Source organism: Parabacteroides sp. PF5-6 (genome assembly GCF_029504695.1).
Lineage (GTDB): Bacteria > Bacteroidota > Bacteroidia > Bacteroidales > Tannerellaceae > QVMG01.
On record NZ_JAQFIN010000004.1, the window covers coordinates 115344 to 173014 of the forward strand.

The 57671-nt window shown below is 50.0% G+C and carries 52 protein-coding genes and 1 riboswitch (2 of these 53 cut by a window edge); of the genes, 22 read left to right on the forward strand and 30 right to left on the reverse strand.

Translation table 11 applies throughout. The features are described 5' to 3' along the window. From porU to ispF, 3 genes are all read left to right on the forward strand, one after another. A protein-coding gene (gene porU / locus M2133_RS06385; RefSeq protein ID WP_277465197.1) for a type IX secretion system sortase PorU crosses the window boundary here: on the forward strand, positions 1–111 show its 3' end. 3294 nt of this gene lie to the left of the window's left edge; the window shows 111 of its 3405 coding nt (coding positions 3295–3405); its start codon lies off the left edge, out of view; it ends in the stop codon at positions 109–111. A gap of 116 nt (positions 112–227) precedes the next feature. Further along, positions 228–1427 (forward strand): type IX secretion system outer membrane channel protein PorV, encoded by a 1200-nt coding sequence (gene porV, locus M2133_RS06390; RefSeq protein WP_277465198.1) that lies wholly within the window; start codon positions 228–230, stop codon positions 1425–1427. Positions 1428–1458: 31 nt separating this feature from the next. Then, positions 1459–1938, forward strand: coding sequence for a 2-C-methyl-D-erythritol 2,4-cyclodiphosphate synthase (ispF, locus tag M2133_RS06395; protein WP_277465199.1), 480 nt, complete (start codon positions 1459–1461; stop codon positions 1936–1938). A 338-nt stretch (positions 1939–2276) separates the two neighbouring features. Here the strand turns inward: ispF and M2133_RS06400 are convergent, their stop codons facing one another. From M2133_RS06400 to M2133_RS06440, 9 genes are all read right to left on the reverse strand, one after another. After that, a complete protein-coding gene (locus M2133_RS06400; RefSeq protein WP_277465200.1) occupies positions 2277–3236 on the reverse strand; it encodes a glycoside hydrolase family 43 protein in 960 nt (319 codons plus the stop codon). Continuing rightward, positions 3233–6022 (reverse strand): glycosyl hydrolase, encoded by a 2790-nt coding sequence (locus M2133_RS06405; RefSeq protein WP_277465201.1) that lies wholly within the window; start codon positions 6020–6022, stop codon positions 3233–3235. Before M2133_RS06405 ends, M2133_RS06400 begins: the two co-directional genes overlap by 4 nt. Before the next feature lie 142 nt (positions 6023–6164). After that, complete coding sequence (locus M2133_RS06410) at positions 6165–6539, reverse strand: RNA-binding protein (RefSeq protein ID WP_277465430.1); 375 nt, start codon at positions 6537–6539, stop codon at positions 6165–6167. Between the two features lie 41 nt (positions 6540–6580). Continuing rightward, complete coding sequence (locus M2133_RS06415; protein ID WP_277465202.1) at positions 6581–7030, reverse strand: cold shock domain-containing protein; 450 nt, start codon at positions 7028–7030, stop codon at positions 6581–6583. Between the two features lie 277 nt (positions 7031–7307). Then, positions 7308–8432 carry an ABC transporter substrate-binding protein gene (locus tag M2133_RS06420; RefSeq protein ID WP_277465203.1) on the reverse strand — a complete coding sequence of 375 codons (1125 nt, stop codon included), beginning with the start codon at positions 8430–8432 and terminating at the stop codon, positions 7308–7310. 1 nt (position 8433) lies between these two features. Beyond that, positions 8434–10080 (reverse strand): DUF5074 domain-containing protein, encoded by a 1647-nt coding sequence (locus tag M2133_RS06425; RefSeq protein ID WP_277465204.1) that lies wholly within the window; start codon positions 10078–10080, stop codon positions 8434–8436. A 26-nt stretch (positions 10081–10106) separates the two neighbouring features. After that, positions 10107–12116: a TonB-dependent receptor gene (locus tag M2133_RS06430; protein ID WP_277465205.1), complete on the reverse strand. Its 2010-nt coding sequence runs from the start codon at positions 12114–12116 to the stop codon at positions 10107–10109. 35 nt (positions 12117–12151) lie between these two features. Beyond that, positions 12152–12436, reverse strand: a riboswitch (cobalamin riboswitch). Between the two features lie 106 nt (positions 12437–12542). Then, entirely contained in the window at positions 12543–12737 is a 195-nt protein-coding gene (locus M2133_RS15585; RefSeq protein ID WP_346843235.1) for a hypothetical protein, read from the reverse strand. Positions 12738–12936: 199 nt separating this feature from the next. After that, complete coding sequence (locus M2133_RS06440; RefSeq protein WP_277465206.1) at positions 12937–13254, reverse strand: nucleotidyltransferase domain-containing protein; 318 nt, start codon at positions 13252–13254, stop codon at positions 12937–12939. A gap of 316 nt (positions 13255–13570) precedes the next feature. On the opposite strand from M2133_RS06440, the gene trpS reads away from it, so the two are divergent. Both trpS and M2133_RS06450 read left to right on the forward strand, forming a co-directional pair. Further along, positions 13571–14557 (forward strand): tryptophan--tRNA ligase, encoded by a 987-nt coding sequence (gene trpS / locus M2133_RS06445; protein WP_277465207.1) that lies wholly within the window; start codon positions 13571–13573, stop codon positions 14555–14557. 12 nt (positions 14558–14569) lie between these two features. Further along, positions 14570–15073, forward strand: coding sequence for an RNA polymerase sigma-70 factor (locus M2133_RS06450; RefSeq protein WP_277465208.1), 504 nt, complete (start codon positions 14570–14572; stop codon positions 15071–15073). Here the strand turns inward: M2133_RS06450 and M2133_RS06455 are convergent. Further along, positions 15052–15765, reverse strand: coding sequence for a hypothetical protein (locus M2133_RS06455; RefSeq protein ID WP_277465209.1), 714 nt, complete (start codon positions 15763–15765; stop codon positions 15052–15054). The genes M2133_RS06450 and M2133_RS06455 overlap by 22 nt on opposite strands. After that, the gene (locus M2133_RS06460; RefSeq protein WP_277465210.1) at positions 15752–16282 is read right to left on the reverse strand and encodes a hypothetical protein; all 531 of its coding nucleotides are present in this window, start codon (positions 16280–16282) and stop codon (positions 15752–15754) included. Before M2133_RS06460 ends, M2133_RS06455 begins: the two co-directional genes overlap by 14 nt. A 236-nt stretch (positions 16283–16518) precedes the next feature. Here M2133_RS06460 and M2133_RS06465 point away from each other — a divergent pair, with 236 nt between their 5' ends. The 4 genes from M2133_RS06465 to M2133_RS06480 are packed head-to-tail and all read left to right on the forward strand — an operon-like array spanning position 16519 to position 21843. Further along, complete coding sequence (locus M2133_RS06465; RefSeq protein WP_277465211.1) at positions 16519–17199, forward strand: porin family protein; 681 nt, start codon at positions 16519–16521, stop codon at positions 17197–17199. A 5-nt stretch (positions 17200–17204) separates the two neighbouring features. Further along, positions 17205–18053, forward strand: coding sequence for a FecR domain-containing protein (locus tag M2133_RS06470; protein WP_277465212.1), 849 nt, complete (start codon positions 17205–17207; stop codon positions 18051–18053). 4 nt (positions 18054–18057) lie between these two features. Continuing rightward, entirely contained in the window at positions 18058–20790 is a 2733-nt protein-coding gene (locus tag M2133_RS06475) for a TonB-dependent receptor (protein ID WP_277465213.1), read from the forward strand. 3 nt (positions 20791–20793) lie between these two features. Further along, entirely contained in the window at positions 20794–21843 is a 1050-nt protein-coding gene (locus M2133_RS06480) for a DUF4249 domain-containing protein (protein WP_277465214.1), read from the forward strand. 408 nt (positions 21844–22251) lie between these two features. On the opposite strand, the gene pyrH is transcribed toward M2133_RS06480, so the two are convergent. From pyrH to M2133_RS06495, 3 genes are all read right to left on the reverse strand, one after another. Then, complete coding sequence (gene pyrH, locus M2133_RS06485) at positions 22252–22962, reverse strand: UMP kinase (RefSeq protein ID WP_277465215.1); 711 nt, start codon at positions 22960–22962, stop codon at positions 22252–22254. A 28-nt stretch (positions 22963–22990) separates the two neighbouring features. Continuing rightward, positions 22991–23743, reverse strand: coding sequence for a biotin--[acetyl-CoA-carboxylase] ligase (locus tag M2133_RS06490; protein ID WP_277465216.1), 753 nt, complete (start codon positions 23741–23743; stop codon positions 22991–22993). 89 nt (positions 23744–23832) lie between these two features. Beyond that, on the reverse strand, positions 23833–24198 hold the full coding sequence (locus M2133_RS06495; protein WP_277465217.1) for a YraN family protein: 366 nt from the start codon (positions 24196–24198) through the stop codon (positions 23833–23835). Positions 24199–24258: 60 nt separating this feature from the next. Between M2133_RS06495 and M2133_RS06500 the strand changes: the two genes are divergently transcribed. The 3 genes from M2133_RS06500 (at position 24259) to M2133_RS06510 (ending at position 25262) form a co-directional block, all read left to right on the forward strand. Beyond that, positions 24259–24486, forward strand: a complete 228-nt coding sequence (locus M2133_RS06500) for a hypothetical protein (protein WP_277465218.1) — start codon at positions 24259–24261, stop codon at positions 24484–24486. Next, positions 24483–24926 carry a nucleoside deaminase gene (locus M2133_RS06505; protein ID WP_277465219.1) on the forward strand — a complete coding sequence of 148 codons (444 nt, stop codon included), beginning with the start codon at positions 24483–24485 and terminating at the stop codon, positions 24924–24926. The genes M2133_RS06500 and M2133_RS06505 overlap by 4 nt, the downstream gene beginning before the upstream one ends. 81 nt (positions 24927–25007) lie before the next feature. Beyond that, positions 25008–25262: a DUF4834 family protein gene (locus M2133_RS06510; RefSeq protein WP_277465220.1), complete on the forward strand. Its 255-nt coding sequence runs from the start codon at positions 25008–25010 to the stop codon at positions 25260–25262. Here the strand turns inward: M2133_RS06510 and pssA are convergent. From pssA to M2133_RS06530, 4 genes are all read right to left on the reverse strand, one after another. Continuing rightward, positions 25259–25957 carry a CDP-diacylglycerol--serine O-phosphatidyltransferase gene (gene pssA, locus M2133_RS06515; protein ID WP_277465221.1) on the reverse strand — a complete coding sequence of 233 codons (699 nt, stop codon included), beginning with the start codon at positions 25955–25957 and terminating at the stop codon, positions 25259–25261. The genes M2133_RS06510 and pssA overlap by 4 nt on opposite strands. Position 25958: 1 nt before the next feature. Next, the gene (locus tag M2133_RS06520) at positions 25959–26633 is read right to left on the reverse strand and encodes a phosphatidylserine decarboxylase family protein (protein WP_277465222.1); all 675 of its coding nucleotides are present in this window, start codon (positions 26631–26633) and stop codon (positions 25959–25961) included. A gap of 93 nt (positions 26634–26726) precedes the next feature. Then, positions 26727–29954, reverse strand: a complete 3228-nt coding sequence (locus M2133_RS06525) for a UvrD-helicase domain-containing protein (protein WP_277465223.1) — start codon at positions 29952–29954, stop codon at positions 26727–26729. 94 nt (positions 29955–30048) lie between these two features. After that, complete coding sequence (locus M2133_RS06530; protein WP_277465224.1) at positions 30049–30396, reverse strand: translation initiation factor; 348 nt, start codon at positions 30394–30396, stop codon at positions 30049–30051. Positions 30397–30575: 179 nt separating this feature from the next. Between M2133_RS06530 and M2133_RS06535 the strand changes: the two genes are divergently transcribed. The 3 genes from M2133_RS06535 (at position 30576) to M2133_RS06545 (ending at position 36835) form a co-directional block, all read left to right on the forward strand. After that, positions 30576–31400, forward strand: coding sequence for a hypothetical protein (locus M2133_RS06535; RefSeq protein ID WP_277465225.1), 825 nt, complete (start codon positions 30576–30578; stop codon positions 31398–31400). 1398 nt (positions 31401–32798) lie between these two features. Then, positions 32799–36227: a T9SS type A sorting domain-containing protein gene (locus M2133_RS06540; protein WP_277465226.1), complete on the forward strand. Its 3429-nt coding sequence runs from the start codon at positions 32799–32801 to the stop codon at positions 36225–36227. A 269-nt stretch (positions 36228–36496) separates the two neighbouring features. Continuing rightward, positions 36497–36835 (forward strand): helix-turn-helix transcriptional regulator, encoded by a 339-nt coding sequence (locus M2133_RS06545; protein WP_277465227.1) that lies wholly within the window; start codon positions 36497–36499, stop codon positions 36833–36835. Positions 36836–36997: 162 nt separating this feature from the next. On the opposite strand, the gene M2133_RS06550 is transcribed toward M2133_RS06545, so the two are convergent. Next, a complete protein-coding gene (locus tag M2133_RS06550; protein WP_277465228.1) occupies positions 36998–39154 on the reverse strand; it encodes an elongation factor G in 2157 nt (718 codons plus the stop codon). Between the two features lie 137 nt (positions 39155–39291). Here M2133_RS06550 and hemW point away from each other — a divergent pair, with 137 nt between their 5' ends. From hemW to M2133_RS06565, 3 genes are all read left to right on the forward strand, one after another. After that, a complete protein-coding gene (hemW, locus tag M2133_RS06555; protein WP_277465229.1) occupies positions 39292–40419 on the forward strand; it encodes a radical SAM family heme chaperone HemW in 1128 nt (375 codons plus the stop codon). A 142-nt stretch (positions 40420–40561) separates the two neighbouring features. Beyond that, complete coding sequence (locus M2133_RS06560; protein ID WP_277465230.1) at positions 40562–41137, forward strand: zeta toxin family protein; 576 nt, start codon at positions 40562–40564, stop codon at positions 41135–41137. Further along, complete coding sequence (locus M2133_RS06565) at positions 41130–41300, forward strand: hypothetical protein (RefSeq protein ID WP_277465231.1); 171 nt, start codon at positions 41130–41132, stop codon at positions 41298–41300. The genes M2133_RS06560 and M2133_RS06565 overlap by 8 nt, the downstream gene beginning before the upstream one ends. Before the next feature lie 99 nt (positions 41301–41399). On the opposite strand, the gene M2133_RS06570 is transcribed toward M2133_RS06565, so the two are convergent. The 6 genes from M2133_RS06570 to gpmI all read right to left on the reverse strand — a co-directional run bounded on the left by M2133_RS06570 (position 41400) and on the right by gpmI (position 49556). After that, positions 41400–42617: a DUF6383 domain-containing protein gene (locus M2133_RS06570; protein ID WP_277465232.1), complete on the reverse strand. Its 1218-nt coding sequence runs from the start codon at positions 42615–42617 to the stop codon at positions 41400–41402. Between the two features lie 811 nt (positions 42618–43428). Next, positions 43429–45588, reverse strand: a complete 2160-nt coding sequence (locus M2133_RS06575) for a S46 family peptidase (RefSeq protein ID WP_277465431.1) — start codon at positions 45586–45588, stop codon at positions 43429–43431. A gap of 117 nt (positions 45589–45705) precedes the next feature. Beyond that, positions 45706–46185 (reverse strand): CYTH domain-containing protein, encoded by a 480-nt coding sequence (locus M2133_RS06580; RefSeq protein ID WP_277465233.1) that lies wholly within the window; start codon positions 46183–46185, stop codon positions 45706–45708. Positions 46186–46294: 109 nt separating this feature from the next. Further along, entirely contained in the window at positions 46295–47350 is a 1056-nt protein-coding gene (locus M2133_RS06585; RefSeq protein WP_277465234.1) for a DUF2027 domain-containing protein, read from the reverse strand. A gap of 4 nt (positions 47351–47354) precedes the next feature. After that, a complete protein-coding gene (locus tag M2133_RS06590; protein ID WP_277465235.1) occupies positions 47355–47936 on the reverse strand; it encodes a DUF3109 family protein in 582 nt (193 codons plus the stop codon). Positions 47937–48035: 99 nt separating this feature from the next. After that, positions 48036–49556, reverse strand: coding sequence for a 2,3-bisphosphoglycerate-independent phosphoglycerate mutase (gene gpmI, locus M2133_RS06595; protein WP_277465236.1), 1521 nt, complete (start codon positions 49554–49556; stop codon positions 48036–48038). A gap of 249 nt (positions 49557–49805) precedes the next feature. On the opposite strand from gpmI, the gene M2133_RS06600 reads away from it, so the two are divergent. Beyond that, complete coding sequence (locus tag M2133_RS06600) at positions 49806–50510, forward strand: SprT family zinc-dependent metalloprotease (protein ID WP_277465237.1); 705 nt, start codon at positions 49806–49808, stop codon at positions 50508–50510. Positions 50511–50523: 13 nt separating this feature from the next. Here M2133_RS06600 and M2133_RS06605 read toward each other — a convergent pair whose 3' ends face one another. From M2133_RS06605 to M2133_RS06620, 4 genes are all read right to left on the reverse strand, one after another. Next, the gene (locus M2133_RS06605; RefSeq protein ID WP_277465238.1) at positions 50524–51681 is read right to left on the reverse strand and encodes an alpha/beta hydrolase; all 1158 of its coding nucleotides are present in this window, start codon (positions 51679–51681) and stop codon (positions 50524–50526) included. 68 nt (positions 51682–51749) lie between these two features. Beyond that, positions 51750–52634, reverse strand: coding sequence for a TIM barrel protein (locus M2133_RS06610; protein WP_277465239.1), 885 nt, complete (start codon positions 52632–52634; stop codon positions 51750–51752). Positions 52635–52685: 51 nt separating this feature from the next. Further along, positions 52686–53042, reverse strand: coding sequence for a helix-turn-helix domain-containing protein (locus M2133_RS06615; protein ID WP_277465240.1), 357 nt, complete (start codon positions 53040–53042; stop codon positions 52686–52688). Positions 53043–53047: 5 nt separating this feature from the next. Beyond that, positions 53048–53341 carry a type II toxin-antitoxin system HigB family toxin gene (locus tag M2133_RS06620; RefSeq protein ID WP_277465241.1) on the reverse strand — a complete coding sequence of 98 codons (294 nt, stop codon included), beginning with the start codon at positions 53339–53341 and terminating at the stop codon, positions 53048–53050. A gap of 128 nt (positions 53342–53469) precedes the next feature. Here M2133_RS06620 and M2133_RS06625 point away from each other — a divergent pair, with 128 nt between their 5' ends. From M2133_RS06625 to M2133_RS06635, 3 genes are all read left to right on the forward strand, one after another. Next, positions 53470–54801 carry an MATE family efflux transporter gene (locus M2133_RS06625; protein ID WP_277465242.1) on the forward strand — a complete coding sequence of 444 codons (1332 nt, stop codon included), beginning with the start codon at positions 53470–53472 and terminating at the stop codon, positions 54799–54801. 657 nt (positions 54802–55458) lie between these two features. Next, complete coding sequence (locus tag M2133_RS06630; protein WP_277465243.1) at positions 55459–56736, forward strand: O-acetylhomoserine aminocarboxypropyltransferase/cysteine synthase family protein; 1278 nt, start codon at positions 55459–55461, stop codon at positions 56734–56736. Positions 56737–56746: 10 nt separating this feature from the next. After that, a complete protein-coding gene (locus M2133_RS06635) occupies positions 56747–57226 on the forward strand; it encodes a YkgJ family cysteine cluster protein (RefSeq protein ID WP_277465244.1) in 480 nt (159 codons plus the stop codon). Here M2133_RS06635 and M2133_RS06640 read toward each other — a convergent pair. Next, positions 57223–57671, reverse strand: the 3' end of a protein-coding gene (locus M2133_RS06640) for a TolC family protein (protein ID WP_277465245.1). It continues 811 nt past the right edge of the window; 449 of the gene's 1260 nt are visible here — the last part of the coding sequence; the start codon falls outside the window, past its right edge; the stop codon is at positions 57223–57225. The genes M2133_RS06635 and M2133_RS06640 overlap by 4 nt on opposite strands.

The following is a 57671-nucleotide window of genomic DNA, read 5'->3' on the forward strand; positions in this document are numbered from 1 at the left end:
AGCTCCGGTATGCGCCTGCGCCCCGGTGTCTATGCCTACCGGGCAGGGATCAAAACAAAATACTCCAAAGAGGCAACCAAAGGGAATAAATTAATTATTCTGGGGCAATAAAGTCTCTATTAATCAGTTTATATATTTAGTCAAATATGAAGATAGAAGATAGAAGTTAGAAGTTAGAAGCTTCAATCGTTCTTCTGTCTTCTCTCTTCAAACTTCAAACAGATTGTATGATGAAAATAATTCGATTCAGTGTGTGTATGTTGATTATCGGTCTTGCCGGATCTCTCACTTCCCTTTATGCGCAGGGTGATGGCGACTTGAAGAATAAATTTGCTCCGATCAATACGGCAATCCCTTCTTTATCTATTGCACCGGACGCGCGCGGAGGTTCGATGGGGGATAATGGCGTGGCTACGACACCGGATATCAATTCGCAGTACTGGAATCCTGCCAAGTATGCTTTTCAATATGGCAAAGCCGGTGTTTCGCTCTCCTATACGCCCTGGTTGCGTAAGCTGGTCAACGATGTGGCGCTGGCTTATGTGGCCGGTTATTACAAACTGGGCGATAGTGATATGCAAGCGATAAGCGCTTCTATCCGTTATTTCTCGCTGGGGGAAGTCACCCAGAGCACACCGGAAACCGGGGGGATCAGTTATCTGCTCAACCCGTATGAGATGGCGATGGACGTGAGTTATAGCCGTAAGCTGTCGGAAAGTTATAGTATGGCCGTCTCCCTGCGTTATATCCGTTCGGATATGAATGCGCAGAACACCTCGGACCTGACGGCCGATAATGCTTTTGCCGCCGATGTATCCGGCTATCTGGAGAAATATGTGATCCTGGGTAATAGTGAGAGTCTGTGGACGCTGGGATTCAACGTGTCGAATATAGGGAATAAGGTGTCTTACGACGGGGGAACCACCAATCAGTTTATCCCCACCAAACTGCAATTCGGAACCGGGCTGCTCTATCCGCTCGACGATTACAACAGTATCGGTTTCTACCTGGGTCTGAGTAAGTATCTGGTTCCCAGTAAACCCATTCTGCAGGGCACTTCTTCGGAAGCGCAACAGGAATATGAAGACGCATTGGTGGATTACAATGATATGAGCTCGATCAAAGGGATCTTTAAATCGTTCACGGATTCGCCGGGAGGTTTCAGCGGGGAAATGAAAGAAGTGATGGTTTCCCTGGGGGCGGAATACAGCTATAATGATCAGTTCTTCCTGCGCGGGGGCTATTACTATGAGAACGAGAACATGGGGAATCGCCAGTATTTCTCTTTCGGAGCAGGCTTCAAGATGAGCGTATTCCAACTGGATGCCGCCTACCTGGTCAGTACCGTTCCCAGCAACCCGCTCGACCAGACCCTGCGTTTCTCCCTCTCCTTCGATATGGATGGGCTGAAAAATCTTTTTCAGTAATTAATTCTTAATTCTTAATTTTTAATTGTCCATGAGAATCCGTGTAGGTTTCGGTTACGACGTGCATGCCCTGGTTGCCGACCGGGAACTGTGGCTGGGAGGCATAAAGATCGCGCATACTTTAGGCCTGCAGGGACATAGCGATGCGGATGTGTTGATTCATGCGATCTGCGACGCCCTGTTGGGGGCAGCCAATATGCGTGATATCGGTTTCCACTTCCCTGATACCGCCGGCGAATACAAAGATATCGACAGCAAGATCCTTTTGCGCCGGACGATGGCGTTGCTCCGCCACGAAGGTTATGAACTGGGCAATATCGACGCCACCATTGCCGCCGAACAACCGAAGCTCAACCCCCATATCCCGGCCATGAAACAAACCCTGGCCGCCGTCATGGCCGTTCCCGAAGAAGATATCTCTCTCAAAGCCACCACCAGCGAGAAACTCGGCTTTGTCGGTCGCCGCGAAGGCATTGCCGCCTACGCCACCGTATTGATCCAAAAATATTAATCCACATCAAAGTTTTTACCCCCGTCTTCACCTTTCACCCTTCACCGAAATCCCTGTATTGATCAGTATTCCGGGTGAAAGCTAAAGGCATGCCTTAAAAGAACGACAGACCTTCCCAAAAAAGGCCGCCGGAGTTTCCGAAAAGGCCGGCGGCCTTTTGGAAAACCCTGCCGGCCTTTTGGAAAACTCCGGCGGCCTTTTTCGGGAAGCCTCCATCCTCCTCCAAGCTTTCACCCGAAACGCTGATCAATACAGGGATTTCGGTGAAGGGTGAAAGGTGAAGACCGGGGACGAAACTTTTATGTGTAGCCTATCCAAAAAACGTTAGGCATAAAAAGTTAAGGTTGATCTTCCTGTAGCTTCCGGAGGATCGATTCTTTCACTGTGAATGCTGTGCCGTGGCGCACGCCTTCGGGGAAGAAGATGAGGTCGGAGACATCCTCCCATTGCGACAGGTCGCGGGAGCGGACGGCACCGTACTTGTGCTGGGTGTATTTGTCGAAATAGACGTATACGTAATCCCCCACCTGGAGGGGCGAGGCGCCTTCGGCCCAGTAGTCGCCCGTGATCGGGGCGGAGACGGCGGTGGGGAAGTCGTACGGCTTCGTGTTCGAGGTCAGGCGGATGTTCTTTTCGGGCGGGTTGGAGTTCTCGTTCTTGACAAAGAGATGGTACGTGCCGCCTTGCTCCAGGATCGCGCCGTCGATCACGCTAAAGTCGGGATCGAAGAATACTTTGGTCTCACTGAATGTCTTGAAATCTTTGGTGGTGACATAGAACTGGCGGTGGTTCAGTCCCTTCTCACTCGCTGAAGTTTCGATCTCACGGAACATACCGGGCACGGTAGACGACCAGAAGATATAGAAGGTCCGGTCTTTCCGGTCGTAGAACAGTTCGGGCGCCCAACTGTTGCGGGTGCCTTCAAACTTCTCCATCACCGGGATATTCTGCTGTTCCGACCAGTGGATCAGGTCGGCAGAAGAGGCATACCCTACTCCCTGATCCCACCAACCGGTCGTCCAGACCATGTGGAAGAGGCCTTTTTCATCCTGCACGATGCTGGGGTCACGCATTAATTTGTCTTTTCCGAGTTGCGGCGTGAGGAAGGAGGCGTCGTTTTTCAGCGTATGCCATTGCAGGCCGTCTTCACTGTAAGCCAGATGCAGGCCGTCTTCGCCGTTTCCTTTGAAGTAGGAAAACAGATACACGTCTTTTTCTACCGTTCCTTTCGAGGATTTACCGCCTGTACAGCCGGAAAGGAACAGGAGGCAGCATGCTAAATACATTAATTGTTTCATGGAATATATGATTTAAGTTCTTTAATGGATACGGGCCCCAGGAGGCCGGAGGGGATGACGCCCCAGTGGTCGAATGGGGTATCTTTATAGGTGATGCTGACAAAGTTTATCTCATGGAACTTCCGCCATTCGATGCCCTGCCGGTCGTAGTCGGCAATGCGGTTGGCCGGGAGGTTGGTCACCTCGACCTCGATCAGGTTTTCGCCCTCCTTCAGGTAGTCGGTAATCAGGGCTTCGAAAGGAACGGCAAAGAGGGTCGCGACGAACGTGCCGTTGAGATACACCCGGGCACTCTCACGCACATCACCCAGGTCGAGCAGATAGTCGCATCCGGCATTTGGGGTAAAGTGGAACCGGGTGGAATAGCGGGCGGTGCCTTTGTTTCTTTTCAGGTCTTCCCGGTCTAAGTCAGTCCATGAACCCAATGCCGGAAGGGCGAAGGTCTCTTTGATCTCGGGGTCGCTTGCCGTAAAATGCATTGTCCAGTCATCCGGCAAGGCCAATGCGGTTCCGGTCTCTTTCCGGTAGTTCCAGTTGGAGACGGATACCTGTTTGTCGGTAAACGTTTTGAGGATAACCGACTGTCCGGGTTTGAGCTGGAGGTACACCTCGGTTTGTCCCTCTTTCTTACGCAACGAAGCTTTGCCCGTTTCGCCGGTCATCGGATCGAAGAATACAGCGCTTCTCGCCTCAACCGCCAAAGGCACCCAGCCGTCGACCGGCCGATTTTGCAATAGCGTGAAGAAATAATGGTAACCGTCGGCATGCCGGCGCCGGATCAGTTCACCACCGAACTGCGTCTGAAACACTTCCGGTTTGACTTCGGTCAGCGGCAGCATCTCTTTGTATCTTTTTCCGGTGATAATCTTGCCTTTATCCATTGCCGAAACGGTTGTTTTAGTGAATTGGTTCGCCGGCGGGAAAGCCCGGAGCAGCTCTTTCATCTGCCCCTGGCGTTCGTTCAGTTGCGACAAGCCGGGCACATCCGAAGGATAACGGCCGGCAAAGAGGATCGTGGCCCCTTGTTCGGCCAACTGCCGGATCCGTGCGAGCGTTTCGACAGGCAGCCGCTTGACTGCCGGCAGGATAAGGGCTTTGTACGTGGCGCCCCCTTCGGTATGCAGTAGCCCGTTTTCTACCGTTGTGGTCTGGAGGAACCGGTCGGAGATGTAATCGAGTGCGTAACCCTCGTTTTTGACTTCGGCAACGGTCTGATAGAACGCAGGCAGTAGGTCGCGCAATCCGTGGATGGCGAACGAAAGATAATGGCTGCCGGTCTGATCGTGCCAGAAATCGTAGATGGGCAGGTAGAGCAGGAAATCGTTGTCGGGCGCCCCGTCTTGCAGGAACGATTGCGCGCGTGCGATATACGAAAAGAAAGGCGCCGCGTCGTGCCATATCGTATTGGTGGGCGACAGATCGACGGCGGCATAGAACTTCCAGCCCGGCCAGGCGGCCTCCCGGGGCGAATAGGTTGCCCCGTGGAAATACACCCGGTTGACGCCCGCGACAAACATCTGGTCGATCTCCGGCTTGCACTGGGAGAGGGAAGTACGGAAATGCTCGGTCAGCCAGGTGAAGGTCTCGGCCGAGGTCAGTGGCTTGCCGCTGATATGGGCGGCGGAAGAGGCGAACTTGAGTGTTGCCGGGTCGCCGTCGTTCTCTTTCCGGATCGAGTCTTTGCGCAAGCCGGGGATATCAAAGTCGGTGATACCGAACGTTTCACATTCCGGGATATCGACCGCGGCGTAGAGGTCGATCAGGTTGGCGGGCGAGCCATGGGCCTGGTTGCGCGTGCGTACCCCTCGTTCATGTGCCCATTCGGTCCAGGCCTGCGTGAAATTCTCTTTCAGGAGTTCGCCCAGGGTCTCCCTATAATCCGAAAGGATGCGGGCGGAGCGTTCGCTTTTGCCTTTTTCCAGAAACTCGGGGAAATAGTCCTGCAGTTTGTATCCTCTTCTTCTTTCGAACTGTTCGAGGAAGTCGGGCGTCCAGTCGGCGCCATATACTTCAAAGGAGTCATTGAAGAAATGTTTGGGCCAGGAGCCGGGTATTTTGTGGAATGCTTCGTTGAAGACGGCGAAGTAGCGCCGCACGGCTTCGGCGTCGAACGGATTCAATACATAGCCCTCTCCGCCGGGAGCGGCACGTTTGACTTGTTGCAGGGTCTTGCCGGTGAAGAGCGCAATCAGTCGCCAGTTCCCCTGGGGTGCATCCCATGTCAGTGTGCCGTCTTCGGCCACCTCTGCCGTCAGGTCGATACACGCTTTGCCCGGGGCATAGGCGATCAGTTTGTTCAGTCGGGCTATTTCTTTTTGCTTTTCATCTTCGACCGTGATCTTTTCGCTGAACGGTTTACCACTTTTGTATTCATATTCCTGGAAAATAGCCCGGGTCGCGGCATCTTCGAGAGCGACATGCGGGCCACCGAAGGGCCAGCCCGTCCCCATATTCATGTCGATGCCCATCCCAAGCCGTTTGGCTTCCGCTTTGGCAAAGTATAACATACGCATCCAATGGGGCGAGAGGTAAGGGATCGCGTTCGCCTCTTCTCCTTTTACTCCGTAGATCGGGGTGATCTCCACCCCGCCCATCCCGGCTTTGGCCAGCTCGTGGAGGTTGTAACTCAGGCCGGCTTCATTCACCGCGCTTCCCATCCACCACCAGCGTGTCCAGGGTTTACTCTCCTGGGTGATTTCGGGCCACTGGGTATCGGCCGGTTCACGCTGACATGCCGCGCACAGCCAAAGAGAAAACAGGACGAGGAAATAAGTGTATCGTTTCATTGTTGTCATTTGTGCAAAAGACGGATATTCAGGTTCAGATGCAAATATAGTGCATTCAATCCTTTTTTTGCCTCCTTGCCGCACACAAAAAGAGGGGAAGCTTTCGCTCCCCCTCTCCGGTTTAGGTTTTATGATTCGTTGATTAATATCTTCTTGAGCCATAACCTCCACGGTCACCGCCGCGGTCGTTGCCACCACGGTAGCCACCGCCACCGCCGCCACGGTTATAACCACCGCCACCGCCGCCACGGTTGAAACCACCGCTGGGTCGTTCGGTACGAGGACGTGCTTCGGATACGGAAATTTCTTTTCCTTCGAACTCGGTTCCGTTGAGTTCTTCGATGGCTGTTTGCGCCTGAGCGTCATCGGTCATTTCCACGAATCCGAAACCGCGCGATCTGCCTGTTTCACGATCGGTAATGATCTTTGCCGATGTCACTTCACCGTATTCCGCAAATAAGTCGTTTAAGCTGGCTTCACTGGTGCCATAGCTTAGATTTGAAATGTAAATGTTCATTTGATTATTTATTAAAAAATAAAATTGTATAATGGTGAGGTTCATTCCTCGTACCGTATTCTCACTGCATTCATATCCCGTGGGCCGCGTTCCAGTTCGAAGAACACTTTATCCCCTTCCCGGATTTCCCGTGGGGCGGCTGAGATATGGAAAAAATACTTTTGGCCGCTGCCCAGATCTTTGATGAATCCGTATCCTTTCTCTTCAATAAATCGTTCTACTTTCCCCTGGAAGACAGACGGTTCGTCGTCTTCCGTCTTTTTCGGCGTAGAGATTACTATGCTCTCCAGGTCAATCACCTCTTTCTTTTGGAACTCGGGTGGCGTTGATGTTATATTTCCGTTTGCATCTACGTATGCAAACATATCTTCCAGAGATGCGCCTTTCATTGTATTCGCTTTGCGGTCTTCTTTGCGCTTAAGCTTTTCCTGTCTCTTCTCTTGTTTCTTTTTTTCGTTTTCTCTCTTTCCAAATGAAGCGGGTCTTGCCATGTATCTATTTTAAATTATTAATTATTAATGGTCGATGATCGATAGAGGCTGCGAGCAGTCTTGAAATCATCATCCATAATGTGTCAGTTTCTCTAAAAACAAGGAGGTCTAATAGTCGATATCAACTCGGATCAATCCGGCAAACAAAGCCGAAGATACTGCTAAGGAGAGTACAGATCAAAATAAAACTCAATTGTCTTCGGAGCCAAAGGTAATTAATATTTTCAGTGGGCGAGGTCTTTTTCTGTTAAAACAAAAGAAAAAGGCAGATACAGAGTCAATTTGCCTTGAGCGGGACATAATAACGGGGCGTGTATCCGGGCAAGAGTTCGGGGTGGAAGACGGCTACCAGGTCTTTCAACAGGTAGTCGGGATGGATAGGAAACTCTTCGTAATACGGGACACGGCCGGTATTGCAACCGAAGATTTTTTGGTTTTTGAAGGCATCAAAATGTTCATACGGAGTATATTCCGTGCGCAGCTCGTCGTAGGTCATGTCTTCCGCCTGGTTGTATTTGATCAGCCAGAGGTCGGCGTGGATGGCGCGGTCGAGTACCGTTTCGAAAGCCATCGGTGTACTGCCGGCGCCGGGTAGTTCCTTAAATAGATAGTCGGCTCCGGCATCGGCAAAGAAATGGGCGACGTAGCTATCGCCTGCCGGTACGTACCAGGAGGAACCGAATTTCTTCTCCGACACTACGGTCGGGCGATGGTCGATAGGGGCCACCAACTCTTTCAACGCGAGGTAGCGCTCTTCGGTGGCGCGAAACAGGGAGTCGGCCAACTCTTCTTTATCGAACAACAAACCATAGAAACGGATCCATTCGCTCCGGCCCAATGGCAATGCCTCCATATAATCGGCTCCTTCGATAATGGGAATGCCGATCTTCTCGACCGGTCCGTAACTGCTGTTCTGGAAAGGGGAGGCGATCACGTATTCCGTACCGATCTCAATCATCTTTTCTACATTGGGCGCATTGGCTTCGCCCAGGTCGGTGATTCGTCCGGCACGCAACCCTTCCTGAATGGCGGGCGTATCCATATAACGGGGTTCGCAGACACCAACAATGCGATGGGATTCTCCCAATAGATCGATGATTGCCGCGTGCACGGAGGTGTAAACGGCGACCTTCTGCAACGGAACGCGCACCACTGTCCCGGCGGGCAGATTGCCGGGCAGTGGTTTGTCGCGTCCTACCAGTATATACCGTTGCAACAACTGCCCTTCTTCCCACGGATCTTTGACTTCCACCGTCTTATATCCATCGAAATGCAAGATCTCTATGCCTTGCGCATAATGGATGGTGTCGGAGGCGATCGCTTCTGTAGCGGATTGCTTATGACCGGGTGCGCAAGAGGCAAACCAGCCGATAACGAACAGGAGAAGGACAGTTTGTTTCATTTTAGTTCAATAAGAAAGTCATACATTTGGTTTCGTACCCCTGGGTGTCGATCGGGCTGCCTTGCAACTTCCCGTCTGCGGAGAAGATATACAATGAGCCGGTGCTTCCCCAGGCGGATTCGGCGACGTAGATGTCTCCTGTCGTCGGATCGACAGCCAAAGCATACGGATTGGTGATGGAGGTGCCGTCGGTAATGAAGTTCTCATTGGCGACAGCCTCGGTCAAGGCATCATATACCTTGAAGGTAATGTTCGGATCACCCCATTGTGCGAAAGCGGTATAGAGCTTGTCGTTGACTAAGGTCATGCGTGAGGCATTGCCCATAACGGTCACTTCACCGGTGGTGGCGTCGATCCGTTGCAATGTATTCTTCACATCGCCGTAGTTACCCATAGAGATCAGGTAGATATCGCCCCGGCTATCGCTCTGAAGGGCAGTCGGGTTCAATAGAACTTCTATCTCTTTTTCTACCTCCAGGCTGGTCTGATCGATCACTGAAACAGTCGTTCCATAGTTCGGATAATCCAGACCGCCGGAGTTGGCTACATAGATCTTGCCTTTACTTACTGCCAACTGTTCGGGGTAACGTCCGACGGGGATCACTTCTTCCACGGCCAGCGAGGCAGTATCCAGCACAGCTACCGCGTGTCCGTAATAATAGCTCACATATACTTTGCCGTTATCGGCCACCATACCGCGCGGGTTCAAGGGGGCGTCGCCATCTTTCGGCTCGATACTCTTGATCAGTTTGCCGTCTCTCTCGAGCACCACCAAGCGGTTGGAGGTGGTAACTGTCACGTAGATCTTTGTGCCGTAAACCAGGATCTGCTCGGCCGAGTCGCCCAGACCGCTGCCGTTGGCTGTCAGGTAGAAGTTCGGAGTTAATACACCGGTTTCCAGATCGTACGAAGCGATGGAGGCATTGTTCTCGTTGAAGTTCCCACCGTTAAGGATCAATAACGTGCCGATAAAGTTATCCTTCACCGCAACGGAAGAGATATTCTCCGACTCGCCGGCGGCGGTACGGGAGATCACCTGCAGGAAAGCGTAATAAGCCGTTCCCTCCGGGATGTCGAAAGAGGAAATACCGGCTTCTACTTCGCCGATCTTTGTGCCTTTCTTGGTATTGTCATCGCTTCCGTAGATCACATAACCGGTGGCGTAACCTTCCGGGTTGGGAAGGGTCCACGACAAGGTACCGCCGATCTTCAGGAAGGCGTTATCCGTATCGGTAAACTTCAGCTCGGTAACGATCGGATCGCCGCTATTGTCTTTCACCGCGATCGATGCAACCTGCTCCGACTCGCCAACAACGTTTTTAGCAACGACCAACAGGTAGCTGTTCAGGTCGGTTCCCGCGGGAACGATAAACGATTTCACGCCGGCAGCCACCTCGCCTAATTGGGTCGCTTTCTCCGTGGTTGTTTCACTGAGGTAAACAACATAACCGGTCACATTCTCTTCCGAGGCCGGCAGTTCCCAGGATAGTGTCCCGCCGATCTTATACGGATCCATATCCGTATCCGTAAAAGAAAGATTCGTCACTACTTCCGAAGGGATCACAATCTTTTCGTCGTCATCCTCACAAGAGGAAAACGAAACACTCATCAACGTACAGGCTACCAAGCCAAGAATAAACTTTTTCATTTTTTCGAATTAATTAGTTTCACTTATTAATAGATATACTTTATACTTGCTCTGAACGAACGCCCCGGCATCGGGTAATACCGGATCACATCGTAGGTCACATCTCCCAGATTGACGATATCCGCCTGCAGGCGCAGGCTGGAATGCGGGAAAGTGAACGTACGGTTGAACGACAACTGCTGCTCGGTGTACCCTTCGATCCGGTTCGACTCCAGGTTCTGGGGCAACGCATAGCGCTGGCTGATGGAAGTCAACAGCCAACTGACATTCACCCAGGGATTCTCCCAGGAGACGGACACATTGCCCGAGTGCTTCGGGGTGTACGGGAGTTGATTCTTATAGGTCTTCGACGTTTCGTCGGTCACATCGATCGCTTTCTGCCAACTGTACGAGCCGTCTACCTGCAAATACATCGCCGCCGGCAAGCGGAAGCGGGCAGAGGCATTGACATCTACGCCTTGTATCTCCACTTCGCCCATATTCATCATCTTCCAGACAAACATGGTCGGAATGGCTACGATCTTATCTTTCACCGTGTTATAGTAGCCGTCGGCGGTCAGGCTGAAATAATCCAACGCGAATGCGGGCAGGGAATGGCTCCAGGTCAGTCCGACGTTATATTGCCGCGTCTTCTCCGATTCGAGATCTTTATTGCCGATCCGGTCGTAGTAGAGATCATTGAAAGTCGGTACACGGAAGATATCTTTATAGGAAGCCCGAACACGCAGGTTATGTGCGGGGAATAACCGGTACGACAGACTTAGGGCGGGGGAGAGGCGCTTGCGATCATCCGCCGCGGCTTCCTCCGCCTTTAAGTCTTCCGTGATATAGGTGGCCAATAGACTTCCGGTAGCCGTCAGGCGGGAAGTCTGATACTGCGCGGCAAATGCCGTCAGGGAGGTATAGCGCCGGGGAAAAACACATTTGGGCGTGGTCGCGTCCAGGGTGTTATAGGCGAAATCCTCCGCCAGGGTAATGGTGAAATGTGTGAAAGGATTATATTTCAATGCGGCGGAGGCGTAGTACTCCCGTTGGGTATAGATATCCCGCTGCTCGCCGTTTTCGTATTTGCTGTGGAAATCCTGGTAGCGTGTCCGGGAATAATCGAACTTACCCTGTGCTTTCAGTGAAAGAGTGGGAAGGAGTGCCGTATCGTATGACGCCTGCACGAAGCCATTCCGGTTGGCTAACCGCTCTTTATGGTAATCATTATACAGGATCACGGAGCCGGGTAGGCCACGTTTGGAGTCGAACCAATAACCTTTCAAGCGCATCTTTCCCCGTTGTTTCCAGTCGGCGAAGAGGTTAAGTTCCGTACGTAACGATTGGATATCGCTATTCTTCCTTTTCTCTTCGGTCACGATATTCCCATTCGTAAAGGTGTATGGATACTGACCGTCTGCCCGCAGCCAATCGCCATATAGGGAGAGGGTATAGGTCTTGGAAATCCGTTGGTCGTAGTGTACGATCGGGTTGAACTGTCCGAAGGAACCGGTTTTGATCTGTGCCAGCAAGCGGAAGTTTTTATTATCCAATTTGGGCGTTTCGGTCTGTATATTCAATGCCCCTGCCGAAGCGAACATTCGGGCAGTCTGGAAGATCTCGTCACTTTGTCCGATGGAAAGGGAAAGCGCTTCTACATTATCTAAGGAAAACCGGCTGATATCTACCTGTCCGCTCTGCGCATCGGTCACCGTCACCCCGTCGTAACTGACAGCAGTATGCTGAGCGCCCAGGCTGCGGACGGAGACTGTTTTCAGCCCGCCGATGCCTCCATAGTCGCGCACACTGACACCCGAGAAGCGCTTGACCGCTTCCGACAGGTCTTCCAAGCCCAACCGCTCGATATCCGTCTTCCCCATCACCTGCAGGGGAGCTCCCTGACGGGTGACCGACGGACGCACCTTCTCCACCACCTCTACCTCCGATAGGTTGCGAATCGTGGTCGTGTCGGTTTGTTGCGCGAACAAAGTACCGGCGCTAATCAACCATGCCCCTGCGAGGCATAGCCCTTTACGTATAAACAAATCAGGCATACTGTTACGGTTTACCAACACCTTCACCCGAGGCATCGCATAATTCCGACTATGGCAGGTTTTCTGGCTCGTTCTCCCTTAAATGGCCGCCTTCCCAACGAATTCAATTGACAATTGACAATGGATAATTGACAATTGTTTCTTGAACCTTTTAATTGTCAATTGTCAACTGTCAATTGTCAATTAATTTGTCAGTGGCAACAAGATTGCCGGGGTTTATAGAACTTACAGCTACGGGTACAGCTCCGGATTCACACCGGATTCCCTTTTACTAACCCTTCCCGGACGGAAAGGATTACACCATAATTCGGGGACAAAGATAGATCTTTTTCTTAGGAAACAAATAAAGGGGTGGAAATTTATTATCCTTTCTATTCATACCTTTTCTTCGCTTCGCTTTGGGCGTAGGGTATGAAAATGGTAAAATCACGATTGGCTCTTAAAGGACAGCAATTCTTCCATAGCCTGGAGCATGGAACGTACTTTATCGAAATAGGGCCGTACCTCTTCTTCTGTAAAGTCAAACATATCATCGTAATCGCCTGATTGCCTCATTTCGAACAGACGCGAAAACAGTCGGCCGTAATCGCTATTAAGTAATCCCTTCTTGATGAAATTCAAACCGATAAGATGGATGGGAACGGGCGTTCAATCCTTTATCAGTCAGTAAGGCTGAAGCCATATAATAACAGGCGTAATACAAACGATTGGCAACCAGGTTCCAATATCCTAATTGAACGATATCTTCCGCCTCGCGCAGACTAAGGTATGCCTTCTCCCGGCGGTAAGTATGATTGCTTTTTTTCGTCTCCGCTCAGTGTCATAATACGATGCCTTCTTCTTGTACGTTCTTGTAAAATGGAGTGAAACTACGTTTGTCCCAATCATTACGGGTGTACAGTTTTGGACTTATTTTCTGATCCAATTCCCAACCTAATTCGTAAAGTGGATAGGCAATGTTGTCATAATCGGAGGACTCAAGCTTCGTTTTGTCAAGCAAAATCAGGATATCCCAATCCGAATCAGACTTATCGTCTCCTCGTGCCCTGGAACCAAAGAGTATGGCTTGAGCTTCTGGAGCTGATTTTTGCAGCTCGCTACGGATAGAATTCAGTATGTTCTCTCTAATTTCTTGCATGATATGACAAATGTGCTATACAGTGCAAATATAATGAAATATCCTGTTTATTCATACCTTTTCTTCTTTTTACCCCTGATTTAAGAAAGACTATAAGAGGCAGTATTTCAGCTTATTGCCGGGGGCATTCATTTGTTGATAATTATCAACAAGTTTGTTGACAATTGTCAACAGATCTGTTGATAATTATCAACAAATGTGTTGACGGTTATCAACAAACAAATACTCCCTGCAATAAGCAGATCTACTCCCTCCTCTTGCTTCTTGTCAAAAATGACTATCTTTGCACCACTTTACTAAATAACAAAATAGAGATATGGAAATCGTAGCGAGTGGCATTCGGCCGACGGGTAACCTGCACCTGGGGAATTACTTCGGGGCAGTAAAGAGTTTTCTGCAGATGCAGAATGAATATCAATGTTATTTCTTTATTGCCGACTGGCATTCGCTGACGACACATCCACATCCCGACAATATCCGCAATAGCGTGAAGACGATCCTGGCCGAGTACCTCGCCTGTGGCATCGATCCCGAGAAAGCCGCGCTCTATGTGCAGAGTGATGTGCGCGAAGTGGCTGAGTTGTATCTCTACCTCAATATGAATGCGTATCTGGGCGAGCTCGAACGGGTAACTTCCTTTAAGGATAAGGTGCGCACGCAACCCAATAATGTGAATGCGGGCTTATTGACATATCCTTCCCTGATGGCGGCGGATATTATTATTCATAAGGCGGTGAAGGTGCCGGTCGGCAAAGACCAGGAACAGAATATGGAGATGGCGCGCCACTTTGCCCGCCGTTTCAACAATATCTACGGGGTGGATTATTTCACCGAACCGGCCTCTTTCCACCTCTCGGCCAAGGCGGTGAAGGTGCCCGGACTCGACGGCTCGGGTAAGATGGGCAAGAGCGAAGGCAACGCGATCTACCTGATCGACGACGAAAAGACAATTAAGAAAAAAGTGATGAAAGCCGTCTCCGACTCAGGTCCTACCGAACCCAATAGCGAGAAGCCCGAACCGATCGCCAACCTGTTCGCCATGATGGAGATCGTCTCCGAGCAATCCACCTACGATCACTTCAACGAATTGTATAACAACTGCTCGATCCGCTACGGCGATATGAAAAAGCAGTTGGCTGAAGATATTAACCTCTTCTGCGCTCCGATCCGCGAACGCATCCTGGATATCCTGGCAAACGAAGAATACCTGGAAAAGGTAGCCAGGCAAGGCGCCGAAAAAGCCCGTGCCAGTGCCGCCAAGACCCTGAGCGAAGTGCGGCAGATTATCGGCTTCCGGCCCTAACGTTTGCTTCAGATGACAGCCGCCAGCTTTGAACAGGATTTCAAGAGTTTATACAAACCCTTGTGTCTTTTCGCGTTGCGTTATCTGGAGCAGACCGACGATGCGGAAGATATCGTGCAGCAGGCCTTTGCCGATGCCTGGGAGAAGCAGACGCAAGGCATGACTATCCTGAATCTAAAGGCTTACCTCTATCAGACGGTGAAAAACCGTTCCCTCACTCTATTGACGCAAAACCCGCATTTACGAACCATCGATGACCTCCCCGATATCGCAGCAGATAACGGCGAAGAGCAAGTGGCTACGGCCGAGCGCGATGCCCGCCTATGGGAAGCGATCGACAGCCTGCCCGCCGGTCGCCGCCGGATCTTCCTCTTAGCCAAACGCGACGGGAAGCGATACCAAGAGATCGCCGACGAGTTACACCTTTCGGTAAAGACCGTCGAAAACCAGATGGGGAAAGCCCTCAAAGCCCTTCGCAGTATCGCCGTGAAAATTTATTTGTTTTTTTTCGGGTGAGAAAGAGAAGCAATTGACTTTATTATATCAAGGACCATATCGACTCTCTCTTCTTCAGAAAGATAAGGTAATGAACTGTAGATAATTTCTCTAATATTATTGTTTTGTAAAAGTTTTGCGCATTGCTCTTTAAGGTAAGTTCGTAGATGGTTATTTTTATTTTGTATTATACTATTCTGTAATTCCAAGACATTGTCCATGATGTAAACAATATCTTCCAGGTCATGACTTCCCCTGATATCCCTTCCCCCGCGATTCTCTAAAGCAGCAAACTTAGTGGCGATATAATATTCTACAGGTAATACATAAATTGTAGTTGCATCCGGTAATACTTTTTTGATTTTATGTTTTATGCCTTCTTGATACCAAATGTTGGTAAAGCCTAATATATCTTGATTGGTTGGCATTATATCAACAACAACCCCACGGTATATCTTTCTACAAATCGGCGCATTGGGCGTCCTATCATTATGAAATCCCAGAGTACGAAGTTCTTCTTCTAAGACACTATATCCCATATAAGAACTTATCTCAATAATGCAATCGACATCAAGAGTTGTTCTGATGTCAGAGAGTTCCGGATCATGTGCATATAATTCTGCAACGGAACCACCAACAAACACCACTTCGTCTTTCATTTTGGCTAACCCATGGGCAACCAATTGCAACATTTCTATATTAGTCGTCGGCATAAATTCCCAGTCTGTTGTCTAACTCTTTAATCGCAATTTCTATTTCACGTTTCTTCCCGATTCTCAAAGTATCTACGATGACCAGGTATTCGTATAGTAGAGGGTCTGATTCAATAAACTTGGGTATTTTGTCATATAAAGGAATGATAGCGTTTCCTCTTCGTGTTCCTTTATAATACGACCAGACATAGATTTCTCGTCCTTCGGTTATGTGTTCATTGATCGGAGGGGCTGAATGTGCTGTGGCAATCCCTCTGGCAGGAGATGTTACCTGAGGGGGAAAGACATATCGAAGTCCATAGATCAGGAAATCGCGCAAAGCTAACTTATTCACTTTGTTTTTGGATGGGTTTACTAATCCGGCTATTCTATTTCTCTCCATCGCCACTGTAACTTCACTTGCACTTAGTAATAGACTGGAAGCTATTTCAGACAGGGTCCATGTTTTATCCCCGTAAGTCAATATCTTTAATAAAATCACCACGTCCTGAGGACGCATCCCATTATGTTTTTGCATACCTTCTAATTTGTGATTCGCGAATTGCAAATATAACTATTTTATCTATTAATAACCAAATGTTTATACTTGCATATTTTTGGCTAAATAAGACGGGTTCTGTTTCTGTAAAAAGAAAGAAGTATCTTTGTCTTCTGAAAATAATTTTTTACTCGATAGGGGTTTTTCTCATTTCTGTGTCTTAGGGGTAAAGATCCAATAGGATTTTACATGTTGAATTCAAAAAAAAGAAGAGAATGAAAAAGATTGTATTGTTTTTAGTGGGGATGATGAGTGTGTTTGCGGCACAGGCGCAGTGGTCGGTGGCTCCGGAGGCGGGCATAACGGCGGTGAATATGAATGCGGGGCTCCATAATGATCGGTGGGAGGCCGGTTGGAAGTTGGGTGTTGGTGTGGAGTATCAGTTGACGCAGCGGTTTAGCCTGAAGTCCGGCCTTCATTATACGCAAAGAGGGGGTACCTGGTTCCCTTTGCTCGGGTATGATGCCAATGAGGAACTTTATGTCGGTACACTCAAAGATAAACGTCATTTCCTGCAACTGCCTTTGATGGCGCAATGGGGCTGGAATCTGGGTCAGGATGTGCGATTGAATATGGGTGTTGGAGGCTATGTGGCGTATGATACGCATCACAGTTCCAGTTACGGGTATTATAGTGATTTCAATGGAGAATACGGCTATGGCTATGGTTATATCTACAGTTATGGCTATGCGGAGGGAAGCGGTTCTAATTTCTTCCGGGGGATAAATGCTTTCGACTGGGGAGCCTCTCTGGCTGTCGGGCTGGAAGTGAAAAATCTCTATTTCAATCTGGGCTACGATGCCTCTTTGGGGAAAGAATATGAATATGATAGTGTCGGCTTGAATTATCATACGTTAAGCCTGACCGTCGGCTATAAATTCAGATTAGGAAAATAAGAAAGATGAACGAGCAACAATCACAGGACGACAAATTACGCTTTGTCCTTCGGCATTACAAAGAAAACAGCCTGGACGCCGAAGCGGCCTGGCAGACTTTTGCCGAGCGACAGGGCATTCGCCGAAAGACGGCTTTCCGCCGTTACGCAGGTGCCGCGGCTGCCGTGCTGTTGTTGTTGATTGGTTTATCGGGGAAATATTACCTGGACCGGAACGCGACGGAATGGATCGCGGTAACAACCGGAACGGGCGAATACAAAGAAGTGTGGTTGCCGGATAGTACGGCTGTCTCCCTGGCGGGAAATACCAGCCTTCGGTACGACCGGAAAACGTATGGAAAAGAAAAACGCGCGGTGGAGTTGACCGGCAAAGCCTTCTTTGAGGTGGCCCGTGATGAGGCGCGTCCTTTTTCCGTACAGACAGCACAAACACTAACGACGGTTCTGGGCACCAGCTTCCAACTGGCGGAAAAGGCGGAAAATACTTCGTTGCACGTGCAAACCGGCCGTGTCCGTTTCAGCGGAGCGGAAGAGGCAGAGGCTATATTGACGGCCGGCATGTCGGCGCGTTACTCGTCGGAAGAAGGTCTGCAGATGGAAGAACAGGAGGAAGCGGACGGCAACTACCTGGCCTGGAAAACCCGTCAGTTGCGTTTCCGCGCGACGCCGCTCGAGCAGGTGATCCGCGATGTCAGTGCCGCCTATCAGGTAGAAATCATTAATCCTACCCAAGGGGATACCAACCTGCGGCTGACTTCTTCGTTTGATAATCTAACGCTGGATGAATTATTATCCGTGATCAATGAGACATTGGATATTCAGTTGGAAGTACATCCGGCCGATAAAAACAAATAAATCAATGCGATATATATTACTTTGTATAGGGGTGTGGTTACTTCCTGTCCTTTTCTCGTTGCTATACGCGCAGCAGGAAGAAGGAATCGTGGAGAAGACCCTTACCCTCGAGAAACGAAAGGTGCCTCTATTGGAAATTCTGGAAGAGATAGAGCGCCAAACGGCTTTCACTTTCGCTTACGAAGCGACCTTATTGGAAGGGCTGCCGCCGGTGACATTCACCGCCAGCGCGCTGCCGATCGAAGAAGCCTTGGCGGAGTTGTTTCGCACTTTGCCCGTGATGTATCGGATCAATGGGCGTATGATTATCCTGAAAAAGCGTCCCCGTCAGGTGGTGATCAGCGGTTTTGTGCGCGAGGCTGCCTCGTCGGAGCCACTGATCGGTGCTTCGGTCTATCAGGTGGGCAAACGAAAAGGGGTAGCCACCAATAGCTATGGATTCTTTAGCCTCTCATTGAATCCGGGAGATATCCATCTGCAGATCTCGTATATCGGCTTCCAGCCCCAACAGCTCTCTTTCCCTTTTATGGAACGGGATACATTGATTACCATTGAGTTGGAGAACAGTGCGTCCCTGAAAGAGGTGGTGGTGATGGCCGACGACCGGGAACGGCAACAGGTGCATACCACGCGGATGGGTGCATTGGAGTTCGACCGGCAGACGATCCGGCAGACGCCGGTGATGTTTGGCGAGGCGGATATCGTCAAGACCCTGCAACTCACGCCGGGTGTCACTTCGGGCACCGATGGCTTCGCCGGTATGTATGTGCGTGGCGGCAATTCCGATGAGAACCTCTTCCTGATCGACGGCAATCCGGTCTATCAGATCAGCCATGTCGGCGGCCTTTTCTCTGCTTTTAACCCGGATGCGATCCGGAATGTGGAGTTTTATAAGGCGGGCTTCCCTTCCCGTTACGGGGGGCGATTGTCCTCGGTGGTCGATGTGCATACGAAAGAAGGTAATATGAAAGAGTTTCACGGCAGTGCCACCCTGGGACTGATTGCCGGGAACCTCAGCCTGGAAGGCCCGATCATCAAAGACCGCACCTCATTTGCCCTTTCTTTCCGGCGCACCTGGCTCGATGTGATCACAGCTCCGGCACTGGCGATTGCCAATAATCGTTTTTTAGAGAAGGACGGCAACCGGATGCACGCCAACTATAACTTTTATGACCTGAATGCGGTGATCAGCCATAAATTCAGTGAGCGGAGTCGCTTCTACCTGAGCTTCTATAACGGCCGCGACGGGCTGTTGGGTGGCTCGGACGAATTCAATGAAGATAAAGAGGATACTCCTTTTAATCAGGAACAACGAGCCCGCCTGCACTGGGGCAATCTCTTGGCCTCGGCGGCGTGGACCTATGTGTTCAGCCCGAAGCTGTTCGGGAAGATCTCGGGCGTGTTCACGCAATACCGCTCTTCGATGGAGCGTACGTTCGATGAATGGTACGGACACAAAGATACGGAAGAGTATTATCAAGCATACAATGAATCAAATAGCAATACGGCAATCTTAGACGTGGGCGCCCGCGCGGCTTTCGATTATCTGCCCCGGTCGGATCATCATATCCGCTTTGGCGGTGACTTACTGGTGCATCGCTTTCGCCCGGAATACAGCCAGATGAAGATTAAAAATCTCTCGCAGAATGACTCCCTTTCGGTCGGCACCGTTTTTACGGACGACCTCCTGTGGGCGCGCGAAGGGGCGGTCTTTCTCGAAGACGATTGGACGCTGTCGGAGCCGCTGCGGGTAAATGCCGGCTTGCGGTTCAGCCTTTTTAATGTAGAGGGAAAGACCTATACAGGTATCGAGCCGCGCCTATCGATGCGCTGGAAGTTGCGCGACGACCTGAGCCTGAAAGCCTCTTACTCGCGGATGCAGCAATATATTCATCTGGTGAGCGAGTCGTATATCAACCTGCCGACAGATGCCTGGATGCCAGTCACCCGCCAATTGAAACCGCTTGAAAGCGATCAGTTTTCGCTCGGAGCCTACTACACATTGAATAAGACCTACGACTTGTCGATTGAAGCGTATTATAAGAAACTCTACAACGTATTGGAATACAAAGAAGGCTATACCTATCTGCCCTCATTTGTCTCTTGGGAGGAGAAGATGACCTCGGGCAAAGGACGTTCGTATGGCCTGGAATTGATGGCGCGCAAAAGTACAGGCCGCACTACGGGCTGGATCGGTTATGCCCTCTCCTGGAGCGACCGCCAGTTCGACGATATCAATAATGGCCATCGTTTTCCTGCCAAATACGACAGCCGGCATAAACTGAATATCGTGGCGATGCATAAACTCTCGGACCGGGTGGAGCTTTCGGCAGCCTGGTCGCTATCGTCGGGAACATACGCTACGCTCTCATTGGAGAACTATCAGAGCACGCTCAAGAAGCCGGGAAGCCCTTGGGTACCCGACCGTGATAACGGATATCTGGATATCGATTATTATGGCGAACGGAATAACTATCAGTTTCCCACCTACCACCGATTGGACCTGGGCATCAACATCTACCGGCCAAAGAAAAGTGGACGCATGGGGATCTGGAACGTAAGTGTGTACAACGCCTACTGCCGGAGAAACCCCGTTGCGATCTATAAATCAGATAAATTAGTCAAAGACCTGAATAGCCAATCCGGTTACGGAATGGACTATAAATACGTTCCGGTGTTCAAACAGGCCAGCCTGTGGCCTATCGTACCTTCTGTTTCTTACACCTATAAATTTTAAGCCATGAAACGAATGGATTTATATAGTTTAGTATTTGTATTCTCTCTTGTCCTATTGGGCGCATGCCAGTGGGAGGTCGATGTGGAAGACCTTCGGAAAGACCCCCGCTTGGTGCTCAACGCGGTGGTGATGGCCCATCAGCCGGTCACAGCGAGTGTGTCGCGTACCTGGTTTTTCACCGAGGACAATCCGAATGTGACTTTCCGGGATGCTGAGGTGCATCTTTATATCAACGGTCAATATCAGGAAACGATGGCCTGGGTCGAAGGCGACAAGCGCTATAACAGCCAGGGACTTTATCAGGCGGAGTACGTGTCGAAAGTAGGCGAACGGGTAGCGGTGATCGCACAAAAGAAAGGCTTCGCAACAGTCTCCGCCGAAGTTGTTGTACCCACTCCCTGTCAGCAGTTTCAGGCAACGGAGCAAATAACCGAGTTACACTATGAGGATACTTTTGATGCCTCCCGTTTATTGTCGATCTCTTTCCGGGATAATGCCGACCGGGCAGATTATTACCTTTGCTTTTGTGAGTTAGGGTATCCGGTTTGGGATGAAGAAAAAGGGGAATTTACGGGCGAATATAGTTGGACCAATCTGGATGCCGATTACACGGAGGAACCGCTTTTCATGGGTCAGTTAAGCGCTTTCGAGAAGATCTTAGGCTATGACTGGCTGTCGGGTAAGTATGGTCGCGTATTTACCGACGAACAAATCAATGGAAAAGAATATACAATCCGTTTACCATTCCGGCAATCGACTTATGGATATTATTATTATTACGACGGTTATGAAAATTGGGAGCTTGAAATCAGCGCGTTACCCCGCCTTTGCCGGGTCAGCCTGTACACCATCTCCGAATCGTATTACCGCTACCTGAAAACCCTGATCGAGATGGAAGACGACTCGTTGCAACAGATGCTAATCGAATCCGGCCTGGCCGAACCCATCAGCCTCTACTGTAATATCGACGGTGGCCTGGGCATCTTAGGCGCCTGCAATGGGCAAAGTGTGACGTTTGAATTGAGTGTTGCCAAACCCCGGCAGCCTTTCTGAAAAGGCCGGCAGCCTTTTTCGCAACACCACATAAAAGTTTTTACCCGGGTCTTCACCTTTCACCCTTTACTGAGATCCCTCTATTGATCAGCGTTTCGGGTGAAAGCGGATCACTCCACAACTTTTGCTTTACGCTTCGCTAAGCGACCTTCAGTTCGGGGTGACCCGTGAAAGCTTGGAGGAGGATGGAGGCTTCCCGAAAAAGGCCGGCAGGGTTTTCCAAAAGGCCGGCAGGGTTTTCCAAAAGGCCGGCAGGGTTTTTCCAAAGGCCGCCGGCTTTTTTCGGGAAGGTCTGTTGTTCTTTTAAGGTATGCCTTTAGCTTTCACCCGGAATGCTGATCAATACAGGGATCTGGCGACCGGGTGAAAGGTGAAGACCGGGGTAGAAAATTTTATGTGTGGGTATGTTTAGTTCCTCACCAGCGTACCGATCTTTTCGCCGCGCATAACTTTCAGGAGGTTGCCATTGGTGTCCATATCGAAAACGATGATCGGCAGGTTGTTTTCCTTGCACATGGTGGTGGCCGTCAGGTCCATCACCTTCAGGCCGCGGTGGTAGATCTCGTCGTAGGTGATCTCGTCGAACTTCGTGGCCGTCGGATCTTTCTCGGGGTCAGCGGTATAGATCCCGTCCACACGGGTGCCTTTGAGCATCACATCGGCTTCGATCTCGATGCCGCGCAGCGACGATCCGGTGTCGGTGGTAAAGAAAGGATTGCCCGTTCCGCCCGATAGGATCACCACATGGCCCTGCTCGAGCAGTTCGATGGCGCGCCATTTGTTGTAGAACTCACCGATGGGTTCCATGCGGATAGCGGTCAATACGTTGGTCTTTACGCCGATAGCCGTCAGTGCCGAGCTCAGTGCCAGGCTGTTGATCACCGTAGCGAGCATCCCCATCTGGTCGCCTTTCACGCGATCGAACCCTTTCGAAGCGCCACTCAGCCCCCGGAAGATATTCCCGCCGCCGATCACAATACCGACCTGCACACCCATTTCCACGATCTCTTTGATCTGTTCGGCATACTCACCCAGCCGCACCTCGTCGATACCATACTGTTTCCCTCCCATCAGGGACTCTCCGCTCAGTTTCAGGAGCACACGATTGTATTTCTTCATGTTTCAATGTTTTTGCACAAAGATAGGGTTATTTTTGAACAAACCCCACCTCCTTAAACGCATACCTTCGGAGGCTGTTGTCGCGGAGGCGGAGGACGAGGTGGCCGGTGGGTTCGATCGTTTCGAGGGTGGCTTCAAAGGATCCGTCGATATCTTCGTAGAGGTGGAAACCGTCACGGCGGTAGAGGGCGGCGTGGTAGCGACTGCGGATCTCTTCTTCTTTTTCCTGCAACAGAAATAGGTAATAGGCGTAGAAACGGGTGAGGAATTGGTGCAGGATCTCTTCGCGGTCGTAGCTCTGGCCGGTGATCTGCGTGAGGGAGACGGGGTTGGGCGCGTCCGAGTGGAACCGCTTTTGGTTGAGGTTGAGACCCACGCCCTGGATGGAGCAGTAGATCACAGGACCCGCCAGGTCGTTCTCGATCAGCATACCGCAGATCTTCCGGTCGCGCCAATAGATATCGTTCGGCCACTTGATGGTGATCTGATCGGTGTAGGTGTCGAGCGTCTCTTTGACACTCAGGGCGGTGATCTGCGCGATCAGGAATTGCCGGTTTGCCGGCAAGACATCGGGATAGAGTACGGTGCTGAACGTCAGGTTCGCCCCGGCTTCCGATTCCCAGCTATTGCCCATCTGTCCCCGGCCGGCCGTCTGCCTATCCGCCCAGAGCACACTGCCCTCCGGCAACGAACGGCCATTCAACCGCTCCCGCAAGCTCAGATTGGTCGACACCACCTCTTCCAGGTGTATAATTTCAGGTTTACTGTTTGTCTCTCTCATAATTGCTTTACGCTTCGCTAAGCGATTTCCGCTTCGCTCCAATTCATCATTCTTAATTCTTAATTCTTAATTCTTAATTCTTCATTGCTTTATCTCACCCCCGGCAAAAACGCATCCTCATAATGATCGATCTGATAGCCTTCGCCTTTCTTTACCAAAGCAATAATATCAAAGCGGACAGGCATCTCCAGGTTGAAATAGCGCACATAGGCATCGGCTGCCGTGATCGTGCGCCGCATCTTCTTTTGGTCGACCGCCTCATCGGGAGCAATCAGGAAATCATCCGCCCGGGTCTTCACCTCGACCACCACGAGCATCTCATCGTCCATCGCCACGATATCCAATTCATAATGATGAAAGCGCCAGTTCGAATGCAGGATCCGATAGCCCTTCTTATGCAAAAAAGCCCGGGCAGCCTCTTCGCCTTCTTGTCCGGTTTTTAAGTGGGTATTCATTTACACAAATGTAACTCTTTTCCTTTGTTTATTCACCCGAACACTCTATTTTTGCAAATAATGAAAAAAGCGCGCCTCCATAAGAATAATAAACCGGTGACTCCACGGATCCATAAGGTCACGTTTATGCTTAACGACGAAGAGCAGCGAGCGGTGGCGCGCTACCTCGAACGGTATAAGATCTCCAACAAATCGCGCTGGTACCGGGAGACCGTTCTGTCTCATATACTTAAAGTGATGGAAGAGGACTATCCTACGCTCTTCAACGAAAACGAGATGAGGCGATGAATCCTTTCGACGATACGTATTTCATGCGCCAGGCATTGGCGGAAGCCCGTGCGGCAGCTGCCGAAGGGGAGGTGCCCGTCGGTGCGGTGATCGTGTGCAACGAACGCATCATCGCCCGGGCGCACAACCAGACGGAACGCCTCAACGATACGACCGCCCATGCCGAGATGCTGGCGATCACGGCGGCCACCAGCGCATTGGGTGCCAAGTATCTGACGGAATGCACGCTGTATGTCACCGTCGAGCCCTGCGTGATGTGTGCCGGTGCCATCGGCTGGTCGCAGTTAAAGAAGGTGGTCTTCGGCACTCCCGACGAGAAAAGAGGCTATCAGCAATACGCTCCGAAAGCGTTCCACCCCAAAACGGAAGTGATCCAAGGGCTTATGGAAGAGGAATGTGCACAGGAGATGAAGCTATTTTTTCTTCAAAGAAGAAAATAAATCTTAACGCAACAGTTGCTTTTTCTCTCTATCAACTATTATCCCTATATTTGCCTTTCTCCTTATAAATAAGACAAAATTATGTTTAAGATATTATTATTCGGTGTCCTCTTTTTCTTTATGATGTTCCTGTTATTGGGCGTCTCTTTCCTGCGCGGGCTGAAGAACCTGTTCTTCGGAAATAGCGACAACAAACGACAAAGCCAGCAGCGCCAACAGCAACAGCAATCCCACCGTCAGCAACAACAGGAGAATACCGCAAGAAAAAAGATCTTCGCCAAAGACGAAGGCGAGTATGTGGATTATGAAGAGGTGAAAGAGGATAAAACCCCTTAATTCTTTTTTATCAACGACAATACAACGTAGAGCAGGATTGTCCCGGCCACGCCAAGGAAACCCCAGAGAACGGTGAACAGGATGGCGGCGAGGACCAAGAGGTAACGCAGTTCATTGCCTTTCCAGGAGAGGGATTTGATCTTCAGGGAGAACATGGGGATCTCGGAAGTCAATAAAAAGGAGGTGGCGAGAGCTACCAGGACGACAGCGGGAACGAGCCAGTCGGCATAGGTCGCCATCACCGGATGCAGTTCATACGCCAGAGCGACCCAGAACAACGCATGGGCGGGAACGGGAAGACCGATAAAAGAGGTAGTCTGCCGTTCGTCGATATTGAACTTCGCCAGGCGCAAACCGGAGAAGACCGGAATCACAAAAGCCAGATAAGGAAGATAGGTGTTAAACGCGCCCAAAGGCAGAAGCGGAGCGGCCTCACTCAACAGCCGAAACACAACTATGCCCGGAGCCACCCCGAAGCTCACCATATCACTCAGCGAATCCAATTCCTTGCCCATCGGCGAATACGCTTTCAACAAACGGGCGGCAAAGCCATCCAGAAAATCGAATACCGCAGCGATAATCACCCATAAGGCGGCCCAGAGGTAGTTGCCCTCGAACGCCATCACGATGGCCACGCAACCGGAAGCCAGACTCAGACAGGTAATTGTATTGGGAATATGTTTTCGGATGCCCATCTTATTCGCAGGGGTTCGTTGGGATACGGGCGATCACGGTTTGGTTGCCCGTCACTTTCTGATCCATCTCCACCAGGATCTCGGCATCCAGCGGCAGGTAAAGGTCGACCCGCGAGCCGAATTTGATAAAGCCCAGATGTTCGTCGACACAGCAGTCGTCGCCTACCTGAGCGTAGGTCACGATCCGGCGTGCCATGGCTCCGGCGATCTGCCGCACCAGGATATCAATCCCGCTACGGGTCGTGATCACCACGGCAGAGCGTTCGTTCTCCGTACTGCTCTTCGGCAGGTAAGCCGCCATAAAGCGACCATTGTGGTGTGATACATATTTAACTGTTCCGTTTACCGGAAACCAATTGGCATGCACATTGAAGACCGACATAAAGATCGACACCTGCAACCGGTTCTCGTGCAGGATCTCATTCTCCTTCACCTCCTCGATGGCCACGATCGTGCCGTCGGCAGGCGCCACAACCATACCTTCCGGATCGAAAGGGAAACGGCGGAACGGACTGCGGAAGAAGTTCAAAAGTAACAGGAAAAAGACGGAAGAAACAGCCAAAACAGTATAAACGAGAGCTTTACAGCCGACAGTATAATATAATGTCATATTCGCAACGAACAACACCGTAAACAGGGAGAGCAGCAAACCTGTCCCCTCTTTGTGTACCGTCATTCTTTTCAAGCGCCGTCTCTTCATAGGATAATAAAACGCAAAATTATTCATTTTTATGGAATAACAAAGAGAAAGAAGGTAGAAGTTAGAATACTACCTACTAACTTCCTTGATAACATCAAGCCCAACATACCACAAATAGCCCTTCACCTCCGGGTAGCCCATTTCGCGGATCAGGCGGAGGTAGTTGCGCACCTGGCTGAGGTGGGCGGGGTCTTCTATGTCGCCAAACTTATAATCGACCACGATGGCTTGCCCTTCGGAGAGCATTACGCGGTCGGGCCGGCGGCTCTTGCCGCTGCCGGAGAGGATCTCGACCTCGTTCAGTACCCGCGTGGGGGCGTGATACCAGGCGTAGACTTCCGGTTTATTCAACAGTCTTTCTAACTCCACTTTGAGGCTTTCGGCTTCCTGGCGGTTGATCACCCCTTCGCGGCGGTAGCGCTCGACCGAATCGGGGATATCCTCGGCGGTGCGGATACGGCTTAAGATCTCATGCATCAAGGCGCCATGCTTTCTGGGCGAGTCGTCGAAGAAAAGTTCTTTCCCGTGCAGGCGCAATTCGAGGCGCTCTTCGGGTGAGACAGAGAGTAATTTGTCGAACAGTATCTCTTCGGTGGCGGATTCTTTTGTTTTCTTTTCCGTTTGCCACCAGTCGCCCCATTCGAAAACGCCGGCTTCGGTATCAAACGTCGAAGGCATATCCTTCAAAGGCTGCCCTTCGCGGGTGTGCGGTTCGGCTGTCGACAATCCGGCCCATAACAGGCTGGAGATGGAATCGATCTTTTCCACTTCGCCCGACTTCGTGAGCTTCTTCGGCCGGGGAGCGAAGACAATCAGCTCCTCCTTGGCACGGGTCAGGGCGACGTAGAGGGTGTTCAGGTTGTCGATACAAGCATACAAACGCTCGTTGAAGTAGTCGGTGGCAAAGCGGGTATTCGCCAGGTTGCGGCTGTAGCGTACCGGCACCAGGCGCAGGGTATTGAACGGCGCCGTCTGCGGACGACACCAGAGGATCACCGATTGCGTCGGGCGGTGGTCGATCTCCCAGTCGCCAAAAGGTACGATAATCACCTTCATGCCCAGGCCTTTTGCCTTGTGGATCGTCAGGATCCGGATCGCATCCTGCCCGTCGGGGGTCGCGATGGTCTTGCGCACGCCACTCTCTTCCCACCATTTGAGGAACTTACCCAGGTCGGTACCCTCTTTCCGGCTAAACTCGATCACCAGATCGAGGAAAGCCTGGACAAACGCCTGCTCGTTCACCGGGAAGTGATCGCCGAAAAGGCGGCACAGCCCTTCCGCCATCTCGTAGAGCGAGAGGGTGGCGAGCGCTTCCAGTTCTTCTTTCTTTGCCGATAGGGAATCGGCCTGATCCGCATCAAACGTGCCCGTCAGTGCATAGAAAGAGAAACGTGCCATCTGCTGCGCCGTCCGATCCTCCGGACTTTTGAGGTAGTGCAACAGGGCAATCAATAAACGCACGGAAGGGGAACTGCCGACAAACAAGGCATCGTCGGAGATCAGATCATAGCGGTAGCGGTCGGAAGGGTTCTCCTCCTTATGGGTCAGTAGCTTATCGGCCACCGCCGCCCCTTCCTGGTTCGTCCGCACCAGGATACCGATATCGCGCAGGGAATAGCCGTTGTCTTGCAAGCGCTCCACGATGCCCGGCAAACGGTCCAATGCCTCCTCTTTCCACGGCCGCTCCTCGTCTTCGCGCGACAGGAACTCGATCCGCACATGCCCGTCTTTCTCGCGCAGAGGGGGGGCAGGCTGCTGATAATGTTGCTTATACGCCGATACGATCCGGGAAAAGAAAAATGCCTTCTCGGCCTCCGTCAGGGAAGAGGCATCCAGGGCTTCATTGTAAACCACCTGAAGCAATCCGGGCGCTACGGTAAAAAAGGCATTATTGAAAGCCGTGATCAGGCGGCTACTGCGCCAGTTCTCTTCCAGGTTCTTCTCCTCCAGCTGCTCGGGCAGGAAATCCGATGCGACCTGTTCGTCCAATAATTTCCAGTCGGAATTACGGAAACGGTAGATACTTTGTTTCACATCGCCTACAATCAGGTTTGTCTGGCGATAAGCCAAGCTCTCCCGGATCAGCGGGTGGAAGTTATGCCATTGCATGCTGCTGGTGTCCTGGAACTCATCGATCATATAATGGTCGATGCGCGTGCCGGTCTTCTCGTAGACAAAAGGTGCATCGCTGCCATCGATCACCTTACTCAGGAGCTCGGTCGTATCGGCAATCAGCAATACGTTCTTCTCTTCGCGGTAGGCGGCGATCTGCGCGGAGATATCGTTCAGGATACCCAACGTATAATAATAGCGGCTAATCTCTTTGGCTGTATGGTAGTCGGTCAGGTTGGAGAAGAGCCGTACGATGGCCGCGATGCAATCGTTCAACCCTTCGTTGTAGGCCACGGTTATGCGTTGAATCACCTCCGGCGGATCGCTGCGGCTGTACCATTTCTCGACCGTATCGGGCAGGTTCATAAACGTTGCCGTAGGTTCTTTCATCTCGCCGGCCGCCCATTTCTTTAAGAGTTGAAAAGGCGAGCGGCCTTTATTCACAAACTCATCGGGAGTCAGCCCGTAACGGCTGATCAGCCCCAGGCCCATCTCACCCAGGCGCTGCACCTCTTTCTCGACCGATTGCATCAGCCGGAACAGTTCTTTCCGGTATTGCTCGAGGGCTTCTTTGTCGGCAATATCTTCGCTGACCTGCTCACTGTTCAGTTTGAAGCTCTCTTTGAATACCTCCTGTCCCAGGGTCATGATATCTTTCCGCAGGTTCCAGCTCCCACCGTCTTCCACCTTCTCCTCGGCGAAGCGCAACAGCCAGCCCAGTAAGACTTTATTCTCTTTCTTATCCAGATCGGCCAACAGGTTATCCACCGCTTCGGTCAACACCAGGTCGCGATCCATCTCCAGACTATACCCGCCCTGCAGCCCGATCTCGCGGGTAAAGGCACGCATGGTCTGCTGAAAAAAGCGGTCGATCGTACTGATATTAAACGAAGAGTAATCGTGCAGAATCGTACGCAATGTCGTGTTCGCTTTCTGCCGCAGCTTCTCTTCCGTCAGTTTCCACTGCCGGCAGAGATCGCCGATATGCGGAGAGAATTGACCCGAAGCAAGCGCATACAACTCTTCGATGATCCTGTTTTTCATCTCGTCCGTTGCTTTGTTGGTGAAAGTAACCGCCAAGATCCGGCGATAGGCATTCGGATGAGCGAACAGCAGCTTCAGGTAATCACCCGTCAGGCGATGGGTTTTCCCCGCTCCGGCGGAGGCACGGTAGATTGTTAGCATAATTTGCAATTATGAATTGTGAATTATGAATTATGAATTATGAGAAGCGCAAGCAATAACTCGTTTACCGCTTGCGCTTCTCATAATTCATAATTCATAATTTTTTAGATTTCAAATACCCTTCTTTCTGTAGTAGCTCCAACACCTTCTGGCGATGGTCGCCCTGGATGATCACTTCGCTGTCTTTGGCCGAACCGCCTACGCCACATTTGGTTTTGAGGAATTTGCCTAACGTCTCCAGATCGGCCGCCGTGCCGCGGAAACCGGTGATCAGCGTCACCATCTTTCCCCCCCGGTTGCGCTTGTCGAGCGATATACGCAGTGGCTGTTTCTCTTTCGGCAGCGTTTCTTCTTCCGCTTCGTCTCCTGTGTTGTATTGAAAATCAGGATTGGTGGAGTACATCACTCCTAACCGGTCTTTCCAATCGTTATCCTTTTTCATATCCTTCTTCTGTCTTCTAACTTCGATTTGTGAAACAAAGATAGTGAAAGTCGAATACAGAAGCAAGCTTGCTTGATTATGTTGAGGCGCATCCTATCTTCGATTTGTGAAACAAAGATAGTGATATATTTGATCATCTGCCCGATTTCTCGTATCTTGTCCGTCTAAAATCAAGAACGATGAAGAGAGGATTTATCATGTTGATCAGTCTGTTCTGTCTCGGGCAAATTCAGGCACAGTCCAGATACGATTTTTTCCTGACGAATGAAGGAATAATGTTTTTCCCGCCCACCGCAAAGGAGTATAACCTATCGATACCCCAGTTGAATTACAACCTGTATATTCCGGAGTACAAACCGACGGTCAAACCCATGGACTTCGAAGTTGGCGAACTACCGATGCAAACAGCAACCGATCGCCCGATGGATATGCAGATCCTGTCGGCCGCCTATAGCCCGTTTTTCAATATCTATGCGCCGATGCTCAGGCGGGTGTCTCCGATGGCTTTTGATTTTAACGAGATTGAGATTACCCCGCTGTCCGACAAACTATCCGCGGTGGTCAACGGTTGGCAATACACCTGGCCCGGCGCCGGCGGACTGACCATGTTCAGCTCGGGCATGGCCTGGCAAAGTGGGAAATGGACGGTCACAGGCAGTGGCTTTGCCGGGCATTTCCATACGCCTTTCAACCTGAGTCCGGAATACCTGATGGGCGCAAACGCGAAAGTCAGATACGACATCAACCAGCGGCTGGCCGTCCGTGCCTGGGGGCAATACACCCATTATTTCAACGACCAGAAAGACAATCCGCACTTACAGATGAACCCCTTCTTCAACCATACCAGCATCGGCGGAGCCATGGAATACAAATTCAATGATAACTTCGGCGTCGGCATGGGTGTCGACTACCGCCACAACCCCCGGAACAACAAATTCGAACCGCAGTACATGTTCTACCCCGTCTTCAAAACCAAAAGCGGCATCCAGATCCGGGTGCATTGAAGCGGTGTTCTGCTCTGCGCCTTCTCTCTTCTCTCTTCTCTCTTCTCTCTTCTTTCTTCTGAGAAAAAAATCTGAGGATTGTTTTTTTTGATGCAATCTATAAGTCGTTGAAAATGAGGTATTAGTATTCCCGTCGGAAACTACCGGTAGTTTGCGCACAAAGTACCGGTAGTTTGGCGACAAAATATTAGTAGTTTGCGCACAAACTACCGGTAGTTTGAAAAGGGGGGATTGCGGCAATGAAAACAAGGAGTAAATAGTCCCGCAAAATCCCTGCCGGCCTTTGGCCAAACTCCGCCGGCCTTTTGGAAAACCCTGCCGGCCTTTTCGGTAAAGGAGTCGGCTTGGGTTGACAAATGACAGATGTTAACAAATGCAAATAGCAAATAGTGGTAAACCGATCATCCCGCACATAGTTTTTCATTTTTTTACTACCATCATACAGCCGGGACAGACAACAATGTTAAACCGATCACTGTTGGGGCTCGCCAACAGGTAGCAGAAAGTTACTTACAGGATTTTCACTGCTTTTTTTATTATCTGAAATAGCTATATGATTGATATACAGATGCGAAAGAAAATCCTGTATGATGTAAGTAAAAAAACGAAAAACTCTGTTCGGAGGGTATTTTGAGGTTTTTGTTCGTAAACAGCGCGCGCAGCGCGTTTTCAAATATTTTGATATTTGATTCCTTCCCTAAGCGAGGCTTGCCGAGCCAGTTCCCCTCTTGAGAGGGGTTGGGGGTGTGTGACGAGCCGTAGGCGAGCAAAAACAAATCTAAAAGTCCTATTATGCTTTTGAATACCAGATAGGTATTCTGGTTTATTTGTGCTAGCTCCGCTCGTCACACACCCCTAACCCCTCTCGAGAGGGGAAGCGTTCAGGCTTCGCCTTCACGCGGCGCAAAGCGGTAAAACACCTTCAAATTTTCTTCCATTCACCGCTCCGCGCCTACTAACTACTAACTACTAACTACTAACTACCAACTACTGAAGAAAATCTTCCAATTTTCTTCTATTTACCGCTCCGCGCCTACCCACTACTCACTACCCACTACCAACTACGGAAGAAAATCTCCCGATTTTCTTCCCGTAACCCGCAGCATGTTTGCAAATTGAAGCCTTTTCGTTAATTAAAGTGGGTGTTTTGTATAATAACTCTTGCTTTCATTAAAAAAAAGGAAGGAAGCGGGCGGCTTGTAAAAAAAGATTTTTATCTTTGCCTCATTAGAATGGTGTGAACGGGCTTCACCGTTGCGGTGTAATGGCCTTGAAAGAGGCCGGATGCGAGGTTGATAACCGTTATTTATTATTATTTTTTGTTTCGGCCGGGTTCCCGAATAACGAACCCCACTATAGTAGATATTAAGATTATTATTAATTAAAATTTATTCAATTATGAAACAAAAGTTACTATTTTCTCTCCTGGCACTGCTGGTGTCTGTGGGGGTGGTAAGTGCACAGGGTACATCTAATCCCAAAGCCAATGAATGGGTGGATGTCTATGGGATGCTTAAGAATCAAGGTGAGCTTACTGCAGACAAGCTGACCTATAAGTTTAAGAAGGAAGGTGATACCAGTTTTTCCTCGGCGACAACTTACACGACAGCAAACACGACCTATAAAGGGCAGTTCCAGTTTTATACTTCCAGTAAAGGTTTCCAGAATGGAAAGTTTATCTGTCAAGCAACAGGCACAGGAAACTACTCCGAAGAGGTAGAAATCATCGTTGAAAAAGCCGAGTTTAGTGCTTCGCTGACGGCTAATCCAACTGAAGGAGGAAACATTAATTTCCAGAAAATTACATCTACTGTTACTTCTACAAAAATGGAAGAGGGCGATGCTTTTATTATGATCGCTGAAGCCGCACGGGGTTATACTTTCAAGAACTTTACCTTATCCGGTATCCAAGCGGTAAGTGGAAAGCCAAATGAATACATTGCAAAAGGAAATGCAGTAAGCCTGAAGAATATCTCTGCGGTAGCGAACTTTACCGCCAATACGTATGGCGTATCCTGGAACGTGGAAGAAGGCTCAGGCAATGGAACCGTTTCAGTAACGGTGGATGACAAAGCGATCTCCTCAGGCACGAAAGTGACTACCGGGAAAGAGGTGGTAATCACCTTAAACCCCAATGCCTCTTATACGGCAAGATTGGTAACGGCGGATGATGTTGAGTTGAAGCTTGAAAATAATGTATATACGACAACTGTTGTCGATGAAGCATTGAGTTACAAGATTTATTTTGAACAGACAGGTGAGCCGACGATTACGTTTAAGGCAAATGCAAATGTAACAGGTTTTGATATTAACGGAACAGCGTCTAGCTATGTCGGAAGTGAATTAACTCCAGAAAAAGGCTTTACCGTTGGTAGCACTGTTGTTATTTCAAAAATTGCTATTGCGGATAAATTCCAATTGGATAAAGTTTTACTAAACACCACTGAGCTGACCCTGACTACGCCGACCAGCTTTAGCTTTAAGATGCCGGCTAATAATGCAAATATTACTTTTGTGACGAAGGCTGCAACAGCAGCTATTGAGGTGACTCCTGTTGCAGACCCGGATAAAGGGGTGACAGTTGATGGGGAAGCTCAAAAGCAAGAATATGACGGTAGTGCAAAACCTTTTAAATATGATGTGGCGCCGAGCGGATTGACCGGATTTACAGTAACGTACTCTTTGACTGATGTAACTAATTTCATCTCTACGGTGCCTGCTTCCATCGGTAACTATAAGGTGAAAGTAACCCGTGCAGCGGATGATACGTATGCGGCAGTAAATAAGGTATTTGATATGGAAATCACAAAAGGCAAACCGGTGATTACAACGATACCTACGGTGACAATCAATTCTGCTAAAACTGCTTATGTTATCAGTGGTGGTGTGGCAAAGACGAAGACAGGAAAGACCTTGAGTGGCGTTTGGAGTGCGGGAGATTTTAACGCAGAGGCTAAATCTGTTGCCGTTACTTTTACCGCTCAAGCCAGTGGTAAGACTGATGAGAATTATCTCGTGAGTGATGCTGTTACTGTCGGTGTTGGAAGTACGAACTACACCCTGACTTATCCGACGGTTCCAACAGGAATGACTTTCTCTGCCAAACAAGGTGATGTCGTGCTTAAGTCTGGCTCGAAGATTCATGCGGGTATTAAAATCGATCTTAGTTTGGAATGGGTTGCCGGTTATACGGATGTGACTATTCAGGAGAATAAAGCTGGAGCTACTCCTATTTTTACAGTTAATAATGATGTACTAAAAGGTACTGGCACTATAGCTGCTGCTGATGTTAAGGGCAGTATCGAACTGAAATTTATCTATAGTGGCTCTGCAAGCCCTGAAGTGACTTTGGATTGGGCTTTGGCAACTGGTGCTGCAGATGGTAAGACTACTCCATATACCGGAAGTACAATTGAATCAACCAAGTTATTTGCTCTTTCTGATTTTACTTTTACCGGCGTTTCCGAATTATCCGAAATCGATAAGAAAAATATCAAGATAACTTATAAACAAGGTTCTAATACTCTTATTCCGATGAACGCAGGCAAATACACGGTAAGTGTGGAAGTAGCTGCGTTTACGACAGAAGCGGGTTACCGGATTAAGAAGTCTTCGAAGGATTTCACGGATGCATTAGAGGTGACCAAGAAAGAATTAAATCCTGAAACTGAAATCACCAAACCTGAATTGGCTTATGTCGCTCCGGGACAGAAGTTGGCGAATGCCTTGTTTGTTGGTGGTGCTGCTCCGGTAGTGGGTGTATTCCAGTTTGTGGATGGCGATGTGACTCCGAAAGATGGTGGTAAGTATGCCGTGAAATTTGTTCCGGCGGATAAGAATAATTATGCGGAAGTTGAATTGGGTGATGGTAAATTAGTAGAAGTATCTATCACCAATACCCGTGTCCTGATTATCGATACGCCGGTTAACGGAACGATTAAGGTTGTGGGTAACGACAATAAGACTTATACCACAGGTATGGAATTGCCGGGTGAAGTGACTGCGTTGACTGTAACGGCTACTCCGGCTACGGGTTATGCTTTGGCTACGTTGACCGTTAATGGCTCTACATTGGCAAGCGGTGGTACGTTTACGATCGGTACGGCGAATACGGTTGAAGTAAAAGCCACCTTCTCTAACGCCTCTTCTTACAAGGTGGATCTTGAAATTCCGCGTGGCGTGCAGTTGATTTCTAAATCAGGTGAGACGGTAGCTGCCGGTAAGAACTTTACGTTTACATTGGCTACGGCTGCGGGCGATGTGCCAACGGTACGCGATGAAGACGGAGAAGTGATCGAAGGCGAAGAGGGCGTGTATACGCTTGAAAAAGTGATGAAGAACAAGACAATCACCGTTACACTGACCAGCCCGACGGAACTGACCGTGAAGGTGACACAGACTCCGACCGGAAACGGCGTGATCGAAGTGGAAAATCTGTCCGGCTTACGTGCCGATACGTATTACTACGGAGATACACTGCGTCTGACCGCAACGATGAAGGACGACTATCGCCTGTTGGAATGGTGGGATGGTAGCGAAGAAAACCCGAGACTGTTCGTGGTGACTGAAGATGTGGAAATCTCTGCCAGCTTCAAATATACGGTAGGTATTGAACCGATCGAAGGCGTTGACGTTCGCGGTGGCGAAGGTTACATCTATGTAAGCGCTCCGGGCGAAGTGACGGTGACCGTTGTCAATATGAACGGACGGGCACAGAAAGTGCGTGTAAACGGTGAAGAATACATCCGTGAACTCCCGGCCGGCATCTACGGCATCGTCGTTGAGCAAGGCAATAAAGCCTCTCGCGCGAAAGTGGTAGTAAGATGAAACTAATGATTAATGGTTAATGATTAATTATTAATTGAAGGATAAGGAGAGGGCGTCCCGGAAGGGACGCCCTTTCTTGTTATTAGGAGTTCTTTCTTATAGGAAGAGTTTTCATATTTACAACTTATAAGTTGTGCATTAGGTAGGAATTGCTTATATTTGTATTCTAATTTATAGCGTGTTGTTAAAATAGAAAGTGTCCGTAACTTTTTGATTGAAAATGGAGTTGTGGATGAAGATGGTTTTTTTGACTATATAAATAGTGATTTATGAAGACAAGAGATGAGCAAATTAAGCGATTAGAGGAACTTCGGGCTGAAGTCCCGTCCAAATGGAGGGAAAATGCTGAATTGCGGGTGGCTAACCGGGAGTGGATACGTGAATCTCAAAGAATTGCGACAGCAATGCTTGTCCGGATGGATGCCATGGGTATGAGGCAAGGTGATTTGGCTAAACTGATGGGTGTTTCCCAACAGTATATAAGTAAAATACTGCGGGGTAAGGAAAACTTAACGCTTACTACTATTGTAAAAATAGAAGAAACATTGAATTTGGAGATATTATCTCACTCTCATATTGAAAGTGAAAGATGTAAATGCTCAGTGTAAAATCTATGTTTGAAAAAGAAATAGCCGAAAAGCACAGTCTGACCGAGAGCTATTTAAAAGGATTTATCTTCTGATCACACATAAAAAAAAGCGGCCGGTGACGGCCGCTTTTGTAATAATTAATAATTATCAGTGAATGAAGTGAAAACTGACTTTGCGTGATTAGTCTTCTTCCTGAGAGGCTTCGTATTCCTTCAATAGTTTGTCTTGTACGTCGGTCGGTACGAGTTCGTAGGCGGCAAACTTCATGGTGAACGAACCACGGCCTCCGGTGATGGAGCTCAGTGAAGTGGAATAGCTGGACATTTCTTTCAAGGGCACTTTGGCTTTCAACTTTTCGAAGCCGGCTTCACTGTCCATACCCATGATAATGGCCCGGCGGCCCTGCATATCGCTCATCACGTCGCCCAGGTAATCGGCCGGAACACTGACTTCCACATCGTATACGGGCTCGAGGATCTTCGGTCCGGCGTTCTTAAAGGCGGTGCTGAAGGCGTTACGTCCGGCGAGCATAAAGGAGATTTCATTACTGTCGACCGGGTGCATCTTTCCATCGTACACGATGATACGCACGTCGCGGGCATACGAACCGGTGAGCGGTCCCTGCTCCATACGTCCCATAATCCCTTTCAGGATAGCGGGAAGGAAGCGGGCATCGATAGCACCACCGACGATACTGTTGATAAACACCAGTTTACCACCCCAGTCGAGATCGACGGTCTGCGTATCACGCACGCTGATCTTGAATTCTTGTCCGTTGAACTTATACACTTCCGGAGTCGGCATTCCTTCGACGTAAGGTTCTACGATCAGATGCACCTCACCGAATTGTCCCGAGCCACCCGATTGTTTCTTGTGGCGGTAGTCGGCGCGTGCCGATTTGGTGATCGTTTCCCGGTACGGGATTTTCGGTTCCATATATTCGATGGCGATCTTATCGTTGTTCTCGATCCGCCATTTGAGCGTGCGCAGGTGGAACTCACCCTGTCCGGAGACGATCGTCTGTTTCAGTTCTTTGGATTGTTCGATCAGCCAGGTCGGATCTTCTTCGTGCATACGGATCAGGATTTCCATCATCTTTTCAGAGTCGGAATCATTGACTGCTTTCACCGCACGGCGGAATTTCGGGTTCGGGTACTTGATAAAGTCGAACTTATAGTCAACGCCCTTACCGTTCAGGGCATTGCCGCGACGAACATCTTTCAGTTTCACGGTAGCTCCGATATCCCCGGCAGCCATTTCGGGCACCTGCATACGGTTTTGTCCGGCGGTCACAAACAGCTGGGCAATACGTTCTTTCGATCCGCGGTCGGCATTCAACAGGTCGTCGCCTTCTTTCACTTTACCTGATATCACTTTGAAATAGGATACCTGACCGATATGCGGTTCGAGAGTTGTTTTATAGAAGAACAGGCTGGTCGGTTTCGTGGCGTCGGGTTTGATCTCTTCCCCTTCGGTGGTGACAAATCCCGGCATCTGATCGGGTGAAGGCACTACGTTGCCCAGGAATTCCATGGTACGGCGCACGCACATATCCAATTTGGCGCACACGCAGAATACGGGGTACATCCCGCGGCTGATCAACCCGGCACGGATCCCTGCGCGCATTTCGTCTTCGCTCAGTGTGCCTTCTTCGAAGAATTTCTCCATCAGGGCATCGTCGTGTTCGGCGGCGGCTTCTACCAGTGCTTGTTGCAGTTCCTGTGCCTTATCCATCTGGTCGGCCGGAATATCCAGTACATCCGGAACGCCTCCTTCGGGTTTCCATTGGTACATCTTCATTTTCAGTACGTCGACAACGGCATTGAATCCCGGTCCCGTACTGATCGGGTATTGGATGGGCACGATCTTGCTGCCCCAGCGTTCGCGTAATTGAGCGATCGTATTGTCATAATCCGCCTTGTCGTTGTCGAGGTGGTTCATGATAAAGATCACCGGTTTCTTTAGTTTATCGGTATAACGGAACTGGTTGATTGTTCCCACTTCCACACCATACTGTGCGTTGAGCACCATCAAAGCCGTATCCGTCACGTTCAGGGCTGAAACCGCTCCGCCGATAAAGTCGTCGGAACCCGGATTGTCAATGAAATTAAGCTTTTTGTTTTGCCATTCTACACTGAAAACGGTTGAGAACACTGAGTAGCCATACTCTTTCTCAACCGGGAAATAATCGGACACTGTATTCCCTGCATCTACAGTTCCGCGACGTTTTATAACTCCACCCTCGAAAAGCATTGCTTCAGCGAGAGTGGTTTTCCCAGAGCCAGAACTTCCCAATAAGGCGATGTTCTTGATTTCATTTGTTTGATATACTTTCATGATATCAGGTATTATTTGAGTTTAACAATAAAGATCGGCCGTGACTTTTTTTCACGAGGGCGCAAATTATAGATAGTTAGGAATATAAACAATGAAAGGGTGTGTGTTTGACAACATATATTACCTTTGCACCTGTTATGTCAGGCTTATACATACATATTCCTTTTTGTGCCCGGCGCTGTTTGTATTGCGATTTCTTTTCGCATACGGATATGTCGCATACGGCGGATTATCTGGAGGCGCTGTCGGAGGAGATCCGGTTGCGTCACGGCTATCTGGCAGGTGAGCCTGTGGAGACGATTTATTTCGGCGGAGGCACGCCTTCGCAGCTCCGCGCGGAAGATTTCTCGCAGATCTTCGAAATGATCGGGCGGTATTTCGATCTGTCGGCCTGCCGGGAGGTGACGTTGGAGGCGAATCCGGATGATCTCTCCGCCGCTTACCTTCAGGCGCTGCGACCGTTGCCTTTCAACCGCATCAGCATGGGTGTGCAGAGTTTTGATCCGGAGGACTTACTTTTCCTGCAGCGTCGGCACGACCGGGAGCAGGCGCTTCGGGCGGTCGCCCTCTGCCAGGAACAGGGGTATACGAATATCAGTATCGACCTGATTTATGGCTTGCCGGGGCAGACGGCGGACAAATGGAAGGCGAACCTGGACGAGGTGCTCCGGTTGGATATCCCGCATATCTCGGCTTATCATCTGATCTATGAGGAAGGCACGGCGCTCCATCGCCTGTTGGAGCAGGAGAAGGTGAAACCTTTGGAAGAGGAGGAGAGTCTCGAGCTCTTCTCGATCCTGATCGATACGCTGGCCGAAGCCGGATACCGGCACTATGAGATTTCGAACTTCGCCCGTCCGGGATACTTTTCACAGCATAATCGTTCGTACTGGCAAGGTAAGAAATACCTGGGTTTAGGCCCTTCGGCTCATTCCTACAACGGGGAGAGCCGCGAGTGGAACGTCTCTTCCCTGCCGGGTTATATGCAAGCCATTCGCGCCGGGAAGCCGGATCTCGAACGGGAGATCCTGACCGTATCCGATCAATACAACGACTATATCATCACCCGCTTGCGCACTTCCGATGGCATTGACCTTCGGGAGATTGCTTCCCTGTTCGGGGCTGATTACCAGGATTATTGCTACAAACAAAGTCATCCGTTTCTGGATAAAGGGCTGTTGGTGAGGGACGAAGAACGGTTGCGCCTGACACGTCGCGGGATCTTCCTTTCCGATAGTTTGATGCGCGAACTGATCCGGTTGTAATCTTTAACGAAACCCCCGCTTTTGGACAACGAACCGGGAGTTATCCGGGACATTTTCTGCACATTTTCACTATTTTTGAGAATTAATATGTTTGTAATCTAAAAGTAATATCTATATTTGTCGCGGATAAAGTAGCAACGTAGTGCCATATTTATACATAATATCGGGATGCAACGGAGCAGGTAAAACGACAGCTTCTTTTACAATTCTACCTGAAATGCTGAAGTGTAAAGAATTTGTCAACTCCGACGAGATAGCTAAGGGGCTTTCCCCTTTTAATTCTGACAGTATCGCGGTTGCCGTTGAAGCCAGCAGGATTATGTATAAACGAATCAAAGAGTTAATTGCCTCAGGAGCAACCTTTGCCATGGAGACCACGTTGGCCACCCGTTCGGTAGCGAATCTGATACGGGAGGCTCAAAGGGAAGGTTATTATGTTACGCTGTTGTATTTCTGGCTGAATACGCCGGATCTGGCAGTCGAACGAGTGAAAATGAGAGTGGAAGCCGGAGGTCATAATATTCCGGAAAATACGATACGGCGCCGATACCGGGCCGGTATCCAGAATCTGTTCAAATTATACCTACCAATCAGTGACTACTGGATGATAACCGACAATTCGATGACGTCGATGGAGATTGTCGCCAAAGGATTTCGGGACGAGAAGAAGGAAGTTTTTAATCCCATGATTTATAATAAACTTGAGTATTATGAGTGAACAAGAGGTTAAAGAATTTGAAGAGAATATAGTAAAGGGAGCGAATATTGCCTTTCAAAGATTAGTAAATGAAAAAAAGAAAGAAGACGGCGAACTGGTCTTCTCCAGAAATGGCCACGTTTTCAGAATCAAGGCAGCCGAATTAGAAAACTTTGCTTATTAATCCTATCAAAAAAAAGACAAAGGGGCGGATGTTTCAAACATCCGCCCCTTTGTCTTTTTTTATTCTAACTTCTATCTACTAACTTCTAACTATTATCCTTTAATTCACCATCACTTTCTCGCTCTTGTTGCCGATGCGGACGATGTAGATCTGGCCGGATGGTACATCGAAGGTGGCGGAGCCGCTGATCAGTTCGTTGCGTACCTGACGTCCGGCAAGGGTGTAGATGGCTACGCGTTGCGGGTCGAAGCTGTTCAGGTCAACTTGGATGGATCCTGCTCCCGTACGGATGGAGATCGGGTTTTGTTCGATCGTTTCGTTGGCTGTTGTGTTTGATTTCTCGTTGTTGGGGGAGAAAACCTCTGCGCGGGTGTCGGTACGAAGTTCCCAACCCAGGTCCTGGAAGATGCCCAGTGCGAAATCCCCGAAAGCGCGGGTGCTGACGCCGTAGGTTGTGCCGGCGATCAATAAACGGCCTCTTTCGTCGTTCTTGTATTTCATATCGAAATGACAGATGCTTGCCGAAGAAAGGGTTGCCGGTACGTGCAATTGGATCTGTTGGCCGTTGTTTGCCTGTACGCCCATCTTGCCCCCGTAATATAAATTGGTGTTCTCCAGTTCGCTTGAAGCGTTAGCTTTGGTCGTGGCATACGATTCGCCCAGTTGATCGCCCAAACGGTTGTAGATATACTTATCAAAGATATACGGAGTCTTTTCGTTGCTTTTGTTGAAGCTGCTGCTGATGCCGAAGCCGTGAGCCAATTCGTGCAGGGTGACGGTGATCAGGTCCTGTTGGTTCTTGGTCGGTTGCTGTTTGGAAGAGAAGCACCAGTCTTTTACGGAATTGAAAATCACCGTGATGTTGATGCAGTCGTAAACCGGATTGCCTACCATCTGGTGAATCAGTTCGGCCGGGTATTTATAATTCTCATCAATCTCGATGCCAAAATCGGAGAAACCTTTGACGCTCACGTATGAAGTATAAGCCAATGCCAGGTTGCGGTCTTTATCCAGATCGGGCGACCAGGCAAACGCAACGCGCATGGTATGTTTGATATTCAAGCTGTTCTCGGTGATGACCATTGCTTCCATAACGGCTTGCTTAGCCGCTTCCGGCCAGTTTTTCAGGTTGTATTTGACCAGATTCTTGCCGTTATCGTTGGCGTCGTAAAATGTAACTTCAGATAATCCGGAAGCTGTAGTCCGTATTTCTTTCCCGTGAGCAACGGCGGTTGAAACAGTCAAAAAGGCTATAAAGGAGAATACGAATGTGAACAATTTATAGCCGATATTATTTCTGGAATTAATCTGATTCATTTTGTTTCTTATTAAGTATTTACATATCCAGAACAGGAGCTCGGCCGAATTGTTCGGCTTGGTTTTTGATAAATATGCATTTTGAAATGAATATTCAACTTTTTATTAGAATCTACAAGCAATAGGGGTAAAACTATCATCCGAAAGCGTCGTTTTCTCTCATTCGTCTGTGTGTAAAATCTTCAAGTTTCGGTTTGAATCTACAACTAATTCGATCAGTAAAGGCTTTTGGGAGGCATCTGGGCGCAGTTGATAGAAATACCCCTTATGGAAATGTTAGATGGTAAAACTATCACTGGTTCTCTTGAAAAAATGGATGGTTTCGGGTTTTTTTAGCCCTTGAATTTCTTTGCTTTGGTGGAATGGGTGGGTGAATTAATGAATAATAGAATTCGCATTAATCAATAAGGACGGTTGTTTGTTCTGCTTTCATTGAATTCTTTTTATTCCTTTCCTGCAGACGCCTAAAGCTGTCCCACTTATACGAAAGGCCGGCAGCCTTTCTGAAAACTCCGGCGGCCTTTTGGAAAATCCTGCCGGCCTTTTGGGAAACTCCGGCGGCCTTTTCCGGAAAGCCGCCAGGTCTGTCGTTTCTTCAAGCTATTCTTTCACCCGAAACGCTGATCAATACAGGGATCTGGTGACCGGGTGAAAGGTGAAGACCGGGGTAAAAACTTTTATGTGGTAAACTACCGGTACTTTGCGTGCAAACTACTAATATTTTGTCGCCAAACTACCGGTACTTTGTGCGCAAACTACCGGTAGTTTATTTAATCCATCATTTTGGCTGAGAATCAAAGGCCAGATAAGGTTATTCGTTTACCAGATCCATCTCTTCTAACAGGTAGTTGGCTTCGGCGTATTTGTCCATGACGAAGAGTACGTAGCGGATATCGACGATGATGCTACGCTGGTAGTCGGGCAGGTATTGGATATCACCGCCTACGCCTTCCCAGTTGCGGTCGAAGTTGATACCGATCAGTTCGCCGTTGGCGTTTAAGACCGGGCTACCGGAATTGCCACCGGTGGAGTGGGTGGTGGCACAGAAGGCCACGGGCATGCGTCCGTCGGCCATTTGGTAGCGGCCGAAATCCTTCGCTTTGTAGAGTTCCTTCAGCTTGTCGGGCACGACGAACTCCCAGTTGTTGGGGTCTTCTTTTTCCATTACGCCTTCGAGGGTGGTCTGCGCGTCGTAATAAACGGCATCGCGCGGGATGTATCCTTTGACCTGGCCGTAGGTAAGGCGCATGGTGGAGTTGGCATCGGGGAAATTCATCTTCTCGCGGTCCATCTCCAATAGTCCTTTGACATAGGAGCGATGCGCCAGGGCGTAGGCAGCATCGAAATCCTGCAATCCCTGGTTGAGCGCCTGCCGTTCTTCGGTTACCGAACGGACGAAAAGGATCATCGGATCTTCCTCCAGCGCTTTCACGGTGGGGCGGTTCTTGAAGCGGTTGAAATTGGCTTCACTGCCGTAGATTGATTTCTCGAACAGGTAGTCGACGAACTGATTCACATCGCCTTTGAATTTCTTATCGATCTGTGCGAAGTACGCCGGCTGGGAAGCGGCGGGGATCAGGCGACGGTATTCGGCCAGCATCACCTTGGCGATCTTTTTATCGACCTCCGGGGCGTAGTTCTTATCGGCAAAGCGGCGATAAGCCGTTTCGAGTGCGTCCAACTGCTTGGCCTGTTCCGTTTTGTCTTTGTTTTTTATCGCTTCGATCAAGGCTTCCGTTTTGATCGGAACGCGAACAAATTCAATGCTTCGCTGGATCCCTTCGTCGAGCATCCACTGACGGTAGCGCAGGTCTTTCCGGTCGTTCACCATCTTTTCGATTGCTTGCAAGGCTTCCGGATATTCCGTGAGGTTATGGGTTTTCGCCCAGGCGAGTAGCCGTTCCTGCTCCTCCTTTTTCACCTGTTCGAAATCTCTTTTGCCGATCGCCCAGTTCGTGCCGATGGCATTCTTATAGGCGTTGGTCGAACCGGCGTATTTGCTGGAGTATTGAATACGAACGGCTGGATCTTTCAGCATCTCTTCGAGCATCACCTGCTGGCGCAGTTCGCGCATGCTGATACGCACGGCATTGTCGATGTCGCGGCGTTCTTCCACTTCCCATGAGGTGTAGTATTTCTTTGTCGTTCCCGGGAAGCCGATCATCATGGCGTAATCGTTTTCCTGTATGCCTTTCAATGAGATCTTCAGCCATTTCTTCGGACGCAGGGGCACGTTGGTTTCCGCATAAGGCGCCGGGTTACCGTTGGCATCGGCATAGATACGAAAAACGGAGAAGTCGCCCGTATGACGTGGCCACTCCCAGTTGTCGGTATCCGCGCCGAACTTACCGATCGAGGAGGGGGGAGCCCCTACCAGGCGGATGTCGGAATAGGTCTTTTTGGTAAACATATAATATTGGTTACCGCCGTAGAACGCGCGGATCTCAACCGAGATGCCCGGATTGTTCTGCAGGAAAGGTTCGCCCACCTTCTCGCGTGCCAGGCCGTTAAGGTAGCGGGGCGAGAGGTAATTCATGCTGTTCGGATCGGTATCTTTCTCCAGTTCCTTTTTGACATAGTCTGTCACATCGTCGATCGCTTCGATAAAGGTAACGGTCAAGCCCGGGTTGGGCAGTTCTTTCTCCCGCGAAGTGGCCCAGAAGCCATGCGTGAGGTAATCGTTCTCCAATGTACTGTGCTGCTGGATCTGTCCGTATCCGCAGTGGTGGTTGGTCAGTAATAGGCCATCGGGTGAGACAATCTCACCGGTACATCCGCCACCGAAGTGCACCACGGCATCTTTCAAGGAAGGGCCGTCCGGGTTGTACAGATCCTCGGCGTTCAGGTTTAATCCCAGCCGTTGCATATCGGCCTGTTTCTGTTTGAGCAAAGGCAACATCCACATGCCTTCATCCGCGATGGCGGGAAGGGTAAGGAAGATTACGGCAAGTGATAAGAAGATTCTTTTCATCATACGTGTTGTTTATTTAGAATTATCATTTAGATAGCAAGCGGTGGATATTCGATTTGAAATCCGCTACTAAGATAAGGAAAGCTTGTGAATTATTGAAATGTCTGAGGCAAAATGTCAAACGTTCTCTTGCCAGCGCGTATAAGGGTATTGGGAGAGCATTGAATTGTAGTATCTCCGGTCGCCCGTCACTTCCCGGCCGATCCAGGCGGGTAGGGCGAAGGCTTCGTCTTCCGTTTGCAGTTCGAGTTCCGCCAGGATCAGTCCTTCGTTGGCGCCTTGAAAGACATCCACTTCCCAGGTGTGATCACCTTCTTTCACCCAGTGGCGTACCTTCTCGATGGCACCCGGTTCACAGAGTTGAAACAGTTCTTCGGCTTCGGCGCGTGTGATCTCTTTCTCGAACTCAAACCGGCTCAGGCCTTTATCATCGGACGGCCCTTTGATGGTCAAGAAACCTTTCTCCCCAGCCAGGCGCACGCGCACGGTCTTGCCCCCGGGCTGTGAACAGATATAGCCCTGCACGAATCGCTCTGAGCGGATTATCTCTTTACTAAAGTCTCCTGTTACCAGGAATTTTCGTTCTATTTCCTTCATAACACGTTGTGTTATGAAGAATTATGAATTATGAATTATGAATTATGAGAGGAAGAAGCAGTCTGTGTCATCTTTTCTCATAATTCATAATTCATAATTCATAATTCTTCTATTTTATTGTCACCATCGTTGCCCCGAAACCGTATTCGCGGAAGGAGGCGTCCTGGTAATTGTATGATTTGTATTTTGTTTTGAGCTCCGTTTCGATGGCTTTGCGCAAGATACCATCGCCTTTGCCGTGGATAAAGACAATCTTTTGGCCTTTCCGTGCGGCGTTGGCTTTCAATACTTCATGGAATTTCTCCAGTTGGTAGTTGAGCATATCGGCATTGCTCATGCCGGCGGTGGTGTCGAGTAATTGGTTGATATGCAGGTCAACCTCGAGGATCGGGTTGTCGGATTGTTTCTTTTTCGGGGTGGGCTGCGGCGTGCGGCGGTCGGCCTTCGCTTTTTGCTGCATCGCCTCCTGCAGTTCGGCAGCGGAGACCAAGAGTTCCCGCTCCGGCAGGTCGTTACGTACCACCGGGTAGACCAGCGCGTCTTCGTCGAAGAAGTCGTTGGTGGTGAAACAATGGATCTTGTAGAACTTCACCGTATCCAGGCGCAGCTCCACGGAGATGGCGTTCTTCAATGCGTAAGGTTTGTCTTTCTTGAATGCGATCAACTGGATACATACCCTTTCCAACTCGTTGAGGTCTTCTTTTTGAAACTCTTCGAGGAAGATACGCGTATTGGGTTCGATTGTTCCGTTGGCGCGGCTGTACCAGCTGTTGTGCTGGCGGTTCATGTAATTATAAAAGAGGAAGTAGTTGCTGTCGTTCACCAGATAAGCTTCATAGCCGCTTTGTGTAAATGCTTTGGGGTCGACCGGCAGGAAAGCCAATGACACGTTCAGCCGTTCCCCTTCGGGTGTCTCGATGATCGGTAGTTCTTTCGGTTCGGGTTTCGCCTTGGGTGTTTCCACCTGTGCCTGAATCTTGGGTTGGTTCTTGCTGTGCACCTGTGCCGGATTCTCGCCGACCACCACGCATTCCCGAATCAGGGCGGGCACTTCGAAACCGTCTTCATCTTCGACCATCACCTGGTCTTTCCCCCTGAAGCTGCGTACAATGCCTCCGCCGACAGCGTTCAGGAACCGAACTTTATCACCTACTTTAATACTCATTGTCTTATTTCTTTTTTTGTTTCAGCCATTCCCCGGCAGCCAGGTCCAACCGGTTGTACCAGTCTTCGCCGAACTTACGGATCAACGGCTCGCGCAGGAACTTATAGGCGCGAACGCCCTCTTTCTTTCCGGCGATCTCAGCCGTTTTGCAAATACTCCAACGGTCTACGTTTACAGCGTTGAACGTCTTGTAGTATTTGATTCGTATCGGATAGAGATGGCAGGAGATCGGTTTGTAGTAATCGATCTTGCCGGCGTGATAGGCCTTCTCGATGGCGCAGCCACAGATGCCTTTCTCGTCGTAACAGGTAAATACGCAGTTCTTCCCATCGACGATCGAAGTGACTGTATCGCCGGCCGCATCGATATACGCCACGCCCTGCCGCTTGATCAACTCCTGTGCCTCGGGCGCCAGGTCGTCCCAGACCACCGGAAGCAACCGGTCGAGTATCGCCACTTCCTTCGTATCCAATGGCGCGCCGGAATCGCCTTCCACACAACATGCTCCTTTGCACTGTGTCAGATCACATAGAAACCAACGCTCGACCAGGTCGAAGCTTACTAAGGTATCGTCTATTTGTAGCATTCCAATTGACAATTGACAGTTGACAATTGACAATTAAAAAATGACAACCGACAAAGAATAACTAAACGCTATTCATTGTCAATTGTCAATTATCAATTGTCAATTAATTAAGTTTTCCCCCGTCATCTCCTTCGGTTGCTCCAATCCCAGGATATGCAGGATAGAGGGAGCCACGTCGGCGAGGATACCGTCTTTCACTGTGGCGGCTTCTTTGGTGACATACACGAAAGGAACCGGGTTGAGTGAGTGGGCGGTATTGGGTGAGCCGTCTTCGTTCAATGCGTTGTCGGCATTTCCGTGGTCGGCGATGATGATCACTTCGTAGTCGTTAGCCTTTGCTGCTTCTACCGTGTCTTTTAGGCAGGCGTCGATGGTCACCACCGCTTTTTCAATCGCTTCATACACGCCGGTATGGCCTACCATATCGCCATTGGCGTAGTTGCAGACGATAAAGTCGTATTTGTTCTGATTGATCGCATCGACCAACTGGTCTTTCACTTCGAAAGCGCTCATCTCCGGCTTCAGGTCGTAGGTTGCCACCTTCGGTGAAGGCACGAGGATCCGGTCTTCCTGATCGAAAGGCGTTTCCAGGCCACCGTTGAAGAAGAAGGTGACGTGCGCGTACTTCTCGGTCTCGGCGATATGCAATTGCGTCTTACCCGAATGCGCCAGGTATTCGCCCAATGTATTGTTTACGTTGTCTTTATCGAAGAGGATTGTCAGGCCTTTGAAAGTCGCGTCGTATGGCGTCATTGTGAAGTATTGCAGGTTGGGAATCATTTTCATTCCGGCTTCCGGCATATCCTGTTGTGTCAATACAATAGTCAACTCTTTCGCGCGGTCGTTGCGGAAATTGAAGAAGATCACCACGTCGCCTTCCTGAATGGTAGCGACCGGCTGGCCGTTCTCCACGTGTACGATCGGTTTGATAAACTCGTCGGTCACGCCTTCGTCGTATGATTCCTGCATGGCGGTCAGCATATCTTCAGCCGCTTTGCCTTTGCCGTCGACCAGGAGGTCGTACGCCTCTTTCACCCGGTCCCAACGTTTGTCGCGGTCCATCGCATAGTAACGTCCGATGATCGAACCGATCTTTCCAGTGCTGGTTTTCAAGTGATCTTCCAGTTGGCGGATATAGCCGATCCCGCTCTTCGGGTCGGTGTCGCGGCCGTCCATAAAGCAATGCACGAACGTGCGGCTAACGCCGTATTCCTTGGCGATATCCGTCAGTTTGAAGAGATGCTCCAATGAACTATGTACGCCACCATCGGACACCAGGCCCAGGAGGTGGATTTGTTTGTTGTTTTCTTTTGCGTAGCTGTACGCGCGTTGAATACCCGGATTGTCCATAATGGTATTCTTGCGGCAGGCGATATTGATCTTGACCAGATCCTGGTACACTACGCGTCCCGCGCCGATATTGAGGTGTCCTACTTCGGAGTTACCCATTTGCCCGTCGGGCAGTCCAACGTTCTCGCCGGAAGCCTGCAACTGGGAGTGCGGATAGGTCTCCAACAGATAATCCCAATACGGAGTAGGCGTGTTGTAGATCACATCGTTTTTCCCTTTGTTTCCGATACCCCATCCATCGCAGATGATAAGAAGTGCTTTTTTATTCATGATTGTTATTTTTATATTGTTTGTATCTTTGTTGGCATTCGGCGTACAACGCCAAATGAGTAGTTAGTAGTTAGTAGTTAGTAGTTAGTAGTTGGTAGTGAGTCAAATATACTGCATTGCGACTACTAACTACTTACTACTAACTACCAACTACTGTATCCGGCGCTATACGCCGGATGCTTACAGCGTGCAAAGATAGTGTTTTTTAGCGAGATGGAAGGAAGTTGACAGTAAGAAGTTAGGCGTTAGATGTTTGAAAAGAAAATAGAAGACAAAGAATTGGGGACGATCCTGTTGATCGCTGGGCCGAGGTATAAGCGCTACGCCCTTCGGGTCAAGGATGGTGTGGTTCGGGCGACGATGCCGTTGGCGGGCGATGAAAAGCAGATGATGGCTTTTATCGAAGCGAACCGGGCGAAATTGGCGGAGCTTGTCCGGAAGCAACCTTCCCGTCCGCCTCTTATCGATGAACAGACAACATTGACCACCGCCTCTTTCCGCCTGGAACTGATCCCGGCGGTGCGGAAAGATATAGGTGTGTCGCTGGCTAAAGGAGTGCTTTCGGTTCAATACCCGCAACATATCCCGGTCTGCGATGAGCGGATTCAAAACAAACTCTATGAAATCCTGAAAAACGTCTTCCGCCACGAGGCCAAACGCCTGTTGCCCGACCGGGTGGAGGAGTTGGCACGCCAATACGGCTTCACCTATACCGGCGTTTCGATCAATAGCGCCCGTACCCGTTGGGGAAGCTGTTCTTCCCGCAAACACCTAAACCTATCGCTCTACCTGATGCAACTGCCCTGGCACCTGATCGACTATGTGATCTTACACGAGTTATGCCATACGTGCGAAATGAATCATGGCGACCGCTTCTGGGCCTTGATGGACCGGGTGACCGACGGCCGCAGCAAAATACTCCGGAAAGAGCTGAAAGCCCTCTCGCCCTTGTGACCCACGCTGTCTTTTAAAATGCCAACCGTTGCAGAACCAACAGGTAGAAATAAGGCGCGGTTTCGCTATGATCGGTATCGAAAGTGATCAGCTCGACGGTGCTTCCGGCGGCTTTGAATGCTTTCGACGCTATTTCCGCATTCAGGAAAGGCACGGTGCGGTCTTTTGTGCCATGCACCAGCAATAGAGGAGCCTTGGGTGCCCAGTCGGTCAGGCCGTTGCGTTCCAAGGCATTCATCACTTTATGCAGCTCGTTATCGGAAGAGGAGAACAGGATCTCCGGACGGATAATCTCCGTCAGGCGGTCGGTAGCCATCAGGCGGTTGATCTGTCCTAAGGTATAGTCTTTATTGATGCACCACGAGCGGCAACCGGTGGCGATCGATTCGGTAAAGAGCTCGGTATAATTCAGATCGAGCTGTTCGGCATAGTCCAGTCCGATCACCGTCAATAGGATCGTTGCCGGGTTGGCGAGCTGTTCCTGTTGCAACATAAAGTCGAACATCGCAGCCGGCTCATACGGACCTCCTCCGGCGAATACCTGTTTAATGGTCATCTCTTCGGCATATTCTTCTTCGGCCATCCGGGCAAAGGCGAATGCCGAATGGGCGCCTTGGGAGTAACCGATCACGGTAAGAGGGGTCGTGTTGATATTCAATCCGATCGAATCCATATATTCCCGGACGGCAAAGACCATATCGACGGAGGTCTGCCCGGCGGTGCGGGCATGCAGGTAAGGTTGTGGCAGGTCTCGCGTCGTGCCGAAGCCCAGATAATCGGGAGTGATCACCAGGTAGCCGAAGAGTGCCAAGGCCGACTCGATCGAAGCCATCACCGAAGAGGGAGCTTCGGCATTCGCCCCGATCGTATAATGCTCGCTCACCACAACCCCTTTGAAAATCTTATCTGCCGGATAGGCGATAATGCCGGAGGCTGCCACTGTCTCTTCTGCCGGATCCAGGGTCCGGTATTTGATCGACTCGACGACAATCTTTTTCTCGGGCAGTGCCAGGATCAACGGATTGGAAGCTCCCAGGTCGAGCCGTTCGGCAAAGGCCGCACGGCTCAGTTCGTCCCGCCCGATCACTTCCAGGAAGTAAGGGTCAACCTGCTCTTCCGGATCGACAGGCGGGTCGATAACAACCGGTTCCTCTTCTTTTGAACAGGACAATAGCCCGCTCAAAAGAAGAAGAATCAATAAATGAAAAATGAATCTTTTATCGTGTGTCAAATGAAGATTTACCATTTGACGTAAGGCGCTTTCATCAGGAACTCATAGTCGTACTTCAACGCTTCTACCGGCGTCATATTGTAACGTTCCTGTTCCACATAATAATCTTCGAGCCCGGCCAGTTCGGCCACTTCGAATAAGGCTTTGAAGTCGACAAGGCCTTCGCCGAACTCAGTGCTTCCCTGTCCGTCGGGGTTGGCGTCTTTCAGGTGCCAGTTGGCAAAACGTTTGGGATGCGATTTGATCATCACCACGGGATCAAAGCCACCGTAAACCATCTGGGCCGTATCGATCTGGAAAGTCACCAGCTCCTTATCCGTATCTTCTACCAATACTTCATAAGGGACCAGCCCTTCTACGGGATGAAACTCTTCGATATGATTATGGAAAGCAAACTTCAGGCCGTTTGCCTTGGCGATCTCTCCGCAGCGGTTGAACTGCTCGGCAAAACGTTTCACGTCAGCGATGGTCTGCAACTGGTCGACCGGATAGCCCGCTTGTACGATCCATTTGCATCCCAGTTCGGCGGTATCTTCGGCATTTTTCTTCCAGAAATCCCAGCCTTTTTCGTCATCTGCTGCCAGAAGCCCGCTGCCGGTATGCGATCCGGTCATCACCGCGCCCAGGTCGGTCATATACTTCTTCATCTCTTTCGGCGTTTTGCCAAAGAATTTCCCATTGCCATAGCCGTAGGATTCAAACCGTTTGTAGCCGATCTCGACCAATGCTTTCATGGTGCCGTCGAAATCCTTCTGAAGATCCTCCCGCACACTATAAAGTTGTACACCTATTGCCTTCTCTTTCCGTGAACAGCCCGTAGCCAACCCGGCAGGCAACACACTCAGCGCAGCCAGCGCCGCGCCTGTCTTTAAAAAGTTCCTTCTTGAAACCATATCCCTTTTACTTTTAGATTACCGGCGATAAAGGTAAGAATTAATATGTAATTAATAACTCTGGATCAAAACATCCGTAGGGATATGCAATCTTGCATGTATCTGCCGGATCATCCGGAGAGAGAGCTTTCGCTTCTTACTCAAAATTTCACTGGCACGGCTCTTCAAGCCGATAATCTCAGCCAAATCATTCTGTGAATACCCCAACTGTTCCAGGCGGAATTTAATGGCTTCGATCGGATCGGGCAGATCAATAGGGTAATTCTCTTTTTCGTATTGGTCGATCAACAGGCTCAGAATCTCCAATTCATCTCCCTGAGGAGAATCTTGAGGAGCATCAAACAAGGCTTCCAACCGCAGGAGAGCCTGTTCGTAATCTGCTTCATTCTTTATCAATCGTATATTCATATCTTCTAAATCTCATTCGCATTAACTTTATCATACTCTCCATGAGTTCCTATAAAGCGAATCCAGATAACCTGGTAGGCATAATTCACTTTTATGATCAACCGGTAGTCGTTTCCTTTTATATTAAACACTACCCTGTTCGCCTGCAAGATACTGGCACTTGGATATTCTCTTTTTATCTCGGCTGGGGTTTTCCATGCCGCATTACCAGCTTCTTGAAACCAGGCCTTCAACTGCTGCTCGCAATCTGCATGCGCTTCCCAGAATTCACGTAATATCTTTTTCGCAATGACTCTCACGTTTATCAAGCTTCTTCTTGTGCAAAGATAAAGAAAGTTCCCGATATGGGAAATGTATTCTTGTTATTTATATTAAAAGACACAAAAGACTACAGAAAAATGATGTACTTTTGCGCAAATTTAAGCGAATGCAAGGCGCAAAGAATCTAACACAAGGACCGATTACCCGGCAATTATTCAACCTGGCGTTGCCTATCATGGGCACGTCGTTTATTCAGATGGCGTATAGCCTGACGGATATGGCATGGGTGGGACGTTTGGGTAGTGAGTCGGTGGCGGCGATCGGGGCGGTGGGGATCCTGACGTGGATGACCAACTCCATCTCGCTCATCACCAAGGTGGGATCCGAAGTGAGTGTGGGGCAGAGCATTGGTGCCCGGGACGAACAGAGTGCCCGTACGTTTGCTTCCCACAATCTGACCCTTGCCCTGGTCATTTCCCTGTTTTGGGGTCTCTTGCTTTTCTCCCTGGCGCATCCTATTATCGGACTGTATAAGCTGGATGCGGCTATCTCGGCCCAAGCGGTGAACTATCTGCGGATTGTCTCGTCAGCCTTCCCGTTTATTTTTCTGGCCTACGCTTTTACCGGGATCTACAACGGGGCGGGCATGAGTAAGATCCCTTTTTATGCCACCGGCTGCGGATTGATCTTTAATATGATTCTGGATCCTTTGTTTATCTTCGTCTTCAGATGGGGCGTCGAAGGGGCTGCCTGGGCAACGTGGGTGTCGCAGGGGCTGGTCTGTCTATTATTGGTCTATCAGATGAAGGTGAAGAACCGTTTGTTCGGAGGCTTTTCTTTTTTTACCCGCCTGAAAGGGATATATACCTTACGTATTGTCAAACTGGGACTACCGGTTGCTTTATTGAATACCTTCTTTGCCATCATCAACCTGTTGTTGGGGCGGACAGCCTCGACCTACGGCGGGCATATCGGATTGATGGCCCTGACGGCCGGCGGACAGATGGAAGCGATTGCCTGGAACACTTCGCAGGGATTCAGTACAGGTCTGAGCGCTTTCGTGGCGCAGAACTATGCCGCCCGCGAAAATAAACGAGTGGTTAGCGCCTACCATACGACGTTGAAGATGACGGCTGTCTTCGGATTGTTCTGCACGATCCTTTTCGTCTTCTTCGGCAATGCGTTGTTTTCTTTGTTTGTGCCCGAGCCCGAGGCATACGCGGCGGGAGGTCTTTTCCTGCGCATCGATGGCTATTCGATGATGTTTATGATGTTGGAGATAACGATGCAGGGCTTGTTCTACGGCACGGGTCGTACGGTTCCCCCGGCGGTGATCAGTATCACATTCAATACGCTGCGTATCCCGCTGGCGATCGGTCTGGCGGCAATGGGCCTGGGTATCGAAGGCGTCTGGTGGGCGATCAGCATCAGCAGTATCCTCAAGGGTATTGTGATCTTTATCTGGTTCCGGTTTCTGCAGAAGAGGATTCTGATTTAATCCCCCTACTAACCTTAACAATAAATTATCTGTGTAAATCTGCGCTTTAGTCTGTGTTATCTGCGTGCCATAATACCCAGTCGAATTTCATCTCCACAACTTTCTGGGATGATCCGAAAAAAGCCGGCAGCCTTTTGAAAAAGGCCGGCGGCCTTTTGGAAAACCCTGCCGGCCTTTTGCAAAACTCCGGCGGCCTTTTGGAAAACCCTGCCGGCCTTTTGCAAAACTCCGGCGGCCTTTTTTGGGGGGAGGCGGCGGCTTGGTAGTTAAAGGGGAAATGTTAACAAATATAAATGGCAAACAGTGGTAAACCTATCATCCCGAACAGAGTTTTTCGTTTTTTTACTTACATCATACAGCCGGAGCAGGCAACCCTGTTAAACGGATCACCGACGGGGCTCTTCAACAGATATCAGAAAGTTACTTACAGGAATTTTACTGCTTTTTTTACTGTCTGAAACAGCTATATGGTTGATATACAGAGGTAGGAGAAAATCCTGTATGATGCAAGTAAAAAAACGAAAAACTCTGTTTGGAGGTTATTTTGGGGGTTTCCACTTTCAACTCTCAACTTTCAACTACTGAAAAAAAACTTTCCGTTTTTTTTTCTGTACCTTTGTCGCCTTAATATCGAAATCCACTAAACAGCAAAAAGATATGGCGAATCAATTCAAACCGGAGACGCTTTGCGTGCAGGCCGGTTGGCAACCGAAAAAGGGGGAGCCTCGGGTGCTTCCGATCTATCAGAGTACGACTTTCAAATACGATACCAGCGAGCAGATGGCGCGCCTGTTCGACCTCGAAGACAGCGGTTATTTCTATACCCGCCTGCAAAACCCTACGAACGATGCGGTAGCGGCTAAGATCACTGCCCTCGAAGGAGGGGTGGCCGGGATGCTGACCTCGTCGGGACAGGCGGCTAACTTCTACGCGCTGTTCAATATCTGCGAAGCGGGCGATCACTTCGTGGCACAGACCAGCATCTACGGGGGCACGTACAATCTCTTCTCCGTGACGATGAAGAAACTGGGTATCGAATGTACGTTCGTCGATCCCGATGCCTCGGAAGAGGAGATCAGCCGGGCTTTCCGCCCGAATACGAAGGCGTTGTTCGGCGAGACCCTGTCGAACCCCGGCGTGATGGTGTTGGACATTGAGAAGTTTGCCCGCATCGCCCACCAGCACGGGGTGCCTTTGATTGTGGATAATACCTTCCCCACGCCGATCAACTGCCGCCCGTTCGAATGGGGTGCCGATATCGTGACGCATTCCACCACCAAGTATATGGACGGTCATGCCACGGCTGTAGGCGGTGCCATTGTCGACAGTGGACACTTCGATTGGGACGCCTATGCCGAGAAGTTCCCCGGCCTCTGCACGCCCGATGCGTCCTACCACGGCCTGACCTATACGAAAGCCTTCGGCCAGGGTGCGTATATCACCAAAGCGACCGCCCAGCTGATGCGCGACCTGGGATCGATCCAGGCTCCCGAGAACGCGTTCCTGTTGAATATCGGCTTGGAGACGCTTCACCTGCGTATGCCGCAGCACTGCCGCAACGCCCAGGCGGTTGCCGAATGGCTGGAGCAGAACGAGAAGGTGGCCTGGGTGAACTACCCCGGACTGAAAAGCAATAAATACTACGACCTGGCCCAGAAATACATGCCCAACGGCACGTGTGGCGTCTTGTGTTTCGGCCTGAAAGGCGGACGTGAGGTCTCGATCAAGTTTATGGACAGTCTGAAGCTGGTAGCCATCGTCACCCACGTGGCCGATGCCCGCACCTGTGTATTGCATCCCGCCAGCCATACCCACCGCCAATTGAGCGACGAGCAATTGTCCGAAGCCGGTATCGCTCCCGACCTGATCCGTTTCTCTACCGGGATCGAGAATGCGGGGGATATCATTGCGGACATCGAACAAGCGCTGAGATAAACTCCTTCAAATGATCAAAGACCTTTCTGAAAAAGCCCTGAAGGTTGAAAAAGAAACCCTCCAGTTCTTCAAGAGCTTGCCGAAGAAGCGTTTGCGCGACCTCGACGATACGATCCATGCCTTGCATGAGGAGGTCTTCGACGAGATCGATTGCCTGGCGTGTGCGAACTGTTGTCGCTCGCTGGGGCCTCGGTTGACCGACCGGGATATCGAGCGTATCGCGGCCGCCTTACGCCTCAAGCAGCAGGAGGTAGTTGCCCGTTACCTGCGTATCGATGAAGACGGGGACTATGTTTTCCAATCGATGCCATGCCCTTTCTTATGCTCGGATAACTACTGCAATATCTACGCCGACCGTCCCCGTGCCTGCCGTGAGTATCCCCATACCGACCGCAAGAAATTCTATCAGATCCACGCCCTGACGGTGCGTAACGCCCAGACCTGCCCGGCGGTGTTCGAGATCCTCGAACGGCTGAAACGGGAATTTTAAAAAAGGCTGCTCACCCGTTCCAGCTCGACACGGGCGACAGCTTGATTATAGAGGGCTTCAATGTAATTGAGGCGTACATCGTTATAGGTGCGTTGGGCGTTGAGTAGTTCCAGGATACTGGTCTCTCCGCGCTCGTAGCTGTAGAGCTTCTTTTCCAGGATCATTTCGGCGTCGCGAAGCATACCGGTATGGAAATGTATTGCCTGCCGGCAGGCGATCGTATAGCGGTGGTAGGCCTGGGCCACTTCGAGCGTGATCTGCTGCTCGATGGCACGGTATTGCGCCTCGCTCTGTTCCGCCGCCAGCCGGGCGGCACGCACCTCGCCTTTGTTCGTATTGGAGAATTTCAGCGGGATACTGATCCCCGCCGAGAAGCCCTTGAATGACGGTGCCGGAGCGATCTCATTGCGCACTTCCGAAGCATACGTCCCCCCCAGGTTAATGC

Excerpts from the sequence above, each read along its gene's own strand:
- M2133_RS06585 (WP_277465234.1), bottom strand. The coding sequence starts at position 47,350 with ATGAGTATTAAAGTAGGTGATAAAGTTCGGTTCCTGAACGCTGTCGGC.
- M2133_RS06580 (WP_277465233.1), bottom strand. The coding sequence starts at position 46,185 with ATGAAGGAAATAGAACGAAAATTCCTGGTAACAGGAGACTTTAGTAAA.
- gpmI (WP_277465236.1), bottom strand. The coding sequence starts at position 49,556 with ATGAATAAAAAAGCACTTCTTATCATCTGCGATGGATGGGGTATCGGA.
- M2133_RS06450 (WP_277465208.1), top strand. The coding sequence starts at position 14,570 with ATGACAGCCGCCAGCTTTGAACAGGATTTCAAGAGTTTATACAAACCC.
- M2133_RS06415 (WP_277465202.1), bottom strand. The coding sequence starts at position 7,030 with ATGGCAAGACCCGCTTCATTTGGAAAGAGAGAAAACGAAAAAAAGAAA.
- M2133_RS06570 (WP_277465232.1), bottom strand. The coding sequence starts at position 42,617 with ATGAATCAGATTAATTCCAGAAATAATATCGGCTATAAATTGTTCACA.
- pssA (WP_277465221.1), bottom strand. The coding sequence starts at position 25,957 with ATGGGCATCCGAAAACATATTCCCAATACAATTACCTGTCTGAGTCTG.
- M2133_RS06420 (WP_277465203.1), bottom strand. The coding sequence starts at position 8,432 with ATGAAACAAACTGTCCTTCTCCTGTTCGTTATCGGCTGGTTTGCCTCT.
- M2133_RS06615 (WP_277465240.1), bottom strand. The coding sequence starts at position 53,042 with ATGAATATACGATTGATAAAGAATGAAGCAGATTACGAACAGGCTCTC.
- M2133_RS06520 (WP_277465222.1), bottom strand. The coding sequence starts at position 26,633 with ATGACGGTACACAAAGAGGGGACAGGTTTGCTGCTCTCCCTGTTTACG.
- M2133_RS06480 (WP_277465214.1), top strand. The coding sequence starts at position 20,794 with ATGAAACGAATGGATTTATATAGTTTAGTATTTGTATTCTCTCTTGTC.
- M2133_RS06610 (WP_277465239.1), bottom strand. The coding sequence starts at position 52,634 with ATGGTTTCAAGAAGGAACTTTTTAAAGACAGGCGCGGCGCTGGCTGCG.
- pyrH (WP_277465215.1), bottom strand. The coding sequence starts at position 22,962 with ATGAAGAAATACAATCGTGTGCTCCTGAAACTGAGCGGAGAGTCCCTG.
- M2133_RS06600 (WP_277465237.1), top strand. The coding sequence starts at position 49,806 with ATGTTTGAAAAGAAAATAGAAGACAAAGAATTGGGGACGATCCTGTTG.
- M2133_RS06630 (WP_277465243.1), top strand. The coding sequence starts at position 55,459 with ATGGCGAATCAATTCAAACCGGAGACGCTTTGCGTGCAGGCCGGTTGG.
- trpS (WP_277465207.1), top strand. The coding sequence starts at position 13,571 with ATGGAAATCGTAGCGAGTGGCATTCGGCCGACGGGTAACCTGCACCTG.
- M2133_RS06635 (WP_277465244.1), top strand. The coding sequence starts at position 56,747 with ATGATCAAAGACCTTTCTGAAAAAGCCCTGAAGGTTGAAAAAGAAACC.
- ispF (WP_277465199.1), top strand. The coding sequence starts at position 1,459 with ATGAGAATCCGTGTAGGTTTCGGTTACGACGTGCATGCCCTGGTTGCC.
- M2133_RS06540 (WP_277465226.1), top strand. The coding sequence starts at position 32,799 with ATGAAACAAAAGTTACTATTTTCTCTCCTGGCACTGCTGGTGTCTGTG.
- hemW (WP_277465229.1), top strand. The coding sequence starts at position 39,292 with ATGTCAGGCTTATACATACATATTCCTTTTTGTGCCCGGCGCTGTTTG.
- porV (WP_277465198.1), top strand. The coding sequence starts at position 228 with ATGATGAAAATAATTCGATTCAGTGTGTGTATGTTGATTATCGGTCTT.
- M2133_RS06495 (WP_277465217.1), bottom strand. The coding sequence starts at position 24,198 with ATGAATACCCACTTAAAAACCGGACAAGAAGGCGAAGAGGCTGCCCGG.
- M2133_RS06530 (WP_277465224.1), bottom strand. The coding sequence starts at position 30,396 with ATGAAAAAGGATAACGATTGGAAAGACCGGTTAGGAGTGATGTACTCC.
- M2133_RS06490 (WP_277465216.1), bottom strand. The coding sequence starts at position 23,743 with ATGAGAGAGACAAACAGTAAACCTGAAATTATACACCTGGAAGAGGTG.
- M2133_RS06440 (WP_277465206.1), bottom strand. The coding sequence starts at position 13,254 with ATGCAAGAAATTAGAGAGAACATACTGAATTCTATCCGTAGCGAGCTG.
- M2133_RS06545 (WP_277465227.1), top strand. The coding sequence starts at position 36,497 with ATGAAGACAAGAGATGAGCAAATTAAGCGATTAGAGGAACTTCGGGCT.
- M2133_RS06510 (WP_277465220.1), top strand. The coding sequence starts at position 25,008 with ATGTTTAAGATATTATTATTCGGTGTCCTCTTTTTCTTTATGATGTTC.
- M2133_RS06470 (WP_277465212.1), top strand. The coding sequence starts at position 17,205 with ATGAACGAGCAACAATCACAGGACGACAAATTACGCTTTGTCCTTCGG.
- M2133_RS06425 (WP_277465204.1), bottom strand. The coding sequence starts at position 10,080 with ATGAAAAAGTTTATTCTTGGCTTGGTAGCCTGTACGTTGATGAGTGTT.
- M2133_RS06410 (WP_277465430.1), bottom strand. The coding sequence starts at position 6,539 with ATGAACATTTACATTTCAAATCTAAGCTATGGCACCAGTGAAGCCAGC.
- M2133_RS06465 (WP_277465211.1), top strand. The coding sequence starts at position 16,519 with ATGAAAAAGATTGTATTGTTTTTAGTGGGGATGATGAGTGTGTTTGCG.
- M2133_RS06525 (WP_277465223.1), bottom strand. The coding sequence starts at position 29,954 with ATGCTAACAATCTACCGTGCCTCCGCCGGAGCGGGGAAAACCCATCGC.
- M2133_RS06550 (WP_277465228.1), bottom strand. The coding sequence starts at position 39,154 with ATGAAAGTATATCAAACAAATGAAATCAAGAACATCGCCTTATTGGGA.
- M2133_RS06565 (WP_277465231.1), top strand. The coding sequence starts at position 41,130 with ATGAGTGAACAAGAGGTTAAAGAATTTGAAGAGAATATAGTAAAGGGA.
- M2133_RS06400 (WP_277465200.1), bottom strand. The coding sequence starts at position 3,236 with ATGAAACAATTAATGTATTTAGCATGCTGCCTCCTGTTCCTTTCCGGC.
- M2133_RS06535 (WP_277465225.1), top strand. The coding sequence starts at position 30,576 with ATGAAGAGAGGATTTATCATGTTGATCAGTCTGTTCTGTCTCGGGCAA.
- M2133_RS06430 (WP_277465205.1), bottom strand. The coding sequence starts at position 12,116 with ATGCCTGATTTGTTTATACGTAAAGGGCTATGCCTCGCAGGGGCATGG.
- M2133_RS06500 (WP_277465218.1), top strand. The coding sequence starts at position 24,259 with ATGAAAAAAGCGCGCCTCCATAAGAATAATAAACCGGTGACTCCACGG.
- M2133_RS06405 (WP_277465201.1), bottom strand. The coding sequence starts at position 6,022 with ATGAAACGATACACTTATTTCCTCGTCCTGTTTTCTCTTTGGCTGTGC.
- M2133_RS06575 (WP_277465431.1), bottom strand. The coding sequence starts at position 45,588 with ATGAAAAGAATCTTCTTATCACTTGCCGTAATCTTCCTTACCCTTCCC.
- M2133_RS06505 (WP_277465219.1), top strand. The coding sequence starts at position 24,483 with ATGAATCCTTTCGACGATACGTATTTCATGCGCCAGGCATTGGCGGAA.
- M2133_RS06460 (WP_277465210.1), bottom strand. The coding sequence starts at position 16,282 with ATGCAAAAACATAATGGGATGCGTCCTCAGGACGTGGTGATTTTATTA.
- M2133_RS06590 (WP_277465235.1), bottom strand. The coding sequence starts at position 47,936 with ATGCTACAAATAGACGATACCTTAGTAAGCTTCGACCTGGTCGAGCGT.
- M2133_RS06625 (WP_277465242.1), top strand. The coding sequence starts at position 53,470 with ATGCAAGGCGCAAAGAATCTAACACAAGGACCGATTACCCGGCAATTA.
- M2133_RS06455 (WP_277465209.1), bottom strand. The coding sequence starts at position 15,765 with ATGCCGACGACTAATATAGAAATGTTGCAATTGGTTGCCCATGGGTTA.
- M2133_RS06475 (WP_277465213.1), top strand. The coding sequence starts at position 18,058 with ATGCGATATATATTACTTTGTATAGGGGTGTGGTTACTTCCTGTCCTT.